This is a genomic window from Streptomyces sp. NPDC057702, from assembly GCF_042799315.1.
Lineage (GTDB): Bacteria > Actinomycetota > Actinomycetes > Streptomycetales > Streptomycetaceae > Streptomyces.
On sequence record NZ_JBHVJC010000018.1, the window covers coordinates 7,881 to 65,551 of the forward strand.

A 57,671-nucleotide genomic window follows, 5' to 3' on the forward strand; every position below is an offset into this window, starting at 1 on the left:
GTCTCGTGCCTCCTGGGGGTGGGGTGGGTGGGGTGGCGCCGCTGCGGGGGGCGGCGGCCCCCTCGCCCGTCCCCCCCCCCCCCCCCCCCCCCCCCCCCCCGGCCGGCGGGGCCCGTCAGGGGCCGGCTCGCTGTGAGGCCGCGCGCCGAGGGAGCTGGCGCACCGGGCATCGGCTACCGGTCGCCCGCCACCGCCACCGTGACCGGTCGACGCAGGTCAGCCAGGCGGGGTACGGGATGCCCATGTCCGCGAGTTGGGCGCCGCGACCTGGGCGGAGCCACTCGCGACGCCGCGACACGAACGCGGGTTCCGGGCCGTCCTGGCCACCCCGGTACCGCTGGGTCCGGAGTTCGACATCGTGCGGGGAGGAGCGGCGTGGCGCGGGCCTGGTGCTGGCGTGCGGTGTCGGTGTCGTGCCGGGGCCCGGCTGTGCGTGCGGCACGCCGTACGCCACCCGTGTCGGTCCGCCGCCACCGACATGCCGGCGCAGCGGTCGAACGCGAGGGCCAACGTCAAGGTCAAGGCCCGAGTAGCGGCCGAGGTCAGGGGCAAGGCCGGAGCAACGGCCGTGAGCGGGGCCAAGGTCAAGGTCGGAAGCGGGAGGACCGAGGCCACACGGCCACGAGGCCAGGGGCGGAGCCGAGGCAGGGCCTCGGCAGGGGGCAAGATCCGGGTCGGGACGGGAGCTGGGGTCGGATACCGGAGCTGGGGCCGAGGCTGGAGCAGGGGCGGGAGCGGGAGCAGGGGGTCGAGGTGCGGGTAGGGGGTGACGAGCAGCGAGCGTTGGGGGACCGGTCGGGCTGGGGTTGGCGCCGTGGCCACGCTGGTCGGAGACCTGGTGTGCCGGGTCGTCTCGCCGGTTCCGGCGCGGCTGACTCCTCGTGTCGGTCGCGCGCTGACCCGTCTCGTGAACCGTCGCACGCGGGCACCGCGCGGGGTCACCGCGCGGAGCCGCCGCGTCGCGTCGGGCCAGTGCACCGGCGCGCCACAGCCGGTCACCGCGCGGAGCCGGCACACCGGCCGGGCGGGTAGGACGACGCCACCACGCCGGCGCCCCGCACCGGAGACGGACGGCGGTGCGGGACGGGGCAGGACGGGGCCCAGGGCGGGACGAACGTGGCAGGTGGGATGCGGTAAGGGGGATATGGCGGCGCGTCAGGCCGTGATGTCCCGCGCGGTGAATCGGGCCCAGGCGGCCGAGCCGAAGACGGCCAGGTAGAGGCCCTGGAGGCCGAGGTTCTTGATGATCTCGTCCCAGTAGATCGGGTCGCGTAGGAGGTCGGCGAAGCTGAGCCAGTAGTGGGAGAAGAGGTACGGGTGGATCATGTGCAACTGGGGGATGCTGTCCACGATCTGCACCGTGATGAGCAGTCCGACCGTGGCGGCCATCGCCGCGATGCCGCTGTTGGTGAGCGTCGAGATGAACAGGCCGAGCGCGGCCATGCCGACCAGCGAGAGTGCGACCACTCCCCCGACGGCCGCCGCCCGCGTCATCCCCTCGGCGAAGGAGATGCGCGTACCGGAGATCAGGGTGACGTCGCCCAGGGGGAAGAGCAACGCCCCGACGCCCAGCGCGACCAGGGCCACCGCCATCGTGGCGACCAGACAGAAGACCAGCGTCGCGGCGTACTTGGCCAGCAGGAGACGGGTGCGGCCGGCCGGGGCGACGAGGAGGTACCGCAGCGTGCCCGCGCTCGCCTCGCCGGCGATGGAGTCGCCCGCGATCACGCCGATGGCCATCGGTAGGAACACCGGCAGGGTCGCGGCGAGGGAGGCGAAGACGAGGAAGATGCCGTTGTTGGTGACCTGGGTGAGGAAGGCGGGACCCTCACCGTTGCCGCCGCCACCGTCGCCGATCGTACCGCCGTCGCTCGTTTCGATCTTCACGGCGATGCCGACCAGGATCGGCACCGCGGCCAGTACCGCGAGCAGGGCGATGGTGCGCCAGCGGCGGAAGGTGATGCCCAGTTCGCTACGGAAGAGGGCCAGGGACCACAGCGCGCTCGGGCCGCGGGGGACCGCCGCCGCGCCGCCGCCCCGGGGCACGACGGCGAGCCCTTCCGTCCCCCGGTCGCCGGGCCGGGTGACACGCGGCGACACGGTCAGGGACTCGGGGCTGGCCACCTCGGGGCTGGCCGCCTCGGCGGGGCGGGTTGGCGCGGCCCGTACCGCGTTGGTGTGTGGTTCTCCCGTCGAACCGGTCGTGCCCATGGCGCCAGCCACCTGTTCCGTTCCGGGCTTTCGCCCCTCGTCCGACGCGAGCGGTCGCGCCGCGGCGGATTCCCGCGCCCCGTCGACGTCCCCGCCCGTGGCCCGGTCGACTTCCGTGGCCGTCTCGGGTGCGGGGGCGCCTGGCGAGGCCGACACCGGAGTCGAGGTCGAGTCGCGGGCCGGACCGGATTCCGAGGTGGGGCCGGGTGGCGTGGGGTGTCGCTCGTGGATCGGCACCTGGCCCGAGGACTGGTCTCCCGGCCAGGCCTGCTCCGGGGATTCCGAGGGCGCCCCCGTCCGGGTCGGCGGTTGGCCGCCCGACGGGGTCGGCTTCTGGTGTGGTGCGGAGCCGTTGGCGCGGAGCGGGCCCGGGCCGGCCCCGTCGGGGCTGGTCACGGCGTTCGGCTCCGCTTCGTGTGGTTCGGCCTGTGACGGGGGCTCCGCGCCCTGTTCGGCTCGCCGGGTCGGCCGCGCCCCGGTCGTGGGACGCGAGTCGTCGGCCGGCCCGACGCGCTCGGCTCGCCCGGCCCCGGCCCCGGCTGCCGGGGGCTCCTCGGCGCCTGCGACCTGGCCGGAGGCGCGACGGGGGCGCCCCTCGGCGGCCCAGCCGGCTCCGTCGGCGTTGTCGATACCACCGGCACTATCGGTACCACCGGCACTATCGGTACCACCGGTGCTGTCGACACCACCCACCTCGTCGGCCCCACCATCCCCGCCAGCCCGCGCGGACTCTTCTCCCCGCTCAGCACGCGCGGACTCTTCCGCCCGCTCAGCCCGCGACATCGAAGCCCTCCCCGGTCAGTGCGACGAACGCGTCTTCCAGCGAGGCCCGTTCCGTGCCGAATCCCCTTACGCGTACGCCGGCCCGGACGAGGGCGGCGTTCAGGTCGGCGAGGTCCACGGGCGCGCCGTCCGGAGTCCGCGCGGCCGGTGGCTCGCCGGTGATCCGGTCCGCCGTGACGGCGAGGTCCGTCACGCCGTACTCCTCAAGGACGTGGACCGCTTCCGCCGTGTCGGGGGTGGTGACGGCGAGACGACCACGCGTTCCGGCCGCGAGTTCGGCGACCGTGCCCTGGGTGATCAGACGCCCCTGGGCCATCACGGCCGCATGCGTGCACACCTGCTCGATCTCGTCGAGCAGGTGCGAGGAGAGGAAGACGGTGATGCCGTCGTCGGCCAGTTCGCGCACCAGGGTGCGGATCTCGCGCATGCCCTGCGGGTCGAGACCGTTGGTCGGCTCATCCAGGATGAGCAGTTCGCGCGGCTGGAGCAGCGCGGCGGCGAGGCCGAGGCGCTGCTTCATGCCGAGCGAGTACGCGCGGGCCTTCTTGGCCGACGCGGCCGTCAGACCCACCCGGTCCAGGGCCGCGCCGACGCGGGCGGCGCGCGTGCGGGGATCAGCGGTCGGGTCGGCGGCGTCGTAGCGGACGAGGTTGTCGCGGCCGGTGAGGAACCCGTACAGAGCGGGGCCCTCGATCAGCGCACCGACCTTGGGCAGCACCTGGCGGGAAGCGCGCGGCATGGACGAGCCGAGCAGCCGGGCGCCGCCCGACGATGGTTCGATCAGGCCCATCAGCATCCGGATGGTGGTCGTCTTCCCCGAGCCGTTGGGCCCGAGGAAGCCGAAGACGCTGCCGCGCGGCACGAGCAGGTCGAGCCCGTCCACGGCGAGCTGCCCACCCCGGTACCGCTTCGTGAGCCCGCGCGTCTCCACCGCGGGCGTCGATCCGGCGGACGGCTCGTCCACAGGCTCCCCCTTCATCATCCGGTCCTCACTCGACCCTTCCCAGCATTCCGTGTGCACGGCGCGACCGAAGTCGATCCGAAACGAAAACGAACCAGCAGCGGTCGACGCTCCCGCACGCACCAACCCCACACCGTGCGCCCGCCGACCACCACCCCCCACGCCGCCCGCCCGCTTACCCATCGCCCTGCTTCGCCCCGCCTCGCCCTGCCTCGCGGACACCGTGCCGCCACCCCACGTCTGCCCCACGGCACGCACCCGACGCGGGCCGGGATCCGCGCCATACGGAACCACGAGCGACCGGCACCACGAGCGACGCCCGAAGCCACCGACGTACGAGCGCGCCCAGCAACGGACCCGCGCGGCACGGGTGCCACAGGTGCCACAGGTGTCACAGGTGTCACGGACAGCTTCCGGGAACCACGGGGCCCGCGTCACGCACCTCCCCACCGCGCCCGCGCCCGCATCGCATCCCGGCGCGGACGGCCGCCCCCGCCGCGGACCGCGTCGGCTGCCGCGCCGAGCAACCCTCGGCTACGGCTGAGCGACCCTCGGCTACGCCCCGGCCCCTCGTCCCCTGCCCCCTCGCACGACCCACGCGGGCGGTGGCTCACGCACGGGCGCCGAGTCCTCGGCCGTTCGAGCGCCTCCGCGCCCGCGTCCCCCGTACGGCCCACCCCGCCGCCGTCGACCATGTCGCGCCTCGACACGGGGCGAGCCTCGCGGCCGTACGTCGCGCTACGGGCGGAGCCGCCTCGTACGACACCCGCCACCCAGGCGCGGCCGGCCCGGCCGGCATCCAGCACCCGGCCGCCCTGCGGTGCGTATTCCCCACGTGCCCTGGGCCATGACCCTGGTGCCCAGCATGTCTCGTACGACGGCATCCGGTGGGCTCCGGCGTACGGCGTACGGGGTCGGGGGCTGCCGCGCGGCGGCGGCAGGCGCCCAGCCAACCGGTTACGGCGCGGCCGGAGCCGCCACGGCCGGGGCCGTCCATCAGGCCCTCGCGCCGCCGGGCCCTCCTCGACCGATCGAGGGCGCCGTTCCGGCGCGGGCCTCCTCGGGTCAGGCGACCGCGTCGGCGAGAGTGCCCAACGGCCCCGGAGCCCGTCCTGATGGGGCGACGCCGTGCGGTGACGCCCCTCGGGCCGCGCGGCGTCGGACGGCCGGTGGCCGGGCCTCGGCGGCGGGCGGAAATCGCGGGCCAAGGTCGCGGGCGCGGCGCCCGCGTCCCCGCTGACGCTGGCCCACCCGACGCGCCACCCCCCGTACACGCACCGCCACCCGCGCGCGGGCGGGCGCACGGGTGGCGGCGGGAAGCTCGGCCCCACCGCCCCGGGCGGTTCCCGCCGCCCCCGCGGGCGGGGGTGGCGGGGGCGGCCGTCGGGGCCGTGGGGACGCTGCGCTACTTGCCCGCGTTGGCGGCGTCGATCAGCGTTTCCTTGCCGACCGCGCCGACGTAGACGGTGCCGTCGTCCGTCAGCAGGGCGTTGACCAGGCGGGTGCTGAACACCGTGCCGGATCCGAAGTCGCCCTTGACCTTGTCGCCGAGCTTGTCGAGGAACTGCTGGGCGGCGGCGGACTCGTCGCTGTCGCCCTGCGGGCCGGCGGACAGACCGCCGGGCAGCTTGAGCTTGGCGACCGAACCCCAGCCCTCACCGATCACGTTCAGGCCGGACAGGTCGTCGGCGCCCAGCTCCTGGTGCTCGGCGGACTTCCCGGCCTTGCGGTCCAGGTCCTTGTCCTCGGTGACCTTCGCGCCCTTGGGCGGCGTGAAGTCGAAGGTGCTCGCCTTCGGCGCGTCAAAGCTGACCTTGGTGAAGCCCACGTCGATGGCGGCCTTGCCACCGCTCCTGGGGTCGAGCGTGAACTTGAGCGGGACACCGTTGTCCGCGTCCACGGCGATCCGGATGGAGCCGATCGTGCTGTCGCCCTTGGGCGTCAGCTTGAGCTGGTACGCGTCGCGCCCGGCGACCTTCGCCGTGCCGTCCACCGTCACCGAGGTCGTCTTGTCGGCCTCGGTGAGGACCCGCTTCGCCAGCTCCTGCGGAGTGATGTCGACCAGGTCCTTCGGCAGTCGCTCCGCCTGCTTGCCCTTGCCGTGGGACCGGTCCTGCGCGGGAGCCGTCGCGTGGTAGACCGAATTGCTGCCGCTGTCGTACGCCCACACCTGGTCACCGTTGTGGATCAGGCTGTACTCGGCGGCGTCCTCGATGATCGAGACGCGCTGCTTGTCGGGGCCGTCCGCCGCGATGCGCAGCGTGTGCGAGCCCGCCGCCAGCTCGGGGAGCTTGGACAGCGGAGCGGCGGAGGACGCGTCGCCGTCCCCGCTGTCGTGGCCGCCACCCATCCCACCCAGCGCCGAGCTGGCCGAGAGGCCGGGAATGCCCAGGTCAGTGCTGATCTTGACCGAGCCGGACAGCTGCTGGGTGTCCGATTCGGCGATCTTCGCTATCAGTTCCTCAGCCGTGATCTTCGGCAGGTCGGGGTCACCGGTGCTGGCCAGCGCCGGGACCAGCCCGATCGTCGCCGCCGCCACCCCCGCCACCGCGACCGGGACGGCGTACCGCGCGGCTTTGTGCCGTCGCGCGGGGCGCTCGTCGTCCCACTCGCCCGTGGCCTCTGTCGATCGGGTACGTGCCATGTGTGCTCTACCTCCGTCGTCGCCCGGCGGTCCATCAACGTCGCACTCGTCCACCCTCGGGTTCATTGTGACCCGATCCGCCGTGCGGTGGCTTCTCCATCCCATCAAAACCGCCGCCACCTGGCGTCCCCCCGCAGGAGCAACTCCCCGTACCCCTGCGGGATGACACCCCTATGCCGAAAGTCCAGGGTTCTCGGGGACAAGACCAGGGCCGGTACGGGAACTCTCGCCGCTCCGAGCGCGCGAGGCCGGTCGGAGGTCGACGACCCTCTACCGCCAGCACACCGACACCGACACCGCCACTCGACGGAGACCCCCACCGCACCCCACGATCCGCCGGTCTCCGCGTGGCGCGAACAGCCCGCTCACGGCGCGAACCCCCGCCGCCAGCCGGCCCGGCCCGCCCGGCACCACCCAGTCGGCCCGTCACCAGGCCAACGGTCACCGCCCGCCCGGCCAGCTCACCGACCCACCACACGTCCAACCCACCCCGCGACCAGCCAGCAACCGGCCCACTACACGGAAATGCCCGCCAATCAGGGCCGGCGGGCCAGCGGGCCAGTCATGCGATCCGCCACGCGGTCAGCAAGGCGCCCCACACGACCGCCCCGCACAGGCACACGACCGCCCGGGTGCCCAGGCGCTCGGGCACCCAGCCGCTCAGCCACAGCCAAGCCCCAGCCGAGTCACCGCCCGACCAAGCCGCCCACCACACCCACAGCCATCGCCCAGCGGCCCACCACGCGGTGCCACCTCGCGGACGCACCCCCGGGCGGTCACGCGGCCCCACCACGCCACCCGGCCGGAGGCCACCCAGCAGCGGCCCGACCACGACCACCCGCCGCGAGGCCAGGTCACGGAGCGAACCAAGGACCAGAGAACCAGAGAACCAGAGACCGGACCGCGACCGCCCGTCGTGAGGCGTCAGCCCTCAGCCCGCGCGGTGGACCACCGCGTCGCACAGCCCCTCAAGCGCCGCGCGAGCCGCGCCCACGGGCAGCGGGGCCAGCATGGCCCGCGCCTCCGCCGCGTACCGGAGCGTGTCGCGTCGTGCCTGCTCAAGGGCGGGGTGGGCGCGCAGCCGGCGCAGTGCCTCGGCGTGCCGTTCGTCGTCCGTCAGGTCGCCGTCGAGCAGGGCGCACAGCTCCTGGTCGGCCGCCGCGCCGGTGGCTCGCGCCTGGGCGCGCAGGTGGAGCACCGGGAGGGTCGCGATGCCCTCGCGCAGGTCCGTGCCGGGGGTCTTGCCCGACTCGTGCGAGTCGCTCGCGATGTCCAGGACGTCGTCGGCGAGCTGGAACGCGATGCCCAGGCGCTCCCCGTACTGGGTCAGCACGTTGATGACGCGCTCGTCGGCGCCCGACAGCATCGCGCCCAGCCGGCCCGCGACGGCGACCAGCGAGCCGGTCTTGCCGGCGAGGACGTCGAGGTAGTGATCGATCGGGTCGCGGCCGTCGCGCGGTCCGGCGGTCTCCAGGATCTGGCCGGTCACCAGGCGTTCGAACGCCTCGGCCTGGATACGGACCGCCTCCGGGCCCAGGTCGGCCAGGATGTGCGAGGCGCGGGCGAAGAGGAAGTCGCCGGTCAGGACGGCCAGCGAGTTACCCCAGCGGTTGTTGGCGCTTTCCACGCCGCGTCGTACGTCGGCCTCGTCCATCACGTCGTCGTGGTAGAGCGTCGCCAGGTGGGTCAGTTCGACGACGACGGCCGACGGGACGACACCCGGCGCGTTCGGGTCCCCGAACTGCGCGGCCAGCAGCACCAGGAGCGGCCGGAACCGCTTGCCGCCGGCGCGCACCAGGTGTTGGGCGGCCTCCGTGATGAACGGGACGTCGCTCTTGGTAGCCGCCAGCAGGCCCTCCTCGACGGCGGCCAACCCGGCTTGGGTATCGGCTTCCAGAGCCTGGTCCCGCACGGTCAGCCCAAGGGGCCCGACGACGGTCACGAGAGGTACTCCTGTCTGCCTACGATCGCGTGGAATGTCGATGTGTCGCTGTCTCCACCACGAGGAAGCGTATCCGGTCGCGTATCGATCACCGTGAGCGCCTTCCCGGCCGAGGCTCGCCCCGAAGCGCCCGTCGCTCCGCGCCGACCAGTCACGTCGGCCGCCGGGTGCGTCCGTGTATGCCCTGGTCCGCGCGTGGGCGTCGGCACGACGGGCGGGTTTCCGGCGGGTGACGCCCACTCCGCCGGCCCCCTCCCGTCCACGCGGCCGGCCCCGCCGTCAGGCCGGCCGGGCCGTACGCCGACCGGCTCGGCACGGGGCGGCCGGGCACGCGCGCGGCCCCGTAACCGGAAGGCGCCGGAGAGGCGGCCGGCCCGGCCCTCGTGACACGTACGCCCTGCACATCCCGTACGTCCCGTGCGTCGCGCGCACCCCGTAGGTCCCCGCGCATCCCCTCCCCCTCGTACGCACCGTGTGTGCTGGGCGCCTTCCCGACAGCGCGCACGCCAACCCCCGCCCATACCCCTCCCTCGCGAGCTCGCGACGGCCGCGTCCCCCAACACCCCTCCCGGACGGCCCCGCCACCCACCCGTACGACCGCCCCGCGTCGGCCGCCGCCCGGGGCGCCACCAGTCACCAGCGCCACCCCAAGCTCACCCGCACCACGGCTGCCCCCGCGTCACCGGACCGAGGGACGCGGCAGCGACCTACCCGGACCACCGGGGCCTCACTCCGGGGGTGGGATGACCCGCCACCCCACCCCCGGAGAGGAGACCGCACGACCGACCACCCCACCCGCGCCCCCGACACCGCGTCGGCGAGGTCCGGCGCCGACGCCACGGGCACCGCCCCCGGCGTCCGGGCTCCCCCGCCCCTCCGACCATCCGGTTCGCTGTCCGCAGGGCACGCGGGGGAGGGCGGAGCTCGCCGGCAGCCGCCGTGACGCGCGGCCCGCGACCGTTTCTCCCGCTGGTCGTCGACGGGGTGTGGAACCCCTTCGCGGCCGACGGCTGCCCCGAGGGCTGTCGCGAGCGCGCGTTCTTTCCGGGCGGGGAGCCGCCGGTACGCCGGGGCGCGGCGCACCGGCCCCGGCTCGCGGAGCCGGGGCCGGTGTACGAGCTGGCCTGGGCGACGGGTTGGGAGAACGAGGCGAACACCCCCCTCACACCCGCGCCGGCCCGCCGCGCCCGCTTCCCACCCGCATCGTTCGCCCCCGCGCGAAAGGTGCCCGCCATCGACGCGTTCGCCGGCGCCCGCCCCGCCGCCTGGCTGGACGACGCGCACCCGCCCGAGGCGTTGGGCCTGGGCGCGGTCCCGGCGCGCGCCGACGTCGCTGGCCACCACGGGCCCCGCGCGCGGCCTGGCCAGGGAGTTGGTCGACCAACTGCCGGCCTGGCGGACCGCCCGTGGGCCAGGGCCCCTCGTCGAGAGCCCGCCGCGCGTGTCCCGGAATCCGGGGCCCATATTCCGAAATACGACGTGAGAACACCGATATGGCGAACCACATGTCCGCTATACGGACAGATCCTCGTACGGGAACGCCCCTCCGAGCCCCCTCAACCCGCGTGCCCACGACGTAGTCTGTCGCCTGCCAGCTTGCAGACGAGGAGAAGGCGAGGCAGTACCCATGCCCCAGCACAGCCCGCTCGACCTGGCCGAAGGCGACCCCTTCGGTCCGCACAACCTGCCGTACGGCGTCTTCACCACCTCCGACGAGCCGCAGCGGCGGCGTATCGGTGTCCGGTACGGCGCGTACGTCCTGGATGTGCCCGCGCTGGCCGAGGCGACCGGTTCCGCCCACGCCGCCGTGCTCTCCGCCGGCACCCTCAACCCGCTGCTCGCCGCCGGTCGCGCCGTCTGGACGGCCGTCCGCGCGGAGCTGGTCGGCGCGCTCACCGACCCGGCGTCGCGCGCCACCGTCGAGCCGCTGCTGCTCCCGCTGGCCGACGTCGCGCTCCACCTTCCGTACGAGGTGGCCGACTACGTCGACTTCTACGCCAGCGAGCACCACGCCAGCAACGTCGGCCAGATCTTCCGGCCCCACACCGAGCCGCTCACCCCCAACTGGAAGCACCTGCCGATCGGTTACCACGGCCGCGCCGGCACCATCGTGGTCAGCGGCACGCCGGTCGTGCGGCCCTCGGGACAGCGCAAGGCGCCCGCCGACGAGGCCCCCACCTTCGGACCCTCGCGACGGCTGGACATCGAGGCCGAGGTGGGCTTCGTCGTCGGCACCCCGTCCACGCTGGGCGAACCGGTGCCGCTGGACTCCTTCGCCGACCACGTCTTCGGCGTCACGCTGCTCAACGACTGGTCGGCGCGCGACATCCAGGCGTGGGAGTACGTGCCGCTCGGCCCCTTCCTCGGCAAGTCCTTCGCCACCTCCGTCTCGGCCTGGGTGACCCCGCTGGACGCGCTCGCGCACGCCCGCACGGCGCCGCCGCGGCGGGACGTTCCGCTGCAGCCGTACCTGGACGACTCGGCCGCCGCGGAGCCGGGCGGATTCGACATCCACATAGAGGTCGCGCTCAACGGGCACGTCATCGCGCACCCGCCGTTCTCGGCCATGTACTGGACGGCGGCGCAGCAGCTCGCGCACATGACGGTCAACGGCGCCAGCCTGCGCACCGGTGACCTGTTCGCGTCCGGCACCGTCAGCGGCCCCGAGGCCGGGGAGCGCGGCAGCCTGCTCGAACTGACCTGGTCCGGCCGCGACCCGTTGAAACTGCCCACGGGCGAGCGGGCGTTCCTGGAGGACGGCGACGAGGTGACGCTCACGGCCTGGGCGCCCGGCGCCGACGGCGTACGCGTCGGACTGGGCGAGGTCACCGGCCGCGTCACCGGCCGCTAGCCACGCCCCGCCGGCCGCTGAGCCCACCTCACCGGCCGGCCGGGCCGCCGGCGGCGGTCACCGCCGCCGCGCCACCCCGGGCCCGTCGACCCCGACGCCCCCACGGGCACGGCTCCCCCACCCGGCACGAACCCGCGCGACCCGACACAACCCAAGCCCGCCGCGGGCCCGCCCGGCCCCGCCCTCCCCAACTGCTACGTTGTCAGGCTCCTGACCAAAAACAGCGGCCGGCCCGGAGTGCGGGGCGGTCGAAACGGATGGAGAAGCGCGTGCGCAAGGCAGCCACGATCGCTGGCGCGTCGGTCCTCGCCGCCCTGCTCGTCACGGGGTGCGGCAGCGACAGCGACGGGGGCAAGGACGGCGACAAGGCGAAGCAGCCACCCACGGGGGCCGAGCGGAAGCCGAGCGACGCCCCCGCCGACGGGGACGGGACCAGCGCGAAGGTCGAGGGGACGTACCTGAGCAAGGACACCGGCGGCGGCCAGCGCATCGTCCTCGGGGTCAAGGACAAGACCGCGTTCCTGGCCGGCCCGCACACCTGCACCGGCGCCTACCAGCAGAACACGCTGATGCTCAAGTGCCCCGACGGCAACACCGACCGCACCATGGGCAAGGTCACCCCGAACGCCGACGGCAGCCTGACCGTCGACTGGGACGCCCTCTCCGAGGACGACGTCCTCTTCCCGGCCAAGGCCGGCGACACCACCATCCCGACCCCCTCCGGCCTCCCGGACCTCGGCGGCGAGTTGGACGACCTGAAGAACACCGGCGGCCTCGGCGGCTGACCCGCCGCCCACACACCGGCCGGGCCGGGCGCCCCGCGCCCCCGACCTGGCCGGCCCCCGTACCGCGCCCCGTACAACGCCCTGGGCCCGGCCCCTCGATGTGAGGGACCGGGCCCAAGCCGTACGCCGTGTGGTCGGCGTCCTGACGGGTCCGCCGCCCGCCCGCTCCCCGTCGCTTCCCGCCCGGGGTGCGGGCCGGTGGCGGCTAGCGCACGAAGACGCCGGCGTCACCCGCCAGTTCCAGGAAGTACTGCGGAGCGATGCCCAGCACCAGCGTCACCACGACACCGATCGCGATGGCCGACGAGGTCAGCACGCTGGGCACGGCGACGGTGGGGCCGTCCGCGCGCGGCTCGCTGAAGAACATCAGCACGATGACGCGGATGTAGAAGAACGCGGCGATCGCCGACGAGATGACGCCGACCACCACCAGAGCGCCCGCGCCACCCTCGGCCGCCGCCTTGAAGACCGCGAACTTGCCGGCGAAACCGGAGGTCAGCGGAATGCCGGCGAAGGCCAGCAGGAAGACCGCGAAGACCGCGCCGACCAGCGGCGAACGCCGCCCGAGACCGGCCCACTTCGACAGGTGCGTCGCCTCGCCGCCGGCGTCGCGCACCAGCGTGACCACCGCGAACGCGCCCAGCGTCACGAAGGAGTACGTCGCCAGGTAGAAGAGGACGGAGGAGACGCCCTGTTCGTTGGTGGCGATGACACCGGCCAGGATGAAGCCCGCGTGGGCGATCGAGGAGTACGCCAACAGCCGCTTCACGTCGGTCTGGGTGACCGCGACGATCGCGCCGGCCAGCATCGTGACGATCGCGACGCCCCACATCACCGGCCGCCAGTCCCAGCGCAGCCCCGGCAGCACCACGTACAGCAGGCGCAGCAGCGCGCCGAACGCGGCGACCTTGGTGGCCGCCGCCATGAAGCCGGTGACCGGGGTCGGCGCGCCCTGGTAGACGTCGGGGGTCCACATGTGGAACGGCACCGCGCCGATCTTGAACAGCAGGCCCATCAGCACCATGGCGCCGCCGATCAGCAGCAGCGCGTCGTTGCCCATCGTCTGCGCGAGGGCCGGGGTGATGTCGGCGACCTCGCCGTCCACCACGTCGGCGATCCGGCCGTAGGTGACCGAGCCCGCGTACCCGTACAGCAGGGCGATGCCGAACAGGAAGAAGGCCGAGGAGAACGCCCCGAGGAGGAAGTACTTGACCGCCGCCTCCTGGGACATCAGCCGCTGGCGGCGGGCGAGCGCGCACAGCACGTACAGCGGCAGCGAGAACACCTCAAGCGCGATGAACAACGTCAGCAGGTCGTTCGCCGAGGTGAAGACCAGCATGCCGCCGACGGCGAACAGCAGCAGCGGGAAGACCTCGGTGGTGGTGAAGCCGGCTTTCGTGGCCGCTTTCTCCGCGTCCCCGCCGGGCACGGCGGCGGCCTGGGCGGCGAAGGAGTCCACCCGGTTGCCGTGGGCCACCGGATCGAGCCGGCGTTCGGCGAAGGTGAAGACCGCGACCAGCGAGACCAGCAGGATGGTGCCCTGGAGGAAGAGCGCCGGCCCGTCCACCGCGATGGCGCCCTCGGCCGCGACCCGCGCCTTGCTCGTGCCGTAGTCGCCGACGGCGAGACCGATGACGGCCGCGAAGGCGGCGGCGATGCCGATGACGCTGGTGAACACCTGCACGCCGTAACGCGCCTTGCGGGGCACCAGCGCCTCGATGAGCACGCCCACGACGGCCGCGCCGATGATGATCAGCGTCGGCGAGAGCTGGCCGTACTCGATATCGGGCGCCTTGAACTTGTCCGGCGACTCGGCCGCCATGGTCCACAGGCTGTGGACCGCTACGGGATCTGCCACGGCGCTCACTTCGCGGCCTCCACATCTCGTACGGGCACGTCGGGCTTGGGGTCCTGTTTGTCGACCACGGACAGCGTGTGGCCGACGGCCGGGTCGATCATCTCGGTGACCGGCTTGGGATAGACGCCGAGGAAGACCAGCAGCGCGATGAGCGGGACCACCACGGTCAGCTCGCGCGCCCGCAGGTCGGGCATGTTCTCCACGCCCGCCTTGACCGGCCCCGTCATCGTGCGCTGGTAGAGGACCAGCACGTACAGCGCGGCGAGCACGATGCCGACGGTGGCGACGATACCGATCGCCGGGTAGCGGCTGAACGTGCCGACCAGCACCAGGAACTCGCTGACGAACGGCGCGAGTCCGGGCAGCGACAGCGTGGCCAGCCCGCCGATCAGGAACGTGCCCGCGAGCACCGGGGCCACCTTCTGTACGCCGCCGTAGTCGGCGATCAGCCGCGAGCCGCGCCGGCTGATCAGGAATCCGGCGACCAGCATCAGGGCGGCCGTGGAGATGCCGTGGTTGACCATGTACAGCGTCGCGCCGCTCTGGCCCTGGCTGGTCATCGCGAAGATACCCAGGACGATGAAGCCGAAGTGGGAGATCGACGCGTACGCCACCAGGCGCTTGATGTCGCGCTGGCCGACCGCGAGCAGCGCCCCGTAGATGATGCTGATCACGGCGAGCACCAGGATCACCGGGGTGGCCCACTTGCTGGCCTCCGGGAAGAGGTGCAGGCAGTAGCGGAGCATCGCGAAGGTGCCGACCTTGTCGACCACGGCGGTGATCAGCACGGCCACCGGCGCGGTGGACTCGCCCATCGCGTTCGGCAGCCAGGTGTGCAGCGGCCACAGCGGCGCCTTCACGGCGAAGGCGAAGAAGAAGCCGAGGAACAGCAGCCGTTCGGTGTTGGTCGAGATGGACAGCTCGCCGCTCGCCCTGGCCTGTGCGATCTCCTGGAGCGAGAAGGTGCCGCTGCCCAGGTCGTCGGCGGTGACCGCGTACAGCCCGATGACGGCGGCCAGCATGATCAGACCACCGGCCAGGTTGTAGAGGAGGAACTTGACCGCCGCGTAGCTGCGCTGGGTCGAGGTCTCCTGCTCGCCGTGCGGGCCGGCCCGGTCCCCGAAGCCGCCGATCAGGAAGTACATCGGGATCAGCATGGCTTCGAAGAAGACGTAGAACAGGAAGACGTCGGTGGCCTCGAAGGAGAGGATCACCATCGCCTCGACCATCAGGATCAGCGCGAAGAAGCCCTGGGTGGGGCGCCACCGGCCACGGCTGACGGACGGTCCGGCCGCCTCGCCCGCCGCGCCGGTCGGCGGGTCGGCGTCGTGCCAGCCGGCGAGCACCACGAACGGGACGAGCAGCGCGGTCAGTCCGACCAGCACCACCCCGATGCCGTCCACGCCCAGTTCGTACCGCACGCCGAAGTCCGCGATCCACGCGTGCGACTCGGTGAGCTGGTACGGGTCGGCGCTGTCGGGGTCGAAGCGCACCAGCGTGGCCGCCGCCAGGCCGAGGGTGACCAGCGAGAACAGCAGGGCCACCCACTTGGCGGCGGTGCGCTGGGCGGCCGGGACGGCGGCGACGGCGACGGCGCCGACAGCGGGCGCCACGGCCGTGGCCGTCAACAGGGGAAATGACATCTCAGACCGCCCTCATCAGCAGGGTCGCGGCGATCAGGACCGCCGCACCGCCGAACATCGAGACCGCGTAACTGCGCGCGTAGCCGTTCTGCAGCCGCCGCAGCCGCCCGGACAGTCCGCCCACCGAGGCCGCGGTGCCGTTGACGACGCCGTCCACCAGCTTGTGGTCGACGTAGACCAGGCTGCGGGTCAGGTGCTCGCCGCCACGGACCAGGACGACGTGGTTGAAGTCGTCCTGGAGCAGGTCACGGCGGGCCGCCCGGGTGAGCAGCGAGCCGCGCGGGGCGACCACCGGGACCGGCTTGCGGCCGTACTGCGCCCAGGCCAGCGCGACGCCGACGACGAGGACGACGACCGTGGAGAGCGTGACGGTGGTCGCGCTCAGCGGGGAGTCGCCGTGGTCGTGCCCGGTGACCGGCTCCAGCCAGTGCACGAACCGGTCACCGACGCTGAACAGGCCGCCCGCGAAGACCGACCCGAAGGCCAGCACGATCATCGGGATGGTCATCGACTTCGGCGACTCGTGCGGGTGCGGCTCGGCGTGCTCGCCACGGCTCTCGGCGGCGGGCTCGGCGCTGGGCGCCTCCGGCGAACGGGTCGCCGCCCTGCGCCAGCGCTCCTCGCCGAAGAAGGTCAGCAGCATCACGCGGGTCATGTAGTACGCGGTGATGGCCGCGCCCAACAGGGCCGTGCCGCCCAGGATCCAGCCCTCGACGCCGCCCTTGGCGAACGCCGCCTCGATGATCTTGTCCTTGGAGAAGAAGCCGGACAGGCCGGGGAAGCCGATGATCGCCAGGTAGCCGAGGCCGAAGGTGACGAAGGTGATCGGCATGTACTTCCGCAGGCCGCCGTACTTGCGCATGTCCACCTCGTCGTTCATCCCGTGCATCACGGAACCCGCGCCGAGGAAGAGGCCGGCCTTGAAGAAGCCGTGCGTGACCAGGTGCATGATCGCGAAGACGTAGCCGATCGGGCCGAGGCCGGCGGCCAGGATCATGTAGCCGATCTGCGACATCGTCGAGCCGGCCAGGGCCTTCTTGATGTCGTCCTTGGCGCAACCGACGATCGCACCGAAGATCAGCGTGACCGCGCCGACCGTCACCACGGCGGTCTGCGCGTCCGGGGCCGCGTTGAAGATCGCGCCAGAGCGGGTGATCAGGTAGACGCCGGCGGTGACCATGGTCGCGGCGTGGATCAGGGCCGAGACCGGGGTCGGGCCCTCCATCGCGTCGCCCAGCCAGGACTGGAGCGGCACCTGGGCCGACTTGCCGCAGGCCGCGAGCAGCAGCATCAGCCCGATCGCGGTCAGCTTGCCCTCGCCGGCCTCACCGCTCGCCGCCAGGACGGGCCCGAACGCGAAGGTCCCGAACGTGGTGAACATCAGCATGATCGCGATCGAGAGGCCGACGTCGCCGACCCGGTTGACCAGGAACGCCTTCTTGGCCGCCGTCGCCGCGCTCGGCTTGTGCTGCCAGAAGCCGATCAGCAGGTACGAGGCGAGGCCGACGCCCTCCCAACCGACGTACAGCAGAAGGTAGTTGTCGGCGATGACCAGCAGCAGCATCGCCGCCAGGAAGAGGTTCAGGTAGCCGAAGAAGCGCCGCCGCCGCTCGTCGTGCTCCATGTAGCCGATCGAGTAGAGGTGGATCAGCGTGCCCACCCCCGTGATCAGCAACACGAAGGTCATCGACAACTGGTCGAGCTGGAAGGCGACGTCCGCCTGGAAGCCGCTGACCGGAATCCAGCTGAACAGGTGCTGGTGCATGGCGCGGTGGTGCTCGTCCTCGCCCAGCATGTCGAGGAAGAGCAGCACGCCGATCGCGAACGAGGCGGCGGAGAGCAGCGTGCCCAGCCAGTGCCCGACGCGATCCAGCCGCCGGCCGCCGCACAGCAGCACGGCCGCGCCGAACAGGGGCGCCGCGACGAGCCATCCGATGAGGTTTTCCACTGTCGCTACCCCTTACAGCTTCATCAGGCTGGCGTCGTCGACCGAGGCCGAGTGGCGGAAGCGGAAGATCGACACGATGATCGCGAGGCCGATGACGACCTCGGCCGCGGCGACGACCATCGTGAAGAAGGCCATGATCTGTCCGTCGAGGTTGCCGTGCATCCGCGAGAAGGTGACGAACGCCAGGTTGCAGGCGTTCAGCATCAGCTCGATGCACATGAACACGACGATGGCGTTCCGCCGCAGCAGCACTCCCGCCGCGCCGATGGTGAACAGCAGGGCGGCCAGGTAGAGGTAGTTGACCGGGTTCACTTGACCTCCTCCTCGGCCCGTGGCCCGCCCGCGTCGCGGACGGCCTTCCCGTTGCGGGCCGACGGGGCGCGCTGCCCGGTGGGGCCGCCCTCCGCGTCGCCGCCGCGCTCCAGCCACTCCTCCGAGCGCTGCTCCAGCGCGGCCAGCTCGGCCAGTGAGGTGCTGGAGACGTCCCGGATCTGGCCGCGTCCGCGCAGCGTCGCGTTGACGGTCTTCTCGGAGATGCTGCCGTCGGGCAGCAGGCCGGGGATGTCCACCGCGTTGTGCCGGGCGTAGACGCCGGGCGCGGGCAGCGGCGGGAGCTGCTCGCCGGCGCGGACGCGGTGCAGCGCGCGCTCGCGCTGGGTCTGGGCGCGCTCGGTGCGCTCGCGGTGGGTGAGCACCATCGCGCCGACGGCGGCGGTGATCAGCAGGGCGCCGGTGATCTCGAACGCGAAGACGTACTTGGTGAAGATGAGCTCCGCCAGGCCCTCGACGTTGCCGCCGGCGTTGGCCTCGCCCAGACCCTGCGAGGTCTTCAGCGAGGCGTTGCCGATGCCGGCGACCAGCAGGATGCCGAAGCCGAGGCCGGAGGCGACGGCCAACCAGCGCTGGCCCTTGATCGTCTCCTTGACCGAGTCGGCGGCGGTGACGCCGACCAGCATCACGACGAACAGGAAGAGCATCATGATCGCGCCGGTGTAGACGACGATCTGGACGACGCCCAGGAAGTAGGCGCCGTTGGCGAGGTAGAACACCGCCAGAATGATCATGGTGCCGGCCAGCGAGAGGGCGGAGTGCACCGCCTTCTTCATCAGGATGGTGGCCAGCGCGCCGATCACGGCGACGGTGCCGAGGACCCAGAACTGGACGGCCTCGCCGGTGGAGGTGGTGGAGGCCGCCGCGGCCAGTGCGCTCACGCCGGGACCCCCCTGTCCTGCCCGCTCGTGCCGCTACGGGCCGCGTCGACGTCGGCGTCGGGGGTGCCCGGCTCCGCGTCCCGCGCCCGCTCGCCCTTGCTGACGGCGACCTGGCGCACGGTGCCGGGCGCGGCCTCGGTGACCAGGCCCCGGTAGTAGTCCTGCTCGTCGGTGCCGGGGAAGATCGAGTGCGGGGAGTCGACCATGCCCTCCTGGAGGCCGGCGAGCAGCTCCTCCTTGGTGTAGATGAGCGACTCGCGTGAGCTGTCGGCCAGTTCGTACTCGTTCGTCATGGTCAGCGCCCGGGTCGGGCACGCCTCGACGCACAGGCCGCACAGGATGCAGCGCAGGTAGTTGATCTGGTACACCCGGCCGTACCGCTCGCCCGGGGAGTAGCGCTCCTCCTCGGTGTTGTCCGCGCCCTCCACGTAGATCGCGTCGGCCGGGCAGGCCCAGGCGCACAGCTCGCAGCCGATGCACTTCTCCAGCCCGTCCGGGTGTCGGTTGAGCTGGTGGCGGCCGTGGAAACGGGGCGCGGTGGGTTTCTTCTCCTCCGGGTACTGCTCGGTCAGCCGCTTCTTGAACATGGCCTTGAAGGTCACGCCGAAGCCGGCGACGGGGTTCTGGAAGTCAGACACGGTCGGCCTCCTTCGCTGCCGGGGGTACGGGGGTCGCCCCCCGAAAGACACCAGCCTGGAAGTCAGACACGGTCGGCCTCCTTCGCTGCCGGGGGTACGGGGGTCGCCCCCCGGAAGACACGAGCCTGGACGTCAGACACCGCCCGTCTCCTTTCCGTCACTGACAGTGTCGCCCCCGCCACTGACAATGAGCTCGCGCTCCTGGCGCGGCCGGCGTCGTGGCACGGGCGGCGGGGTCTGTCCCGGCAGCGGCGGCACGGGGAAGCCGCCCGCCATCGGGTCGAAGGCCGGTTCGGGGGCCGCCGCGGCCTCGGCCTCGGCCAGCTTGTCCGCGCGGTCGCGGTACATGTCCCAGACGAACGAGAGCAGCAGCAGCGCGAGGACGGCGCCGCCGACGTAGAGCACGATGTCCTGGAAGTCGTAGTCCTCGTTGCGCAGCGCCCGCACCGTGGCGACCAGCATCAGCCAGACCATGGAGACCGGGATGAGCACCTTCCAGCCCAGCTTCATGAACTGGTCGTAGCGCACCCGGGGCAGCGTGGCGCGCAGCCAGACGAAGCCGAACAGCAGCACCAGCAGCTTGCCGACGAACCAGAGCATCGGCCACCAGCCGTGGTTGGCACCCTCCCAGACGGTGCTGACCGGGTACGGGGCCCGCCAGCCGCCGAGGAAGAGGGTGACCGCGACGGCCGAGACGGTGACCATGTTGATGTACTCGGCGAGCATGAACATCGCGAACTTGATCGACGAGTACTCGGTGTTGAAGCCGCCGACCAGGTCGCCCTCGGACTCGGGCATGTCGAACGGGGCGCGGTTGGTCTCGCCGACCATCGCGATCAGGTAGATGATGAAGGAGACCGGCAGCAGGATGGCGTACCAACGGTCCTGCTGGGCCTCGACGATGGCCGAGGTGGACATCGAGCCCGAGTGCAGGAAGACCGCCGCGAAGGCCAGGCCCATCGCGATCTCGTAGCTGATCATCTGCGCGCACGAGCGCAGGCCGCCGAGCAGCGGGTAGGTCGAGCCGGAGGACCAGCCGGCCAGCACGATGCCGTAGATGCCGACCGAGGCCGTGGCCAGGATGTAGAGGACGGCGATCGGCAGGTCGGTGAGCTGCATCGTGGTGCGCTCGCCGAAGATGGAGATCTCGTTGCCCGCCGGTCCGAACGGGATGACGGCGATGGCCATGAACGCCGGGATCGCGGCGATGATCGGCGCGAGCAGGTACACCGCCTTGTCCGCCCGCTTGACGATCACGTCTTCCTTGAGCATCAGCTTCACGCCGTCCGCGAGGGACTGCAGCATGCCCCAGGGGCCGTTGCGGTTGGGGCCGATGCGCAGCTGCATCCAGGCCACGACCTTGCGCTCCATGACGATGGAGATCAGCACGGTCACCATGAGGAACGCGATGCAGAAGACGGCCTTGAGGAGCACCAGCCACCACGGGTCGTGGCCGAACATCGACAGGTCCTCTGCCGCCAGGTGGTGCAGATCGGTCGGTTGGCCAGCGACGATGCCGGTCATCCCGTCACCTCCGTGCCGAGCTCAGGGGCGACCGCGGCGGGAGCGGCGATCGTGACCAACTCACCGGTGTGGGCGCCCAGGTCACGCTGGGCACCGCCGCCGACCGAGTTCAGCGGCAGCCACACCACCCGGTCGGGCATCTCGGTGACCGCCAGCGGCAACGTCACCGTGCCGGCCGGGCCGCGCACCTGGAGCGGCTGGCCGTCGGTCACACCGGCCTCGGCGGCCGTGGCGGCCGACAGGCGGGCCACGGCGGCGTGCCGGGTGCCGGCCAGCGCGTCGTCACCGTCCTGGAGCCGGCCCTGGTCGAGCAGCAACCGGTGGCCGGCGAGCACCGCCTGGCCCGCCTCCGGGCGCGGCAGCGGCGCGCCAGCCTGGCCGGCTCGCGTGGGCGCGGCCACCACCGGCGCCGCCTCCCAGCCGCCGAGCCGGTCCAGTTCGCGGCGCGCGGCGCGTACGTCGGGCAGCGCGATCGGCGCGTCCAGCGCGTCGGCGAGCATGTGCAGCACCCGGCCGTCGGTCTGGACGTGGCGGCGGACCATCTGGTCCGGCTTGACGGCGGCCTCGAACGGGCGGGCCCGGCCCTCCCAGTTGAGGAAGGTGCCGCTCTTCTCGACGACGGCCGAGACCGGCAACACCACGTCCGCCCGCTCGGTGACCTCCGAGGGCCGCTGTTCCAGGCTGATCAGGAACGGCACCGCGTCCAGCGCGCGCAGGGCGCGGGCCGGGTCGGGCAGGTCGGCCACCTCGACGCCGCCGACCAGCAGCGCGCCCAGCTCACCGGCCTCGGCGGCCTCGATGATCTGGCCGGTGTCGCGCCCGTGGCCCGGCGGCAGTTCGCGCACCCGCCACAGCTCGGCGACCTCCTCGCGGGCGCTCGGGCTGGTGGCCGGGCGACCGCCGGGCAGCAAGCCGGGCAGCGCGCCGGCCTCGATGGCGCCGCGCTCACCGGCCCGGCGCGGAATCCACGTCAGGCTGGCGCCGGTGGCCGCCGCCAGGCGGACGGCGGCGGTCAGCGCGCCGGGCACGGTCGCCAGCCGCTCGCCGACCACGATCGCCGCGCCCTCGGCGCGCAGCGCGTCGGCCGCGCGCTGGCCGGTCTCGTCCAGGCCGACGCCGCCGGCGAGCGCGTCCAGCCACTCGGTCTCGGTGCCGGGCGCGGCGGGCAGCAGCGTGCCGCCCGCCTTGGTCAGCCCCCGGGTGGCGTACGGGGCCAGGCCGAAGGTGCGCTGGCCGTGCTTACGGTGCGCCTTGCGCAGTCGCAGGAAGACGCCGGGCGCCTCCTCCTCGGCCTCGAACCCGGCCAGCAGCACGGCCGGCGCCGCCTCCAGGGTGGCGTTGGTCAGCCCGCGTCCGTCCAGGTCACGCCCGCGACCGGCGACGTGCGCGAGGAGGAAGTCGGCCTCCTCGCCGCTGTGGGCCCGCGCGCGGAAGTCGATGTCGTTGGTGCCCAGGGCCACCCGCGCGAACTTGGCGTAGGCGTACGCGTCCTCGACGGTCAGCCGCCCACCGGTCAGCACGCCGGCCCGGCCCCGGGTACCGGTCAGGCCCCGGGCCGCGGCGGCCAGCGCCTCGGGCCAGCTCGCCGGCTCCAGTTCGCCGCTGTCGGGGTCGCGGACCAGCGGGGTGGTCAGCCGCTCGGGACGCTGCGCGTACCGGAAGGCGAACCGGCCCTTGTCGCAGATCCACTCCTCGTTGACCTCGGGGTCGTTGGCGGCCAGGCGCCGCATGACCTTGCCGCGCCGGTGGTCGGTGCGGGTGGCGCAGCCGCCGGCGCAGTGCTCGCACACGCTCGGCGAGGAGACCAGGTCGAAGGGGCGGGAGCGGAACCGGTACGCCGCCGAGGTCAGCGCGCCCACCGGGCAGATCTGGATGGTGTTGCCGGAGAAGTACGACTCGAAGGGGTCGTCCTCACCGGTGCCGACCTGCTGGAGCGCGCCCCGCTCCAGGAGTTCGATCATCGGGTCGCCGGCGATCTGGTTCGAGAAGCGGGTGCACCGCGCGCACAGCACGCAGCGCTCCCGGTCGAGCAGCACCTGGGTGGAGATCGGCACCGGCTTGGCGAAGGTGCGCTTCTGGCCCTCGAACCGGCTCTCCGCGTCCCCGGTGGACATGGCCTGGTTCTGGAGCGGGCACTCGCCGCCCTTGTCGCAGACCGGGCAGTCCAACGGGTGGTTGATCAGCAGGAGTTCCATCACCCCGCGCTGCGCCTTCTCGGCGACCGGCGAGCTGAGCTGCGACTTGACGACCATGCCGTCGGTGCAGGTGATGGTGCACGAGGCCATCGGCTTGCGCTGGCCCTCGACCTCCACGATGCACTGGCGGCAGGCGCCCGCCGGATCCAGGAGCGGGTGGTCGCAGAAGCGCGGGATCTCGATACCGAGGAGTTCGGCGGCCCGGATGACCAGGGTCCCCTTGGGGACGCTGATCTCGATGCCGTCGATGGTCAGGGAGACCAGGTCTTCGGGCGGCACCGCCGCGGCGCCGCCGGAGGAGGGGCCCGCGGCGGAACCACTGCTGGCTCCGGTGGTCGTGACGGTCACGCGTTCACCTCCAGGTGGGCGTTGGTGTGGTCGTCGGCCCAGACCGTGGACCTGGCCGGGTCGAAGGGGCAGCCCCGGCCGTCCAGGTGCCGCTCGTACTCCTCGCGGAAGTACGTGAGCGAGGAGAAGATGGGGCTGGCGGCGCCGTCGCCCAGGGCGCAGAAGGACTTGCCGTTGATGTTGTCGGCGATGTCCTGGAGCTTGTCGAGGTCCTCGGCGCGCCCCTTGCCAGCCTCGATGTCCCGCAGCAACTGGACGAGCCAGTAGGTGCCCTCACGGCAGGGGGTGCACTTGCCGCAGGACTCGTGGGCGTAGAACTCGGTCCACCGGGTGACGGCGCGCACCACGCAGGTGGTCTCGTCGAAGCACTGGAGGGCCTTGGTGCCGAGCATCGAGCCGGCGGCGCCCACACCCTCGTAGTCCAGGGGCACGTCCAGGTGCTCGTCGGTGAGCAGCGGGGTGGACGAGCCGCCCGGGGTCCAGAACTTCAGCCGGTGGCCGGGGCGGATGCCGCCGCTCATGTCCAGGAGCTGGCGCAGCGTGATGCCGAGCGGCGCCTCGTACTGGCCGGGGCGGGCGACGTGCCCCGAGAGCGAGTACAGCGTGAAGCCGGGCGACTTCTCGCTGCCCATCGACCTGAACCACTCCTTGCCCCGGTTCATGATGGCGGGAACGGAGGCGATGGACTCGACGTTGTTCACCACGGTGGGGCACGCGTACAGGCCCGCGACGGCCGGGAAGGGCGGCCTCAGCCGGGGTTGGCCGCGGCGTCCTTCGAGGGAGTCCAGCAGCGCGGTCTCCTCGCCGCAGATGTACGCGCCGGCGCCGGCGTGCACGGTGATGTCGAGGTCGAGCCCGCTGCCGAGGATGTCCCGCCCCAGGTAGCCGGCCTCGTACGCCTCGCGCACCGCCTCGTGGAGCCGGCGCAGCACGGGGACGACCTCACCGCGCAGGTAGATGAACGCGTGCTGGGAGCGGATGGCATGACAGGCGATGATCATGCCTTCGATGAGCGAGTGCGGGTTGGCGAAGAGGAGGGGGATGTCCTTGCAGGTGCCGGGCTCGGACTCGTCGGCGTTGACGACCAGGTAGTGCGGCTTGCCGTCGCCCTGCGGGATGAACTGCCACTTCATGCCGGTCGGGAAGCCGGCGCCGCCGCGACCGCGCAGCCCGGACTCCTTGACGTAGGCGATGACGTCGTCGGGCGGCATGGCCAGCGCCTTGCGCAGCCCCTCGTAGCCCTCGTGGCGCCGGTAGGTCTCCAGCGTCCAGGAGTCGGGCTGGTCCCAGAACTGGGAGAGGACCGGTGCGAGCAGCTTCTCCGGGCTGGTCGCGTCGCCGGCGTGCGGCTGGGCGGTGCCTTCGGGTTCCTCGGTGGACACGGTCATCACTCCCCCTCCTCGGCCGTGGGGCCGGCGGGATGGCTGGGGTCCGAGGCCGAGGTGGCCTGCGGCGCGTCGTGCGAGCTGGGGTGCGTGCGCGGCGGCTGCTGGCCGGGGCCGGGCGGGGTGGCGTCGCTGGGCTCGCTCTCCCCGCGTGGGGCGACGATGCGGCCCGGGGCCGTCTCGCCCTTGGCGAGCCGCAGGCCGACCAGCGAGGCGGGGCCGGCGCCACCACTGGCGGCGACCGCGCCGGGGCGCTCGTCGGGGAAGCCGGCCAGGATGCGGGCCGTCTCCTTGTACGTGCACAGCGGCGCGCCCCGGGTGGGCCGCACGGCCTGGCCGGCGCGCAGGTCGTCGACCAGGGCCTTGGCGCTCTCGACGGTCTGGCCGTCGAAGAACTCCCAGTTGACCATGACGACGGGGGCGAAGTCGCAGGCCGCGTTGCACTCGATGTGTTCGAGGGTGACCTTGCCGTCGGCGGTGGTCTCGTTGTTGCCGACGCCCAGGTGCTCCTGGAGCGCCTCGAAGATCGCGTCGCCGCCCAGGACGGCGCACAGCGTGTTGGTGCACACGCCGACCTGGTAGTCGCCGCTGGGCTTGCGGCGGTACATGGTGTAGAAGGTGGCGACCGCGGTGACCTCGGCGGTGGTCAGCTCCAGCACCTCGGCGCAGAAGCGCACGCCGGTGCGGCTGACGTGGCCTTCCTCGGACTGCACCAGGTGCAGCAGCGGCAGCAGCGCGGAGCGGCTGTCGGGGTAGCGGGCGATCACCTCCCGGGCGTCGGCCTCCAGCCGGGCCCGCACCTCGGCCGGGTAGTCGGGGGCCGGGAGCTGGGGCATGCCCAGCGCTACGTCGTGCGTGGCGCTCACCGGTCAACGCCTCCCATCACGGGGTCGAGGGACGCCACGGCGACGATGACGTCGGCGACCTGGCCGCCCTCGCACATCGCGGCCATGGCCTGCAGGTTGGTGAAGGAGGGGTCCCTGAAGTGGACCCGGAAGGGGCGGGTGCCGCCGTCGCTGACGGCGTGCACGCCCAGCTCGCCCTTGGGCGACTCGACGGCCGCGTACGCCTGGCCGGGCGGGACCCGGAAGCCCTCGGTGACCAGCTTGAAGTGATGGATCAGGGCCTCCATCGAGGTGCCCATGATCTTCTTGATGTGGTCGAGCGAGTTGCCCAGCCCGTCGGGGCCCATGGCGAGCTGCGCGGGCCAGGCGATCTTCTTGTCGCCGACCATGACCGGGCCCGGCTCCAGGCGGTCCAGGCACTGCTCGACGATGCGCAGCGACTGGTGCATCTCCTCGACCCGGATCAGGAAGCGGCCGTAGGCGTCGCAGGTGTCCACGGTGGGGACGTCGAACTCGTAGTTCTCGTACCCGCAGTACGGCTGCGTCTTGCGCAGGTCGTGCGGCAGGCCGGCCGAGCGCAGCACGGGTCCGGTGACGCCGAGCGCCATGCAGCCGGCCAGGTCCAGGTAGCCGACGTCGACGGTGCGGCCCTTGAAGACGGGGTTGCCGGAGGCGAGCTTGTCGTACTGCGGGAGGTTCTTGCGCAGGTTCCTGAGCAGCTCGCGCAGTTGCTCCACCGCGCCGGGCGGCAGGTCCTGGGCGAGGCCGCCGGGGCGGATGAACGCGTGGTTCATGCGCAGCCCGGTGATCAGCTCGTACGCGTCCAGGATCATCTCGCGGTCGCGGAAGCCGTAGACCATGACCGTGGTGGCGCCCAGCTCCATGCCGCCGGTGGCGATGCACACCAGGTGGGAGGAGAGCCGGTTGAGCTCCATCAGCAGGACCCGGATCACCGAGGCGCGGTCGGGGATCTGGTCCTCGATGCCGAGCAGCTTCTCGACCGCGAGGCAGTACGCCGTCTCGTTGTAGAACGAGGTCAGGTAGTCCATGCGGGTCACGAACGTGGTGCCCTGCGTCCACGTGCGGTACTCGAGGTTCTTCTCGATGCCGGTGTGCAGGTACCCGATGCCGCAGCGGGCCTCGGTGACCGTCTCGCCGTCGATCTCCAGGATCAGCCGCAACACCCCGTGTGTGGAGGGGTGTTGGGGTCCCATGTTGACGATGATGCGCTCGTCGTCGCTGCGGGCCGCCGCGGCGGCGACCTCGTCCCAGTCGCCTCCGGTGACCGTGTACACGGTGCCCTCGGTGGTCTCCCTGGGCGGCGACGAGGACGGCTCGTCCGTCTCCGGCCCTGCCGTGGGGTGCGCGTGCGAGGTGCTCATTAGCTGTACGACCTCCGCTGGTCGGGTGCCGGGATCTGGGCGCCCTTGTACTCGACGGGGATGCCACCGAGCGGGTAGTCCTTGCGCTGCGGGAAGCCCTGCCAGTCGTCAGGCATCATGATCCGCGTGAGGGCGGGGTGGCCATCGAAGATGAGCCCGAAGAAGTCGTAGACCTCGCGTTCGTGCCAGTCGTTGGTCGGATAGACGTCCACGATCGAGGGCACGTGGGGGTCGCGGTCGGGGGCGCTCACCTCCAGCCGGATCAGCCGGTTGTGGGTGAGCGAGCGCAGGTGGTAGACGGCGCGCAGCTCGCGGCCCCTGTCGTCGGGGAAGTGCACGCCGCTGACCCCGGTGCACAGCTCGAAGCGCAGCGCCGGATCGTCGCGCAGCGTGCGGGCCACGCGCGGCAGGTGCTCGCGGGCGATGTGGAACGTGAGCTCCCGGCGGTCCACGACGGTCTTCTCGATGGCGTTCTCGGGCAGCAACCCCTGCTCGTCGAGGGCGCCTTCGAGCTCGTCGGCGATCTCGTCGAAGACGCCGTAGCCCGCGGCGCCGTCCGGCCCGCCGTAGGGGCGGGTCGCGGCGCCCGGCAGGCGCACGGTGCGCACCAGGCCGCCGTAGCCCGTGGTGTCGCCGCCGCCCGCGGCGCCGAACATGCCGCGCCGGGTGCCGATGACCTCGCCGGCGTCGCCGCGCTGGCCGGGGAGGTTGTTGGCGTTCACGTCCTGGTCGGGGTTGACGCCGGTCGGCTGGTCCTGGTCGCTCACCGCAGCAGCCCCTTCATCTCGATCAGCGGCAGCGCGCCGAGGGCCGCTTCCTCCGCCTCGCGCGCGGCCTGCTCGCGGTTGACGCCGAGCTTGCCGCCCTGGATCTTCTGGTGGAGCTTGAGAATGGCGTCGAGCAGCATCTCGGGCCGGGGCGGGCAGCCGGGCAAGTAGATGTCGACCGGCACGATGTGGTCGACGCCCTGCACGATGGCGTAGTTGTTGAACATCCCGCCGGACGAGGCGCACACGCCCATGGAGATGACCCACTTGGGGTTCGGCATCTGGTCGTAGACCTGCCGCAGCACCGGCGCCATCTTCTGGCTGACCCGACCGGCGACGATCATCAGGTCGGCCTGGCGGGGCGAGCCGCGGAAGACCTCCATGCCGAAGCGGGCGAGGTCGTAGCGGCCGGCGCCGGTGGTCATCATCTCTATGGCACAGCACGCGAGGCCGAAGGTGGCCGGGAACATCGATGACTTACGGACCCAGCCCGCGGCGCTCTCGACGGTGGTGAGCAGGAACCCGCTCGGCAGCTTCTCTTCGATACCCATGGCGTTGTGGCTCCTCCCGCTTCCGTTAGTCCCATTCCAGGCCGCCGCGACGCCATACGTAGGCGTACGCGACGAAGACGGTGAGCACGAAGAGGAGCATCTCCACGAGCCCGAACAAGCCGAGCGCGTCGAACGTGACGGCCCAGGGATAAAGGAAGACGATCTCGATGTCGAAGACGATGAAGAGCATCGCCGTCAGGTAGTACTTGATCGGGAAACGCCCGCCACCGGCCGGCTGCGGGGTCGGCTCAATGCCGCACTCGTAGGCTTCGAGCTTCGCCCGGTTGTAGCGCTTGGGGCCGATGATCGTGGCCGCCACCACGGAGAAGATCGCAAAGCCTGCCCCGAGGGCTCCTAGTACGAGGATGGGCGCATAGGCGTTCACCGCTCCTCGCTCCTCTCAGTCGACGATGACTGCTGAAGCTCCCCCGTCGGGGGAGGGCTGCGTCGAGCACGCTCACTGCCCCAAAGATCGCGAACATGTGAGGCAGTTCACAAGCCCGATTCGCCTGCATCCTATGCCTGTCACCTTGTGATCTGCGACACGGGGTACAGCACCGAGTTTGTGATCTCCACCACCTGACGAACGATCATGAAGTCGGATGAGCGGTGATCTCTCCACGGGAAGCGGCCGAGTGATCACCAAAGGTGACATTCGGGGGTGTTACCGCTGGTCAAACGGTCAGCGCTCTATCAAGAGGTGCACCATGCATGCAAATTGGCCACCGTCAGCGCGGCCTGATATAGGAAGCGAGGCGCTTCAAGGGGCCCACGTCGAGCCGCCACCGCGCGGCGGTGATCGTCGGCTCGCGCCTCCGTTCACGAGGACCGTGGACGTGACGTGTGCCACATCGTCACTCGTTCGAGATCTCGATTACGCGGCGACCCTTGGCGTGGACCACTCGATGGTGATAGGCGCGGCCCATGCGCCGGTTGACCGCCAAAAGCCATGCGTAGGCGCATGATCGCGAAAATCGGACAGGGCGCGTCCGATCACTTACAAGATCAACTCGGCTGAAAAATGAACGTGTGCACGCCAATTGTGGCGAGCGCCACGTTTGTTGTGGGCAACCTGTGCCTCCTGATAGCCAGTGTTCTCATGTCCCAGACCGCTCACATACCCAGCCACCGGAAGCCTCGTCGCTCCGCCTCCTCGCGGGCACTTCGCGCAGGGGTGACCGGTGGCATCCTCACGCTCACCGTGGCCGGAACCGCCGTGTCGGCCACCGCCGCCGAGCCCGCCGCGGCCGAGACGACGCAGGAACTGCCCACGTTCTCCGCCGACCTGGCCCTGAACGCCCTGCAGTCGGCCGACGCCACCGAGCAGGCCGCGCACGGCTACCAGCTCCAGGACCAGCAGGAGCTGGCCGCGGGCAAGGCCAAGTCGGAGGCCAAGAAGGCCAAGACCGAGGCCGAGCGCAAGGCCAAGGAGGCGAAGGAGCGCGCCGAGCGCGCCGCCGCCAAGCGGGCCGCCGCCGCGGAGAAGGCCCGCGAGCAGCAGCGCGCGTCGCGCACCGCCGAGCGCACCACGCTCACCACCACCAGCGGCACGAGCGCGAACACGAGCGGCACGAGCGACAGCTCCACCACCTCGTCGTCCCACGCCCCCGCGTCCTCGCAGACCGAGGCCCCGTCCACCTCGACGGGCAGCGGCAACGCGGCCACGGTCATCAGCTTCCTCAAGGCCCAGGTCGGCAAGGCGTACGTGCCCGGCGCCATGGGCCCGTCCTCCTACGACTGCTCCGGCCTGACCAGCATGGCCTTCCGCCAGGTCAACGTGGACCTGCCGCGCGTCTCCCAGGACCAGTCCGTGACGGGCACCCAGGTCTCGCTCAGCAACCTCCAGCCCGGCGACATCCTCTACTGGGGCAGCGCCGGCAGCGCCTACCACGTCGCGGTCTACATCGGCGGCGGCCAGTTCATCGGCGCCCAGAACTCCAACACCGGCGTCGTCCAGCGCAGCATGAGCTACGACATGCCGACGGGCGCGGTACGGGTTCTCTGACCTGGTGTCGCCCGTACGGTTCGCCTACGCGGCGGGCGGTGGGGGTTCCTCCGGCTGATGTCCGGGGGCGCTTCCGCCTGTCGCGGCGGGCGGTTCGCCTACGCGGCGGGCGGCTCGGGGCTCCCTCCGGCTGAGGCCGGGGGCACATTGTCGCCCGCGCGACGGCTCGCCTCGCGGCGAAGCCCGTCCGACCGGCGTCGGAGTACGCGCTGCCGCCCGCGCGCGGCGGCGGGCCCGTACGGTGCGCTGGCCGCGCGGCGGGGTCGATGGTGCCCTCCGCACGCCGCGGGTGTGCCTGTGCGTGCCTTGTGGGGCGTACGAGGCGTGTGACGTCATACGAAGGGTCGTCAGCCCTCCCTATGGGGAGAGCGGCGGCCCTTCGGTGTTTCCTGGGCGGGGCGTCGCCTCCAGCCTGGGCGGGGAGGGGAGAGACGGACGGGGGAGCAGTCGAGTTCCTACGGCAAGAGCGGCAGAACACTCACCCATTCTCCGATTTCCTCGTGCAGAGGGTCAGTCTGGTCGAGCAGCGGGAGAATCTCCCGGAATGGCGTGACAAGATTCTTGACACGCCGCAACGCCAACATCTCCTGTCGCGTCGTGCGCTGCCAGTCACCCGCAGATTCCCTGATGCTGCTACTCGATGCGCCGATCGCCTCGGTCACTCGCCTCCACAACAACGACAGGTCACTGAGCGAGCCGTCGTCCACTCTTCCGAGCCGTGTGATCACATAAGCCCGCAGTGTCACCTCATTAGCCATCACAGCGTGCGGGTCACGCTTTTCCGGATGGTGACGCTGCCGGTCAATCACCAGCTCCCCTGCAGTCGCCCACTGCATTCTTTCGGTCGCTGAAAGCCTGTCGTCCTGCATGCCTCCAATGCATACATCCCGAAGACCTTCCCACGACGAGTAAGCGAGTTCTTCAGCAGGCACGCTCCGCAACACGACGCTCATCATGGATGGCGGCAGACTACGCACCTCGGCTTCATCGACCATCGTCGCTCTTTCCATCAGGGGAACACGATGCCAGCGCGTTCAAACGCGTCCTTAGCCAACTGGAGGCTCTCCGCAGAGGGCTTGTAGTGGCCACTGTTGTTGTTCAACTCAAGGCCGAAATACGTCCCCCCGCCTCCAGCGATATCCGCTTCGCCTGCGGCCTGCACGGGACGGCCCCCGGTAAGGACCGGATGCTTCAACTCCACCCCGTTGACGAGTTTCGGCATAATCACAAGGTCGCCTTGCTCGGTCACGGCCCACTTGATGGTGCCACTGTTGACTATATCGTCGAACCCGCTACCACCTACCGCTATCGGCTTGACACCGAACCGCTCGGCCTCGTCCAGTTCTGCCGCCAGCTCGTCTTTCATCTGGTTGTGGAAATACGGCGCCAGCCCCAGTGGGTCTATCCATGTGTGGGGGTTGTCCACGTAGGTGACGGGGTTCGGGGCTGGGGTCAGGCCCAGGGGGTCTGGGGACAGGTAGCGGGCTGTGCCGGGGTCGTAGTAGCGGAGGACGTTGTAGTGGAGGGCTGATTCGGGGTCGAAGTACTGGCCGGGGAAGCGGAGGGGGGTGTAGGCGGGGCTGGTGCGGGGCCAGGTGGTGGTGCCCCAGAGGGTGGTGCGGGACTGCCAGGCGGATTCGCCGGATTCGGCGACGAGTTCGGTGGGGGTGCCGACGAGGTCGGTGACGATGGCGAAGAAGCGGGTGTCTATGTCGTGCTGGGTGGTGGCATCGGTGATGCGTTCGGTCTGGGTTACCGGGATCAGGCCGGCGTGGTCCCAGGTGAGGTTGACCTGGGTCGGGGTGCCGGGGGTGGTCGTGGTCTGTTCGACGAGGGTGGCACCGTCGTAGGTGAAGTCCACCCGTTCGCTGACGGTTTCGCCGTCCGGTGCCAGGCGTTCCTTGGCGACGCGGCGGCCCAGGGGGTCGTAGGTGTAGCGCCAGCGGGTGCCGTCAGGGGTGGTGACGGCGGTCAGGCGGTCCTCGGCGTCCCACGCGTACCGCCAGGTGTCCGGTTTGCGGGAGAGGCGGGTGTGTTGGCGGAGGGTGACGCGGCCGGCGGCGTCGTGTTCGTAGCGGACGCGTCCGGCGCGGGTGACGCGGGTGCCGGTGTACGCGCGCTCGCCGCGCGTCTCGGGGGCCGCGTGGGTGTCGGGCCAGGCGGCGCTGGTCTGGTTGCCCGCCGCGTCGTAGGCGTATGTCTCCGTCCAGCCGTCCGCCCGCACGGCCGTCACCCGGCCCGTGGCGGTGAGGTCGAAGTGGCGGGTGCCGGTGAGCGAGTCGGCGATGGTGGTGAGGTGGCCGTCGGGACGGTAGGTGTAGCGGCGGTGACGGGTCGTCGCCCCCACGCGTCCGCTGCCGGCGACACCCACCCCGGGCTCAGGCCCGACACCGGCGGGCAGCCCGGGCCCGAGGCCGGAAACCCCCGCCCCGGACTCGCCCCCGCCCCTCCCCGGTGCGGCTCCAGCTCCGGTCTCACCCCCGCCCCGCGCGCCGGGTCCGCCACTACCGTCACCACCCACCCCGCGCTCGGGCCCGACACCACCGGGCAGCTCCGACCCGACACCGGAACCCCCTGCTCCGGACCCGGACCCGATGCCAGTGGGGTGCCCGACACCGGCGTCGGGCGCCGGGCCGACGCCGACGCCGCCCGCGCCCCCCACCCCGGGCTCGGGCCCGGCACCACCGGGCAGCCCGGACCCGACACCGGAACCCCCTGCTCCGGCCTCGGTCACCCGTCCCGCGCCCGCGCGCCCCGCGCGCCCCGCGCGCCCCGCGCCCGTCGTCAGGGACTGCTCCGTGAGGCGGCCGGTCGGGTCCCAGGTGTGGGTGAGGGTGAGGGCGGGGGTGGTGCGGGTCAGTTCGCGGCCCGTCGGGGCGTACGCGAAGTCCATCGTGCGGCCCGAGGCCGTGAGGCGGACGCGGTTGCCGGCCGGGTCGTGGGTGAAGGTGGAGCGGGCGCCGCTCGGGGTCGTGCGGCTGGTGCGGCGGCCGAGGGCGTCGAGGGTGTGGGTGAGGACGTGGCCGTCCACCGACTCGGCCTTGATCCGGCCCAGTCGGTCCCGCTGGTAGCGGACCGCGACGCTGGGCCCGGCGGCTGCGAGCAGCCGGCCGGCCGCGTCGTACTCGAACGTCGTGGTCGCGCCCTCGCCCGCGTCCTTGCGTATGACGCGGCCGAGTTCGTCGTGGTCCAGGCGCACGCTCTGGCCGAGGGCGTTGGTGCGGGCGACCAGGGCGCCGGTGGGGTCGTGCGCGTAGCGCGTGGTGCGGCCGTCGAAGTCGGTCTCGGCGGCGAGTCGGCCGGCCGGGTCGTAGGTGTAACTCCAGGTCAGGCCCTGTGGGTTGGTGACCTGGGTGAGGCGTAGCTGGTCGTCGTGGGCGAACGTGTGGCGCGCGCCGTCCGGGTCGGTGCGGGCGGCCAGCAGGTCGAAGTGGGTGTACTCGTACGTCGTGGTGCCGCCGGCCGCGTCCGTGTGGCTGACGCGGTTGCCCTCGCCGTCGTAGGTCCAGGTGCGGACCGCGCCGCCGGGGTCGGTGTGGCGGGCCAGGTGTCCTTCCACGGTCCAGCTCAGCTGGCTGGTGGCGCCCAGCGGGTCGGTGACGGCGGTGGGGCGGCCGAAGGCGTCGCGGGTGTAGCGGGTGGTGGCGCCGAGCGGGTCGGTGATCTCGACGGGCAGGCCCGCCGCGTCGCACCGTACGTGGGTGGTGGCGCCCAGCGCGTCGGTCACCGAGGTGAGGTGGCCCCGCTCGTCGTACGCGTACCGGGTGGTGTGGCCGGCGGGGTCGGTCTCGGCGGTGCGGTTCCCGCGCGCGTCGTAGGCGTGGTGCCAGGTGGCGCCGTCGGCCGCGGTGGTCGTCGTCGGCAGGCCGAGGTCGTTGTGGGTGAGGGTCGCCTCGCGGCCGTCGGGGCGCAGGACGGAGACGAGGTGGCCCGCCGTGTCGTAGCGCAGGCGGGTCACCCGGCCCAGGGCGTCGGTGTGGCTCAACGGGCGGTCGTACCGGTCGTGTTCCTGGCGGACGGTGTGGCCCAGCGGGTCGGTGGTGGCGACGATCTGGAGGGCGTCGTTGACCAGGTAGCGCGTGCGGTGACCGGTGCGCGTGGTGACGGTGGTGACGCGGTGGCCGGTGGTCTCGTCGCGGTCGTCGTAGTCGACGCGGATGGCGACGTGGCCCGCCTCGCCGCCCTCGGCGACGCAGCGGTGCTGGTTGTCGTAGGCGTAGTCGTAGCGGCTGCCGTTGGTGTCGGTCCAGGCGATGACGCGGCGCTCGTCGTCGTAGTCGAAGCGCAGCGGCCGGCCCGAGGAGTTGGTGACCTCGGTCAGGTCGCCGCCGTCGTAGCCGTAGCGCAGGAGTAACGCGTCGCTCCCGCCCACCCCGGCTCCCACCAGGTGCAGGGCGGTGACCCGGTCGCCCTCGGTGGTGATCCGCAGGTGGTAGCCGGCGCTGTGGACGATGTCGGTGGGGGCGCCGTCGGCGTCGTAGTCGAAGGTCAGGGTGTTGCCGTTGCGGTCGCTCAGCCACTCCAGGGGAGCCACGCCGTCGGCGCCGCCGGGGCCCGGGCCCGCGTAGTGGCGTACGTGGCCCAGCTGCGGGTCGGTGAGCGTGTAGTCGCCCTCGGGCGTGCGTTCCAGCGGCCAGCGCGGGCCGGTGCGCGGCAGGGTCGGCACGCCGGGGACCGGGTGCGGGTAGTCGAGGAGGAGGCCGTCCTCGCTGATCAGGACGACGCCCCGGGCGTCGATCTCCAGCCGCTGGTCGACCGTGCTCGACCAGGACGGGCCGAACCAGCGGCCCGCGCCGTAGCCGGACTCGACGCGCCGGGTGAAGGCGAGCGGCAGCGTGCCGGGCAGGCTCACGTCGGTCTGGGGCAGGAACATCCTGCCGGTGGCCAGGTCGATCGGGTCGGTGTGGTCGGTGGTGCGCTGCCCGTCGTGCTGGCGGTGGCCGTGCGGCCCGTCGCGGTCCAGGTCCCGCCGGGCGGCGCCCGGCGGCCCGTGCCGGCTGGCGCCGGCGCCGCGTCGGGTGCCGCTCGCGCCCGACTTCACCAGCCCGGCCCCCTTGGTCCCGGCCACTTCCGCGAAGAGCCGACCGACGCCCTCGTCGGGGTCCTTCTGGAAGTCCTGGTACATGCGCTCGGCCGTGCCCAGGGGGTCCCTGGCGGTCTGGGCGAGTCCGGTGGCGGTGCTGTTGAGGCCGGTGACGAACTCGTCGGGGTGCTGCTGGTTGTACGGGTCGAGGACGTTCAGGCCACGGCCGAAGGCGACGATGTTGGCCCCGCCCCGGACGACGCCGCTCATCCCGCGGGTGAGGGAGAGGTTGACGCCCCGCACTCCGCTGCGCACCTGGTCGCCGTACTCGGGCTTGGCCGGCGCGGCGGCGCGGGCCGCGCGGACCGCCGTACGGGCCGCTTCCGCCGCCCGGTCGCGCTGCCCGCGCGCCTCCGTGAGCTGCTCCTGGGCCGCCCGCCGGCCCGCCTCCCCCGGGTCGGTGAACGCGCCGGGCGGCGTCGGCGGCGTCGTCGAGCCGTCCCGGCGGGAGCCGGTGAGCCCGTAGACGGTGGCGTCGGCGTTGTACGCCGTGACCTTGGTGTTGTAGCTGGTCACCGCGTCCTTCGAGGCCCGCTCGGCCTCCTGGTGGACCAGCAGCGCCTCGCGGGCCTGCCCCTGGGCCCAGGCGACGGTGTCGGCGAAGTGGTCCAGGGCGGCGGCGGCCCGCTCGAAGGCGTCGGCGGCGGTGAACCACTTCCTGGGCTCGTACGTCATCCGCAACCGGAAGGTGCCGGCCGCCTCGCCCTGCCAGCCCGTGGACTGGAGCCCCTTGAGGCCGTTGCCGATCCGCTCGAACGCCGCCTGGAAGTCGCGCAGGTGGGAGACGGTGGAGGCGAGCTTGGACGGGTCGCCGAAGACCAGTTTCCTCGGGTCGTCGGTCTCGTCCAGCCGCATCTCGGCGACATCGGCGCCCAGGTCGTCCGCCCAGGACCGGGTGGACTCGCGGGTCCAGTCGGCCGCGCCGTCCATGCCGACCGCGTCCATCCCGTCGGCGACCGTGTTGCCGGCGTTCTCCACGCCCTTGCCGACGAGTTCGGTGCCCCGCTCGACGGCGTCCTCGACGACGTCGGGTACGAAGTCGCCCCACCCCATGTGCCGCTCCCCCTGGTCCCCGTTCCCCGCGCGGTCTCACGTCGCGGCCCTCCGTGGGCGCGCGGCGCGCGGCACCCTCGCCCCGTGGGCGCCGCTCCTACCGCTCCCGCGCCGTCAGCCTGGCCACCGAGCCCACCGACCTGTCCTCGTGCGGGCCCAGCGTCAACTCCCGCCAGCTCTTCTCCTCCACCTCCTCCTCGGTCAGGTGCGGGTTGCCCACCACCGCGTTCGCCGCGACCTTGAAGGTGCCCTCGACGTACCGGTCCTCCTCCCAGGTCATCCCGGCGGCGAGCCCCGCGCGCTGGGCGAGCTGGTCCGCGTCCGCCATCAGGCCCCGTACGCCCCAGTCCCACAGCTCGCAGAAGTCCTCGAAGTCGCGGGCGAGGCCGCCGTGCCCGGCCTCCATGCCGGTCAGCGACAGGTCGGCCAGGCCCGCGCCCTGGAGCGCGTCCGTGCGGGAGGCGATGTCGGAGAGTTCGGCGATGGCCGCGCCGATACCCGTGGTGATCGACTGGAGCGCCTCCTCGGTGAGCCTGAGGTTCCCCTCCCCCGGTACGCACACGTCCGCCGCGTCCGCCTCGCTCATCGCGCCTCCTCCGCTTCCCGAACGTGTGCCGGCTGGTCGTGTGCCGGCTGGTCCTGTGGTGCCTGGTCGCCTGACGGCTGGTCGCGTGGTGACCGGTCACGTCCCGGTGGCCGCGCGCGCTCCCGGTCCTCGGGTGGTGCGGCGTCCAGCGCCACCTCGTCGGGGACGACGCCGACCATCGGCGGCAGGAACATCGCCTGGTCGGGGTCGGCGACGTCGAGCGCGACCCCGCACGGCCCGTCCGCGTACCGGGGGATGACCGCGTCCAGCAGCCGGGCGCCGCGCATCGCCGCGTACTCCGTCTCCGACGTCGGCCGCTGCCCGCGCGCCAGCAGGAAGCGGGTCAGCGCGCCCTCGTCGGTGAAGGCGTGAATCCACCGGATGCCGCCGTACACCCCGGACAGCAGCCCGCCGCGCACCAGCGGGACCAGCACGAGCGCGCGCCGGAACTCGCCGAGCAGCGCCGCCGGATCGCCGTGGCCGGCCCGCGTGCGCGCGCACTCCTCCGTCAGCCCCACCAGGCCACCCCGTCCCGCCCTCGCCCCGCCGTGTGCGGTCCCGCCATGCGCCAGGGTCGGCGCCCCAGGTCGCTGTCGTCCGTCCCCGTGGCGCGCGGCGGCGTACCTCGTCGCCGCGACCGCGCACCGTACGCACCGTACGACACTCCGTCAGCACGTTCGATATGGGGCCGGCCAACGCGGCCTGAATCCGGCCGAGTCGCGGCGGTGGTGGCCGAGAGTCGCGGGGCGGGGCGGGTTCTGGTGGTGTCCGCGCCACCCGTTCGGGGGCGGCGGGGTGAGCGGCCGGTTCCGTGCTTGCGCGGGGGCGGCGGCGCGAGGAGCGTGGGGCGGCGCGCGTTCCACCGCTCCCCACGAGTCCCCTTCCGCTCAGGACGTTCCCGGAGGCATCGCCATGCGCTTGAGACCCACCGGCTCCGCCGCGTACCCGACCCTCGCCCCACCCACCGAGCGCCCCGCGCGCCCCGACCACCCCACGCGCTCCGGCCGCCCCGGCCGCGCCCGTCGGGCCGCCCGCGCGGTGGGCGTGGTGGCGGCCGGGCTGGTGCTCCTGGGAGCCGCCTGGCCCGCGTCGGTCGGCGCGGCGGGGCGGCCTGGCGGCGTGGCGGCGGAGCCGGACCCGGAGAGCTGCACGCGTACGGCGTTGCCGTCCGGAGGCGGGGACCACGTGGTGTGCGCGCGCGGCCTGCGCCCCTTCGAGCAGGTGCTGGGCACTCCGGGCGACGACCTCATCGAGGTGACGGGCTCCGTCACCGGGCTGGTCGACGGGGGCGAGGGGGACGACGAGCTGATCGTGGAGCGGATCGACGCCGTGGGGAGCGGCGAGGGGCTGCGCGGCACGGTGCGCGGCGGACCCGGCGCGGACGACATCACGGTGACCGACCCGTCGGACCAGGCCGTTCGGGGCAACATCGACGGCGGCCCCGGCGACGACGGCATCACCACGGCCGGCACCGACGGCGGCATCGTCACGGGCGGCGACGGCGACGACGAGATCACCACGGGCCGGGTGGCGTCGATCTGGGTGGTGGGCGCCGGGGTGACCGGCGGCGCGGGCCACGACGTCATCCGCACCGGTCCGATCGGGCTGCCCGGCGCGCGCTCCCCGTTCGGCGTCGTCGGCGGCGGCGCCGGCGAGGACCTGATCGAGGCCGACACGTCGAGCCAACCCGCCGTCGGCGCCTTCTTCGGCGACGGCGAGGACGACGTGATCCGGGGCCGCGACGGGGCACCGCTGCGCCTCCAGGCCGACTCGTACGTGGACGGCGGCGCCGGCGTCAACACGTGTGTGGTGGACACCCAGTGGGGCGGCAGGCTCTACAACTGCCAGCCGTAGCCCCGCGCCCGGGGCGCCCGCCGCGCGGACGCCCCGGCGCGGCGCGGACGGCGCCCCATAGCGGGAGGCGGGCCGCTCCACGCCTCCGGTTCACCCCTTCCGGTGAGCCGGCCGGACATCGCCTCCGCCCCGGTCGCCCGTTCGGGACGCTCGCGGGGTCAGGCACGGGTGACGTCGGGTGGCCGGCGAGGAGGAGGGTGCGTCATGAGGGGACGTTCGGGTCGCCGTCACGGGCGACGCGGAGGGCCGGGGCCCTCACGGGCGGAGCGTACGGCGCGGCTGCCCTACCCCGACGGCTGGTTCGGCCTGGGGACCAGCGCCGAGGTGCGGCGCGGCGCGGTGGTCACCCGGCGACTGATGGACGACGACGTGGTCCTCTACCGCACCCGAAGCGGCCGGCTGCGCGCCGTGCGCCCCTTCTGCCCGCACCTCGGGGCGCATCTGGGGTACGGCGGGTCGGTGCGCGGGGAACGCCTCGTGTGTCCCTTCCACCACTTCGAGTTCGCCCCGGACGGGGCCTGCGTGGCCACCGGGTACGGCAGCGCCCCGCCGCCGAAGGCGCGACTGGGCACGCTGCCCGTACGCGAGGTGGACGGGATGGTCTACGTGTGGCGGCACGCGCGGGGCGAGCCGCCCTCGTGGGAGGTGACACCCTGGCCGGCGGACGCGGCGTTCCCCGTCCCGTACGGCAGACGGCACCTGCTGCGCGACCACCCGCAGGACGTGGTCGAGAACATCGTGGACTTCGGCCACCTGACGCCCGTCCACGGGACGGTCGGGGACGTGCTGAGCGAGCCCCGGTTCGACGGGGTCACCCTGGAGACGCGGTTTCGCATCCTGCCGGCCGGCGGCGACGGCGCGGCCTGGATCTCGGCCGTCGCGCCGGAGCTGTCGGTGCGGGTGCAGGGCCTCGGCGTCGTCTACACCTCCGTCGAGGTACCGAGGATCGGCTGCCACCTCCGCACGGTGCTGACCGCCACCCCGGTGAGTCCCACCCATGTCGAGGTGTACGTCTCCGGCACGATGCGGCTCGACCGGTTCGGCGACAGTCGCGCCGCCCTGGCCCTCGCCGGCGCCCTGTCCCGCCCGCTGGCCTGGGTGGGCTCCTTCGACTTCGGCAAGGACTTCCCGATCTGGGCGCACAAGACGTACCTGGAACGCCCCCGACTCGCCGGCGGCGACGGTCCGATCATGAACTACCGCCGCTGGGCCCGCCAGTTCTACAGCGACCCCCCGGCCGGGGCCGGGACGGCGGGCGCCGCGAGCGCCACCGCCCCCGACGCGCCCGCGCCCCCCGCCTCGCCCGCCCCGGAGGACGCCGGGTAGCGGGGGCCGCCGGTCGCTGGGACGGCACTTGCCTTCAACCATGGTTGAGGTTTTACGGTCGCGGTACGAGCCACGCGGGCGGCGACGCCCGCGCCGACGTACCAGGAGGGGATCTCGTGACGACCCAGCCGATGTCCGACGCCGAACTCGCCGGCCAGCCCGCCGCGTACTGGACCGGTGTCGCCTACGAGGCGCTCATCGCGTTCACCCGGGCCCGCCAGGCCGAGAAGGGGTACACGCAGCCCCAGTTCTGGCTGCTGCGCAACCTGTCGGCGCACGACCTCTCGCCCACCGGCGAGGGGATGACGCTGACCGCGCTGCGCGAGGCCATGGCCTCCTACATCCGCCCGGAGGACGATCTGGCGGCGGAGGCCGGGGGGCTCGTCGAGCGCGGCTGGCTGACCCGGGACGCCGAGGGACGGCTGTGGCTGACCGAGGCCGGCGAGCGGGCCCGGGTGGACCTCGCGCGCAACGCCCCCGCGATCCGCGCCGCCCTTCACGAGGGCATCGCCGACGCGGACTACGTCACCACGGTGCGGGTCCTCCAGCGGCTGGTCCACAACGCGGGCGGCCCGGTCGCCTGACGGCAGGGGCCGGCCCGGGGCGCGGCGCGGCGTCGGAGTCGCCCCTCGCACGCCGGGCCGCCAGGGCTCACGCCTCGCGACCCGGCGTCACACCGTCAGGCGCGCGGCGTCACCTTCGTCAGCCCGTTGATGATGCGGTCCATCGCGTCGCCGCCCGTCGGGTCGGTGAGGTTGGCCAGCATCTTCAGGACGAAGCGCATGAGGAGCGGGTGGGTCAGGCCGCGCTCGGTGGCGATCTTCATGATCTTCGGCTGGCCGATGAGCTTCACGAAGGCGCGGCCGAGCGTGTAGTAGCCGCCGTAGGTGTCCTTCAGGACGCGCGGGTAGCGCTCCAGGGCGGCCTCGCGCTGGGCGGCGGTCGGGCGGGCCTTGGCCTGCACGATGACCTCGGAGGCGATCTGCGCCGACTCCATGGCGTACGCGATGCCCTCGCCGTTGAACGGGTTGACCATGCCGCCCGAGTCGCCGACGAGCAACAGGCCGCGCGTGTAGTGCGGTTGCCGGTTGAACGCCATCGGCAGCGCGGCGCCCCGGATGGGGCCCGTCATGTGCTCGGGCGTGAACTGCCACTCCTCGGGCATCGAGGCGCACCACGCCTTGAGGACCTCGCGCCAGTCCAGGTCCTTGTAGCCGCTGGAGGTGTTGAGCACGCCCAGGCCCACGTTGCAGGTGCCGTCGCCCATGCCGAAGACCCAGCCGTAACCGGGCAGCAGCTTGGGGGTGTCGCCCCGGCGGTCCCACAGCTCCAGCCACGACTCCAGGTAGTCGTCCTTGTCGCGCGGGCTGTCGAAGTAGGTACGCACGGCCACGCCCATCGGGCGGTTCTCGGCCCGGTGCAGGCCCATCGCCAGGGAGAGCCGCGAGGAGTTGCCGTCGGCCGCCACGACCAGCGGGGCGTGGAAGGTGACCGGCGTCTTGTCCTGGCCGAGCTTGGCGTGCACGCCGGTGATGCGGTTGGTGCGCGGGTCGATGATCGGCGCGCCCACGTTGCACTGCTCGTACAGCCGCGCCCCCGCCTTCTGCGCCTGGACCGCCAACTGCTCGTCGAAGTCGTCCCGCTTGCGGACCAGGCCGTAGTCGGGGTACGAGGCGAGCTCGGGCCAGTCGAGCTGGAGGCGGGTGCCGCCGCTGATGATGCGCAGGCCCTGGTTGCGCAGCCAGCCGGCCTCCTCGCTGATGTCGATGCCCATCGCGACGAGCTGCTTGGTGGCGCGCGGGGTGAGGCCGTCGCCGCACACCTTCTCGCGCGGGAACGACGTCTTCTCCAGCAGCAGCACGTCCAGGCCGGCCTTGGCCAGGTAGTACGCGGTGGTCGAGCCGGCCGGGCCGGCGCCGACCACGATGACGTCGGCCGTGCGCTCGGAGAGGGCGTCGTCGCCGAGGCCGACGGCGATGGCGGACGGGGTCCGTGCCGTGGTCGACCCGGTCGCCGTCGGCTCCTTGGCCAGCGAGGCCGGGGCCGCGCCGGAGGCGTCGGCCGGGGCGTCGTCACCGGTGCCGGGCGTGGGGGCGGCGTCGCTGTCGGCGGCGGACGCCGTGGCGGGCGTCGTGGCGGGCCCGGCCTCGACGGCGGGTGCGGCGGCGGCCGGTTCTATGGCGCTGTTCGCGGCGGACTCGGCTGCTCCGGTCCCGGTCCCGCCCGTCCCTGGGGCGTCGGTCCGGGAGGCGCCGGTCGGGGAAGGGTCGGTCTCGGCGGGGGCGTTCTCGCTCACGGAGGTTCTCCCGAAGACTCGGTATCTGCGTGCCGGTCGCGCCGGGCACTGGACGGGTGCAGTCTATGTGGCGTACGCGAACTCGCGAGAAGGGCGCCCTCATGCCGATATCCGGAGCTTCTGTGCAGTTGCGAGTGCCGACCCCCGAGGACGCGGCTGCCTGGCACCGGCTCTTCGACCACCCGGACGTGATGGAGTTCCACGGCGGCAGCTCCCACGACCTCGCCCACTACGAGGAGTTCACCGCCCGCCAGCGCGCCCACCACGACCACCTCGGCCTCTGCTTCTACACGCTGCTCGACGCGGCGGGCGAACCCGTCGGCTTCACCGGCGCCCAGCCCTGGCCGCACGCGTGGGGCCCGGAGGGCGAGATCGAGATCGGCTGGCGGCTCGGCCGCGCGCACTGGGGCCGGGGTTACGCCACGCTCGCCGCCGAGGCCACGCTGGAACGGGCGCGCGCGGTCGGCATCCGCCACGTGGTCGCGATGGTCCTCCCGGAGAACGCGCGCTCCATCGCCGTCATCCAGCGGTTGGGCATGAAGGAGGCCGAGACGTACGTCTCACCGGTCTCCAAGACCCGCGGGCTCTGCTTCCGCCTGGACCTCTAGCCCCGCGCGAGGGGGCCGGGCCGACGCTCGCGACCCGGCCCGCCCCGGACACGCCCGGGGCGGGCGAGCCCGCCGCGCGGGTGGCGGCGGGGCGGCGCGCCGGATGAGTGAGGCGCCCGGGGCGGGTGGCGGCGGGCGGGAGGGTCAGCCGCCCTGGGACCACGTCGCCAGGGCCGTGTCGAACGCCTCCCGGTCCACGGCGAACGTCTCGGCCGGGCCCTGGAAGTAGATGGCGTACTCCGTGCCGTCCGCCGTGACGTACGCCTGGTCGATCGCGTGCATCGCCCTGCCGGACTTCTTCTCCACCCAACTGAACTCCCAGCGGGCGCCCTCCTGGCCCTGGAAGGTGTTGGCCGTCAGCTCCACCTGCTGGTAGTCGCTGGTACGCCGGGACGTGATGCCCTCCAGTTCGCGGAAGTGCTCGATCGCGGACTGGCTGGTGCCGCGCACCAGCCCGATGCGCAGGTAGCTGTTGTCGGCGGTGGCCCCGGGGCCCAGGTAGTCGATCTGGCCGCCGCGTACCTCGCGCTGCCAGCCGGCGGGCACCGCGAGCGAGAAGCCCTGCGGGTCCTGGGCCGTGCGGTAGCCCTCGGGGGCCGTGCTGGGCGGCGGGTCCTCGGCCGAACCGTCGGACGGGATGTCCGAGACGTCGGCGGTCGGGTCCTCGGTGGGTTCGGCGGGCGTCGGCGACGCGGGCTCGGAGGGCTCAGGACCGCTGGGCGTCCGGCTCGCGCGGTCGCCCGACGTGTCCGGCCCCGCCCCGTGGTCCGGCTCCTCACCGGCCGGTGGCTGGCTCTCCACCGCCACCGAGCCCCGGTCGTCACCGCTCCCGCCGTCGTCCTGCCACAGGAGCACCCCGGCCGTGCCCCCGCCGCCGACGACGAACGCCGCGACCCCCACTCCCAGCCACACCAGCATCCGCCGGCGCCGCTCCCCACGCCGCCGACCGGCCGGACCGACGGGCCCGCCCGGGGAGACCGGGGACGGCGAGGCCGGCCCGGCGGTGGCGTGAGCCGCTTGCTGCGGGGAGGCCGGGGCGGGGGTGGCGTACGGCGCCGGCTGTGACGCGGGGTACGCGGCGGGTGGCGGGGTCGGGTGGAGCGCAACGTACGCGGCGGGCTGTGGCGTCGCGGCGTACGGGGCCGCCGGCGCGTACGGCGCGGGCGGTGGCGTCGGGGTCGGCCGCGCGGACTGCGGGTTCCCGGCCTCGGCCCGCGCCCCGGGCACGGACGCGGCTCCGTACGCGGCCGGGCCCGTCGGCGGCCGGCCGTACGCCCCGGGCGGCGCGAGGGGCGGCCCGGGCGGCGGCACGGACGAGGCCACCGCCGGAAGCGCCCCCGGCGGCAGCGTCGAGGACGGCAGGGTCGGCGGGTCGGCGACCGGCGCGGCGACCGACGGCACGAGGGTGGGCGGCACGTCGGCGGGCCGCGCGCCGAGGGGCGGGGCGGCGGGCGCCGCGTCGGCGGGTGGGGTGGTGGCTGGCGCCGCGTCGGCGGGTGGGGTGTTCGCCGGTGGTGCTTCCGCGTCCGCGAGGGCGTCCGGGCCGGGGGCGTCGGCCCGGGCGACCCGGGGGCGGGCCGGCGCGTCCGGTGATACGGCGGCGGCGCCCGCGTGCGACGGCGCGGCTGACGCGACGTCAGGAGCTGTGCTGAGTACGGCCGTTTTGACGAGGGTGGGGAGCTCGCTCGGGTCCTGCGGCGGGACCGCGTCGGCGGCGTCGGGCGCGGGGGTGGCGTCGGGCGCGGAGGCGGCGTCGGGCCCGGGGGTGACGTCCGCCCCGTGCGCCGCGTCGGCGTGCGGGCCGTCGGGTTCGCGGGGGGCGGCTTTCGCCGCTTCGGCCGGGCCCGGGGTCGCGACGGCCCCGGCGGTCTCGGCGGGACCGGCCGCCTCGGCCGGAGCAGCCGCCTCGGCGGGGCCGGCTGGTTCGACGGCCTCGATCGCCGTGGGCGATGGCGGGCCCGTCCGGGATATCTCGGCGGTAGGCGCTTCCGACGCTGGCGGGGGCGTACGCAGGTCGCGCCCGCACCCCATGCAGAAAAGCGCCTCGGTTGGTGCCAGGGCACCGCAGACAGAGCAGGACTTCGTCGGCACGGGTTGCTCCGAGGGTTCGGCGCGGCGAGATGAGGCGTGGGGGTGGGCGCATACTCTAGCGGCGGCCGGGCCGGGCGTCGCCCGCCCGCACACGTTCACTCCCCGCCCCGCGCCCCAACCGCCCCGGCCATGGCTCTACGCCCCACGCCCCGTCAGCACCGCCCAGGCCACCGGGCGTCACCCGCGCGCCCACCGTCCCCGGCGCCCCGCGCCCGTACCTCGCGATCGGGCACTCCCCGCTCCCCGCCCCACTCCGCCCGCGCACGGCCACCCCGACACGCGCCGCCCGCGCACCCACCACCAACGCGCGGAAGGCTCCACCCCACGGAAGGCTCCACCCCGCAGGAGGCCGGGCCTCCTCGCCCGCCCGGGCCGTCGCGGACACCCCCGTCGAACGGGACCGCCGGGGGCCGCTCATCGCCGGAACCGCGGGCCGCACCCGCCACCCGGACCGCCGGGGCCGCTCGTCACCAGAACCGAGGGCCGCACCCGCCACCCGGACCGGCGGGCCGCACCCGCCACCAGGGTCGACGGGCCCACCCGTGCGCCTAGCCGGCCAGCGGCTTCGTCGCGCGGTGGAGGGCGACCACGCCGCCCGTGAGGTTGCGCCAGGCGACGTGGGACCAGCCGGCGCGCTGGAGGACGCGGGCCAGGCCGGGCTGGTCGGGCCAGGCGCGGATGGACTCGGCGAGGTAGACGTACGCGTCCGGGCTGCTGCTCACGGCCGTGGCGACCGGCGGCAGCGCGCGCATCAGGTACTCCGTGTACACGGTGCGGAAGGGCGCCCAGGTCGGCTGGCTGAACTCGCAGATGACGATCCTGCCGCCGGGCCGGGTCACGCGCAGCATCTCGCGCAGCGCGCCCTCGGTGTCGCGCACGTTGCGCAGCCCGAAGGAGATGGTGACCGTGTCGAAGACGCCGTCCGCGAACGGCAGCCGGGTGGCGTCACCGGCGGTCAGCGGCAGGAACGGGTTACGCCGCTTGCCCGCCCGTAGCATCCCCAGGGAGAAGTCGCACGGCACGACGTACGCCCCGGCGGCGGTGAACGGCAGCGACGACGTGCCCGTGCCGGCGGCCAGGTCGAGCACCCGCTCCCCCGGCCGCGCGTCCACGGCCCGCGCGACGGCCCTGCGCCACAGCCGGGACTGGCCGAGCGAGAGGACGTCGTTGGTCAGGTCGTATTTCGCCGCCACGTCATCGAACATCGCGGCGACTTCGTGCGGCTGCTTGTCCAGGGTTGCTCGGGTCACCCGCCCATTGTTCACCCGCCGCCTCCCGACCCCCCGCGCGGGTGGCCCCGGCGCGCCCCGCGCGGCCCGGCCGGAGCCCCGCCGGAGCGGGCCGAAGGCGTACCGCCGGCAACGAGCCCGCACCGCGCGCCCACGACACGGCGCCGGCACCCCACGAGCCCCCACCCCGCCCGCAGGACCCGACAACCGGCGCCCCCGCGACCCGCCGAGGAGACACCCGAGCACCCGCGCCCTGCCGACCAGGCGGCCAGGCGCCCCGCCGGCCAAGCGGCCAGGCGACGGAACAGCCAGCCCACCCGCACCGCGCGCCCGCGACACAGCGCCGCCACACGAACCCCCGCACCACCTGGACGGCCAGCGGGGTCAAGCGGCGCCAGCGCCCGACGGTCAGCGCCGAGCGCCCAGCGGCCAAGCGACCAGCGGCCAAGCGACCCGTGCCAAACGCCCAGGGCCCAGCGCCCAGCGATCAGCGGCGGCGGAAGACCAGGCGGCCGTCCAGCACCGTGGCCACACAGCTCGCCGCGCCACGGGAGGCCAGGTCCGCCAGCGTCGGTGCGGCGAACACCGCGAAGTCCGCGCGGGCGCCGGGCGAGAGCGGGCCCGTGAAGGCGGCCTCGGGTGAGCTGCCCTCGGGCAGCGCGGCGAGCGGGTCCAGCGTGACCACCCCGGCCACGCCAGGCACACCGGCCGCACCGCCCGCCTGGGCCGCCGCGCGGGGCGCGGCTATCACCACGAGACCGGCCCGCGCGACCGCCGTACGCACCACGGGCCGCGCGAAGGGCCCGGCCACCGCCGTCGTGCCGTGCCGCAGCATCCGCTGGGTGCCGCGCCGCGCGGACTCGCCCCAGCGGGTGTCGGTCAGCGAGAGGCCGGCCAGCGTCGCCGGGTCGGCCAGTGGCTCGGTGCCCAGCCGGTCGGCCTCGCGCGGGTCCGGGTGGTAGGCCGCCTCCAGCAGCGCCCCGGCCCGCGCGTTGAGCAGCCCCGGTGTGAGCAGTCCGGGCCAGCGACGCTCACGCGCGCCCGGATGCTCGGCGGCCATCTCCTCGAACGGGCCGACCGCCGCGATCCGCGCGCCGTCCACCACGACCGCGCCGTCCGCGACCGGCTCCGCCCCCGGCCCCGTGAGCAACAGCTCGGCCCCATGAATCGTCAGCACGCCCCGCCCCCTACCCCGCTACCCCGGTCTCCGCTCCGCCCCCGCCCCGCCTTCGGGGCGGGTCAGTGGGCGTCGATGAGCTTGAGGGCGGGGTGCGCCGTGCCGCCCTCGATCGCGGTCGAGGACAGGTGCGAGACGACCTTGTCGTCCACCGGGTCGTTGGCCGGGTCGTCATGCACCACCAGGTGCTCGTACGTCGTGGCGCGCTGCGCCGGGACCCGCCCCGCCTTGCGGATCAGGTCGATGATCTCCATCCGGTTGGAGCGGTGCCGGGCGCCGGCGGAGGAGACCACGTTCTCCTCCAGCATGATCGAGCCCAGGTCGTCGGCCCCGTAGTGCAGCGAGAGCTGGCCGACCTCCTTGCCGGTGGTCAGCCACGAGCCCTGGATGTGGGCGACGTTGTCGAGGAAGATCCGCGCGATGGCGATCATCCGCAGGTACTCGAAGAGCGTGGCCTGCGTCTGGCCCTTGAGGTGGTTGTTCTCGGGCTGGTACGTGTACGGGATGAAGGCGCGGAAGCCGCCCGTGCGGTCCTGCACGTCGCGGATCATCCGCAGGTGCTCGATCCGCTCGGCGTTGGTCTCGCCGGTGCCCATCAGCATCGTGGAGGTGGACTCGACGCCGAGGTTGTGCGCGATCTCCATGATCTCCAGCCAGCGCTCGCCCGACTCCTTGAGCGGCGCGATGGCCTTGCGCGGACGCTCGGGCAGCAGCTCGGCGCCGGCGCCGGCGAACGAGTCGAGCCCCGCCGCGTGGATGCGCCGGATGGCCTCCTCGGCGGTGACGCCGGACAGGCGGGCCATGTGGTCGACCTCGGAGGCGCCCAGCGAGTGGATGACGAGCTGCGGGAACGCCTTCTTGATCGCCGCGAAGTGCTCCTCGTAGTACTCCACGCCGTAGTCCGGGTGGTGGCCGCCCTGGAACATGATCTGCGTGCCGCCCAGCTCGACGGTCTCGGCGCAGCGCCGCAGGATGTCGTCCAGGTCGCGCGTCCAGCCCTTGTCGTGGGCCTTGGGCGGGGCGTAGAAGGCGCAGAACTTGCAGGCCGTCACGCACACGTTGGTGTAGTTGATGTTGCGCTCGATGATGTACGTCGCGATGTGCTCGATGCCCGCGTACCGCCGGCGGCGCGCGGCGTCGGCGGCGGCGCCGAGCGCGTGCAGGGGCGCGTCCCGGTACAGGTCGAGCGCCTCCTCCGGGGTGATCCGACCGCCGCCGGCGGCGCGGTCGAGGACGGACTGCAGATCGGCGTTCTCCGTCACCGGGGCGTCCCTTCCGGAGGGTTACGTACGGACTGAGCCAGCGTACGCCAGGGGTCTGACGGCTCAGCTCGCGGCCGACCCACCCCGCCGACCCGCGCCGCGCCCCGGCACGGCGGACGGCGATCCGGCCGCCGACGGGCGCCCGCGCGGGGCGGGTCAGCCGCCGCCCACGCGCTTGGTCAGCCGGGCCACCGGGCGCCCGCCGGCGTCGTCGTCGGACTTGTAGACCAGCTTCCCGGTCTCCTGGTCGAGCGTGTACGTGGCCTCGGATGTCACTCCCGTACACAGCAGCGCGTTGTCGTCCCTGGCCCGGTCGGCGACCTCGGTGACGGTCAGCCGCGTCTCGTTCTCGGTCACCGACAGCAGCGTGCCCCTGGCGTGGCAGCGCTGGCCGAGGACGGTGACGACGGCCTCGACGACGACCGTGCCCTCGCGGCCCTGACGGACGGTCGCGACGTGCTCGCCGTTGTACACGCCCTTGGCGTACACCGGGCCCGACCAGGTGCCGATGAGCTTCTTCGGCACGTCGCCCCTGGCCGGTGTCTCGCCGCTCGGGCTGGTCGGCTCGTGGTCCGCCGGCTGGGAGCCGTCCGGCGAGGGGGTGTGGCCGGTGGGGGCGGACGTGGGGGTCTGGCTCTGCTGGGCGCCAGCGCCCGCGTTCGTGTCGTCGCCGTCACCGCCGTGGAGCGTGGTGAGGACGACGACCGCCGTCGTCGCGGCGGCCAGCGCGCCGGCCACCGACAGGACCAGCGAACAGCTCAGCCACCTCGGCCGGTCGCGCCGCCCGAGCCCGGCCGTCAGCGCCATCCGCCGCTCCCGGCCCGCCCCGTCCGTCTCCGTGACACCCGTCAGGCCACCGCCGGGGCCGTCGCCGTGCACGGCGGTACGCCCCGCGCCCGTCGTCGCGCACTCCGCCACCCCGGGGCCGCCGCCCTCCGGCGAGCCGCGCGGCGGGGGAGGCGCGAGGGCGGTCGCGCCCGCGTCGCGCGCACGCGGTCCGCTGTCGCCGTACGAGGGGTCGGGCGGCCCGAACATCCCGGCGCGCGCGCCGGATTCCGCACTCACCGTCTCCGCGACCCCCGTCGCGGGCCCCACCGTGCCGGGGCCGAGCGCCCGCGGCCCTCCCGGCGACGACTCCGCCGACCGCGACGCGAACGCCTCGGGCCCGAGCGTCTGCGGGCCGCTCGCGTCGGGCCCGAGCGCCTCGACGGGCAGTGTGCGCGGCCCCGTCACTCCGGGCCCGGTCGTCCCGGGCCCCGTCGACCCGGGCCCGGTCGCCTCGTGGTGGAGCGTCGCGGGGTTCCACGGCGTGGGCTCGCTCGAACCCGCCCCCGACTCGGAGCCCGCCCCCGAGCCGGTGTCGGCCGCGCCGGCGGCGGGCCAGGTGGTGGCGGGCGGGGGCGCCGTGGGCCGGGGCAGCGGCTCCGCCTCCAGGTCGAGCAGTTCCATCGCGCGCCGGCTGGCGCCCTCCACGAGCGGGGCCGGCAGCCAGCCCGGCCGCACCAGATGGGCCGCGCCGGCCCGCCCACCGGTGTCCGTACCGACCCGCTCACGTCCGTCCCCGTCGGCCCGCGCGTCCCCGTCGGCGCGCGCGGCGGCGCCTCGCCCGTCGGCGTCCGCGACCAGGCGGCGGACCAGCTCGGCCGGCGTGGGTCGCGCGGCCGGGTCCTTGACCAGGCAGGCGGCGACGATCGCGCCCAGCTCGCCCGCCAACGGGGCGGGCAGCTCCGGCTCCTCGTGGACCACGCGGTAGAGCAGCGCGGCGGACGAGTCGCCGGGAAACGGCGGCCGGCCCGTGGCCGCGTAGGCGAGGACCGCGCCCAGCGAGAACACGTCGGCGGCGCCTGTCGCGCCCTTGCCCAGGATCTGCTCGGGCGACATGTAACCGGGCGAGCCGATGGAGACGCCGGTGGAGGTGAGGGACGCGGTGCCGTCGATGGCGCGCGCGATGCCGAAGTCGATGAGCCGGGGACCGTCGAGGGTGAGCAGCACGTTGGACGGCTTCACGTCGCGGTGCACCAGGCCCAGGCCGTGCACGGTGACCAGCGCCTCCGCCAGGCTCGCGCCCAGCACCCGGACACACGCCACGGGCAGCGCGCCCAGCTCCTCCACGGCCTGGGTGAGCGAGGGGCCGGCGACGTATCCGGTGGCCACCCACGGCACGGCGGCCTCCGGGTCGGCGTCGAGCACCGGTGCCGTCCACACGCCGCCCACCCGCCGGGCCGCCTCCACCTCGCGCCGGAAGCGGGCCCGGAACTGGGCGTCCGTCGCGAGGTGCGGATGGACCAGCTTCACCGCGACGGTGCGCCCGCCCGCGCTGCGCCCCAGGTACACCCGGCCCATGCCGCCCGAGCCCAGGCGCCGCACCAGCCGGTACGCGCCGATGCCACGGGGATCGTCCGGCTCCAGTGGGTACATCGTCTGCTCTCCCCCTCCACCGCGCCGCCCAGCTTAGGTGGGCGGCGCGCGGCCCGGGGCAGGATACCGACGGCGCCCGAACGGCCCGGGACGTCCGGAGCGGGAGAGCCGGCGGTGCGGCCCGGCGGCGCGCCGCGCCCGGTGTTACGGGGCGTGGCTGGTCAGCAGGTCCACCCGGACGTCGGCGGGGTAGCCCGCGACGGGGCCGGTACGGCGGGCGAACTCCGCGATGCCGGCGAGCTGTTCGGCGCCGAGACTGAAGTCCAGGGTGGTGAAGTACCGTTCCAGCACGGCCGGGTCGAACGCCTCCCAGCGCGCGGCCTGCTCGGCGACCTTGGTGACCTCCTCCAGCGAGACGTCACGCGAGGCCAGGAACGCCTCGTGCACCTTGTGCACCAGTTCCGGCTCCCGCTCCAGGTAGGAGCGGCGCGCGGCCCAGACCGCGAAGACGAACGGCAGCCCCGTCCAGTCCTTCCACATCTGCCCCAGGTCGTGCACCTCCAGCCCGAGCCGGGGCGCGTAGTGCAGGTTAGCCCGCAGCGCGGCGTCGCCGATGAGCACCGCCGCCTGCGCCTCCTGCATCATCAGCCCGAGGTCGGGCGGGCAGGTGTAGTACTCGGGCTGTACGCCGTAGCGCTCGGCCAGCAGGAGCTGCGCCAGCCGCACGGAGGTGCGCGACGTCGAGCCGAGGGCGACGCGCGAGGCGTGCAGTTGCTCCAGGGGCACCTGGGAGACGATCACACACGACATGACCGGGCCGTCGCAGCCGACCGCGAGGTCGGGGAAGGCGACCAGGTCGTCCGCGTTCCGCAGGAACTCGACCAGGGTGACCGGGGCGATGTCGAGATCGCCCCGGATGAGCTGCTCGCTGAGCTTCTCGGGGGTGTCCTTGGTGAGCTCCAGGTCGAGGAGGCTGCCGGTGCGGGCGAGGCCCCAGTACAGCGGAAGGCAGTTGAGGAACTGGATGTGGCCGACCCGCGGCCGGCTCCGGCGGTGGCCGGTGGCGGTAGCGGCGACAGGGGTTGAATTGTCCACATCCGGAGGCTAGCCCCGGTGGGGGGCGCCGGCGGCGCCGGGGGGCACGGTGGCGCGGCGCGCGAGAAGAGGCCGATCCCGGGGGCGGCTCGCTGACATGCGCGCTTTTCCCTTCTGCCCCGCGCGGAAACCGCTCGTCTCCGTGATCTTTCGCTCTTTCCCCGAGGCATCTGCCGTGCTAGGCTCGCCGCAAGTTGCAGTTTGGTTTCCCTTGCAGTACAGAGCCTGCGGAGCATGTGACGCCGCAGGCTTTTGTAGTTTTCAGACTTCTTGCAGGTTCTGGAGCAGGGCAACCCTTTGGCCCAAGGAGGGCTTATGGCTACCGGAACCGTCAAGTGGTTCAACGCTGAAAAGGGCTTCGGCTTCATCGCCCAGGACGGCGGCGGCCCGGATGTCTTCGTCCACTACTCCGCGATCAACGCCTCTGGTTTCCGCTCCCTTGAGGAGAACCAGCAGGTGAACTTCGACGTCACGCAGGGTCCGAAGGGCCCGCAGGCGGAGAACGTCACCCCTGTCTGATCCTTCGGATCAGCGCGGTTCGGCCATCGCGGTCGGCACTTATTCGTTCCTGATGTAGTACCCAAGGAGCCCTGCTCCCCGTTTCGGCGGGGAGGCGGGGCTCCTGCCTTTTCCGGCTCCCGCCGTCGCGCGACTTCCGCCAGTCGTGTTGAGGCGACGGTGACTTCTGACGCCTTCCGGGGCGACCTTCGTTCGATTCCTGTGGGTTCTTGCCGGGTTTCCCGAGGGTTTCTGTGGAGTTCCCGCCTCCGCGTTCTCCCGGGCGGACTTTCGTCATCGCCTACGGCGTTCTCGTACGTTCCCGGCGGCGCGGTCCGCGTGGTGCGGAACGGGCGGTTCGGGGCCGGCCCGGGGCCGGCCCCGCGCGGGATGCGGAACCCCGGCCGGGGTGGGGGCCCCGGCCCCAGCCGGGGTGGGCCTCACTCGCGGGCGTACAGCTCCTCGATCTCCGTGGGGACGGTCCCGGGCCGCCGTCGCCCGGCGCGGCGTGAGCGAGGGCGCCAGACGGCCGGCCGCCTCGGTGAGGCCGACCGGCAGCACCCGGGAGCGGCGGATCGCCTCGGGTCGGGAGACCAGCGTGGTGGCGTCGCCCACGGCCCGGCCGGCCTCCGCCCGCGGCCCCTCACCCCGGACCGGTTCCCGCAGCGCCACGTCCCCGCCCTCGGTGATCCGCTCCGCACCGCCTCGGCCCGCCCCGCCCAGGCCCGCCCCCGCACCGCCACGTCCCCACTGGCGCCCAGACCCGCCCCCGCGCCACGTCCCCGCTCACGGCCGGGCACGCCCTGGCGGCACGCGCCCGGCTCGACGCGGCGACAAGGTGCGCGATCAGGACAGACCGGCACAATTGTTCGTGGACGGTTCTTACGGGTCGCACACGAGAGGGACGTTCCCATGGCTGTCGCCACCACCCCGATGAACCTCACTCGGGGCGCTCACGTCGGGATCTCGGTCTCGGACCTGGACGCGTCGATCGCGTTCTACACGGCACTCGTCGGACGGGAGCCGGTCGCGGAGGGGACCATGAACAGCGTGCCGTTCGGCCTGTCCCAGGGGCTGCCCGTGGCGACGCTGCGGTACGCCACGATCAACATCGACGGCCTGGGCATCGACCTCATCCAGTTCCAGGACCCGGTGGGCGAGCGGACGAACGGGGCGGCCAACCGCCCCGGCTCCATGCACCTGTGCTTCAAGGTCGACGACTTCGACGCGGTCTACCAGCGCATGAAGGACGCGGGGTACGACTTCCTCGGCGACGACTACACCTTCGTCAGGGGCGAGGTCACCCCGGACGCGGCCCTCGGCACCAGGGTCGCGTACTTCAACGACCCCGACGGGACCAACCTGGAGATCATCGAGCCCAAGGGCGGTTTCGCCAACTAGGCGCCGGTCGGCGGGCCGTCAGGCGTGCGGCTGCCAGGCGCTGGGCTGCCACTTCTGGTCGCGCATCAGGTTGCCGAGGCCGGCCCAGGCGAAGTTCATCAGCGTCGCCGCGGCCTCCTTGGCCGTCGGCCCGCCCGGCGAGCCCGACCAGTCGGCCATCGACTCGGCGGCGCCCACCAGCGCGTACGCCAGTCCGGCCACCTCGCGGTCGGCGAACTCCGGATCGCAGTCGGCCTCCTTGGACGCCTCGCCGATGAGCTGGGTGACGAAGCTGACCAGTTCGGCGCGCATGGCCGCCACCTCACGCACGAACGGTTCGCCCTGCGAGCGGGCCTGGCTGTGCAGGACGGTCCAGCCGTCCGGGTGCTCGGCGGTGTACGCGAAGAGGCCGCGCAGTCCGCTCCACAGCTGCCGGTCGGCCGGGGCCGTGCGGTCCACGGCCCCGCGTACGGCCGCGACCAGCGCCCGCGCCTCCCGCCTGACACAGGCGGTGAACAGCTCTTCCTTGGAGTTCAGGTACAGGTACACCAGCGGCTTGGAGACCCCGGCCAGCTCGGCGATGTCGTCCATGGAGGCGGCCCGGTAGCCGCGCCGCGCGAACGTCCGCACGGCGGCGTCGAGCATCTGCTGCTCCCGTATCGCCCGTGGCATCCGCTTCTGTCGCCCGCCCCCGCCACGCTGCCGCGCCTCCGCGCCGGTTGGCCCACCGTCCACCTTCACCACGTCCGACTCCACCTGGGTCCGCCCCCTCCCCCGTCGACGCCCGCCGCTTCCGGCGGTCGCGTTCCACACGCCTGGCTCTCGACCATCAACTCTTCCCCTCGGCCGGGGCCTTGGCCCCCGCCCCCACGCCCCGGCCAAGGGTACGTTCACCGCAGCCGCACCACGTCCCCGGCGCTCACCCGGCCCTCCCGTACGACCTGCGTGTACACCCCCACGCAGGGCTCGGGGCCCCAGCCCCGGTAGGGAACGAAGCGGTTGTGCCGGGCGGGGACGCGCAGCGCGTCGGTGTCGCGGCCGGTGCCGCCGTGGTCCAGGGTCGGCAGCGCGCAGCGCGGCGTGGCCGCGACGGTTCGCAGCACCAGCTCGTCCCCGACGGTCAGCACCCGCCCCAGCCACTCGTTCTCGACGAACCCGGAGCCGTCCGTCTCCACCACGAGGTTGGGCCGGTAGCGCACGGCCGCCACCGGGCCCTTGCCGCGCAGCGCGCCGATGTGCGCGAGCGTGCCGGTGGCGATCAGGTGCAGCGGCGCGAAGTCGAGGAAGGTGCCGGGCGCGTGCTCGCCGATGCGCAGCACGTCCGCGGTGGTCTCGGCGTCGAGGCCGCCGCTCAGCACCTCCTCCGGCGTGGAGCGGTCCAGCTCCGCCTCCTCCGGTGGCGTGTGGGCGAGCGTCACCTCCCGCCCCACGAGGCGCGAGAGCACCGCGTCCACGTCCTCGTCCCGCCCGTGCACCACGGTGCCGTCCGGTGCCGTGACCCGCACCTCCCCCGCGCCCACGGTCTCGGCCCGCAGGTCGAGGAGGCCGCGCCAGAGCCGGGGGTTCTTGGCGCTCGCGACCTTTCCGGTCGCCCGGTCGACGAGGGCGCTCACCCGGTCCCCGACGATCCCGGCCCCGGTGACCTCGGCCCGCTCGACGTCTTCGCCGAGCATCGACTTGACCGGATACCGCCGCAGCAGGGCGACGGTCCCCACAGCCGTTCCGACCGACTCTGCGCGTACTGCCTCTTTTGTCCCCATTCCCCCATCGTGTCAAGGTATTTCGCGCCGAACTTACCGGACTCGCCGCCCCTATCGGACGGATCGGACTCCGAAAGCGGCGCGCTGGGCGCGCCCACCCGGCCGACCTGCCCCGGGACGACACGAGGGGCCGCGCCCCGGCCCGGAGTATCCGGATCGGAGCGCGGCCCCTGGGGGACGCGCGCGCGGCGCCGAGCGCTACGCCGCAGCCGGCAGCGCGCCCTCCTGCGGGCTCTCGTCCAGCGGCGAGGCGGAGGCCGTCTCGTACGCCCGGTGGTCCAGGATCTTCTCGCGGGCCGAGACCAGGACGGGCACGAGCGCCTGGCCGGCCACGTTGGTGGCGGTGCGCATCATGTCGACGATCGGGTCGATGGCCATCAGCAGGCCGACGCCCTCCAGCGGCAGGCCCAGCGTGGACAGGGTCAGCGTGAGCATCACCGTCGCACCGGTCAGGCCGGCCGTGGCGGCCGAGCCGATCACCGAGACGAACGCGATCAGCAGGTAGTCACCGATGCTGAGGTTCACGTCGAAGATCTGCGCGATGAAGATCGCGGCGATGGCCGGGTAGATCGAGGCGCAGCCGTCCATCTTGGTGGTGGACCCGAAGGGCACCGCGAAGGACGCGTACTCCTTGGGCACGCCCAGCCGCTCGGTGACCTTCTGCGTCAGCGGCATGGTGCCCACCGACGAGCGGGAGACGAAGGCGAGCTGGATGGCCGGCCAGGCGCCCCGGTAGAAGTGCATCGGGTTGAGCTTGGCGACGGTGGCCAGCAGCAGCGGGTAGACGCCGAACAGGACCAGGGCGCAGCCGATGTAGATGTCGGCGGTGAACGTCGCGTACTTGCCGATCAGGTCCCAGCCGTACTCGACGATGGCGGTGCCGATCAGGCCCAGGGTGCCCAGCGGGGCCAGCCGGATGACCCACCACAGGGCCTTCTGGAGGAGCTCCAGGACAGCCTGGCTGAGGTTCAGGATCGGCTCGGCCTTCTCGCCGAGCTGGAGCGCGGCGACGCCGGCGACGGCCGCCATGAAGACGATCTGCAACACGTTGAGCTCGGTGAACGGCGTGACCACGTCATCGGGCACGATGCCGGTGAGGAAGTCCAGCCAGGAGCCCTTGTAGTCGGGCTTGGCGCCGTCGGCCGGGGTGAGCCCGGTGCCGGAGCCGGGGTTGGTGATCAGGCCGATGAACAGGCCGATCGCCACGGCTATCAGCGAGGTGGCCATGAACCACAGCAGGGTGTGGGTGGCGAGCCGGGCCGCGTTGTTGACCTTCCGCAGATTGGTGATCGACACCAGGATCGCGAAGAAGACCAGCGGGGCGACGGCGAGCTTGAGGAGCTGGATGAAGATCGAGCCGATCTTGTCCAGTGTGGTGACGAGCCACTGGACGTCGCCGCTGCGGGCGGCCCAGCCGAGCAGCGCGCCGACGACGAGACCGAGAAGGATCTGCGCCCAGAAGGGGACCCGCAGGGCGCGGGGGACGGACAGGCGTGGGGACGACAACGGACACTCTCCGAAGGACAGACGGATGCCAG

General features: G+C 73.2%; 41 protein-coding genes. 9 read left to right on the forward strand and 32 right to left on the reverse strand.

Translation table 11 applies throughout. The features are described 5' to 3' along the window. Nucleotides 1–1,155: 1,155 nt before the first annotated feature. The 4 genes from ACFVFR_RS15735 to ACFVFR_RS15750 all read right to left on the reverse strand — a co-directional run bounded on the left by ACFVFR_RS15735 (nucleotide 1,156) and on the right by ACFVFR_RS15750 (nucleotide 8,541). Nucleotides 1,156–2,211, reverse strand: coding sequence for an ABC transporter permease (locus ACFVFR_RS15735; RefSeq protein ID WP_383701716.1), 1,056 nt, complete (start codon nucleotides 2,209–2,211; stop codon nucleotides 1,156–1,158). Nucleotides 2,212–2,980: 769 nt separating this feature from the next. Further along, entirely contained in the window at nucleotides 2,981–3,976 is a 996-nt protein-coding gene (locus ACFVFR_RS15740) for an ABC transporter ATP-binding protein (RefSeq protein ID WP_383701718.1), read from the reverse strand. 1,384 nt (nucleotides 3,977–5,360) lie between these two features. Continuing rightward, the gene (locus tag ACFVFR_RS15745; protein WP_383701720.1) at nucleotides 5,361–6,599 is read right to left on the reverse strand and encodes an outer membrane lipoprotein carrier protein LolA; all 1,239 of its coding nucleotides are present in this window, start codon (nucleotides 6,597–6,599) and stop codon (nucleotides 5,361–5,363) included. A gap of 931 nt (nucleotides 6,600–7,530) precedes the next feature. After that, the gene (locus ACFVFR_RS15750; protein ID WP_383701723.1) at nucleotides 7,531–8,541 is read right to left on the reverse strand and encodes a polyprenyl synthetase family protein; all 1,011 of its coding nucleotides are present in this window, start codon (nucleotides 8,539–8,541) and stop codon (nucleotides 7,531–7,533) included. Nucleotides 8,542–10,168: 1,627 nt separating this feature from the next. Between ACFVFR_RS15750 and fahA the strand changes: the two genes are divergently transcribed. Next, nucleotides 10,169–11,392: a fumarylacetoacetase gene (fahA, locus tag ACFVFR_RS15755; RefSeq protein WP_383701725.1), complete on the forward strand. Its 1,224-nt coding sequence runs from the start codon at nucleotides 10,169–10,171 to the stop codon at nucleotides 11,390–11,392. Nucleotides 11,393–11,661: 269 nt separating this feature from the next. Further along, entirely contained in the window at nucleotides 11,662–12,177 is a 516-nt protein-coding gene (locus tag ACFVFR_RS15760) for a hypothetical protein (RefSeq protein WP_383701727.1), read from the forward strand. Nucleotides 12,178–12,382: 205 nt separating this feature from the next. Here the strand turns inward: ACFVFR_RS15760 and nuoN are convergent, their stop codons facing one another. The 14 genes from nuoN to ACFVFR_RS15830 all read right to left on the reverse strand — a co-directional run bounded on the left by nuoN (nucleotide 12,383) and on the right by ACFVFR_RS15830 (nucleotide 28,857). Next, a complete protein-coding gene (nuoN, locus tag ACFVFR_RS15765) occupies nucleotides 12,383–13,999 on the reverse strand; it encodes an NADH-quinone oxidoreductase subunit NuoN (protein WP_383701957.1) in 1,617 nt (538 codons plus the stop codon). A gap of 41 nt (nucleotides 14,000–14,040) precedes the next feature. Next, complete coding sequence (locus ACFVFR_RS15770; protein WP_383701729.1) at nucleotides 14,041–15,678, reverse strand: NADH-quinone oxidoreductase subunit M; 1,638 nt, start codon at nucleotides 15,676–15,678, stop codon at nucleotides 14,041–14,043. A 1-nt stretch (nucleotide 15,679) separates the two neighbouring features. After that, nucleotides 15,680–17,626, reverse strand: coding sequence for an NADH-quinone oxidoreductase subunit L (gene nuoL, locus ACFVFR_RS15775; protein ID WP_383701731.1), 1,947 nt, complete (start codon nucleotides 17,624–17,626; stop codon nucleotides 15,680–15,682). A 12-nt stretch (nucleotides 17,627–17,638) separates the two neighbouring features. After that, the gene (gene nuoK, locus ACFVFR_RS15780) at nucleotides 17,639–17,938 is read right to left on the reverse strand and encodes an NADH-quinone oxidoreductase subunit NuoK (protein WP_383701733.1); all 300 of its coding nucleotides are present in this window, start codon (nucleotides 17,936–17,938) and stop codon (nucleotides 17,639–17,641) included. Further along, the gene (locus ACFVFR_RS15785; RefSeq protein ID WP_383701735.1) at nucleotides 17,935–18,837 is read right to left on the reverse strand and encodes an NADH-quinone oxidoreductase subunit J; all 903 of its coding nucleotides are present in this window, start codon (nucleotides 18,835–18,837) and stop codon (nucleotides 17,935–17,937) included. The genes nuoK and ACFVFR_RS15785 overlap by 4 nt, the downstream gene beginning before the upstream one ends. Then, nucleotides 18,834–19,424, reverse strand: a complete 591-nt coding sequence (gene nuoI, locus ACFVFR_RS15790; protein ID WP_383701959.1) for an NADH-quinone oxidoreductase subunit NuoI — start codon at nucleotides 19,422–19,424, stop codon at nucleotides 18,834–18,836. The genes ACFVFR_RS15785 and nuoI overlap by 4 nt, the downstream gene beginning before the upstream one ends. Nucleotides 19,425–19,607: 183 nt before the next feature. Continuing rightward, nucleotides 19,608–20,999 (reverse strand): NADH-quinone oxidoreductase subunit NuoH, encoded by a 1,392-nt coding sequence (gene nuoH, locus ACFVFR_RS15795; RefSeq protein WP_383701737.1) that lies wholly within the window; start codon nucleotides 20,997–20,999, stop codon nucleotides 19,608–19,610. Then, complete coding sequence (locus ACFVFR_RS15800) at nucleotides 20,996–23,542, reverse strand: NADH-quinone oxidoreductase subunit G (RefSeq protein WP_383701739.1); 2,547 nt, start codon at nucleotides 23,540–23,542, stop codon at nucleotides 20,996–20,998. The genes nuoH and ACFVFR_RS15800 overlap by 4 nt, the downstream gene beginning before the upstream one ends. Further along, nucleotides 23,539–24,930 (reverse strand): NADH-quinone oxidoreductase subunit NuoF, encoded by a 1,392-nt coding sequence (gene nuoF, locus ACFVFR_RS15805; protein WP_383701742.1) that lies wholly within the window; start codon nucleotides 24,928–24,930, stop codon nucleotides 23,539–23,541. The genes ACFVFR_RS15800 and nuoF overlap by 4 nt, the downstream gene beginning before the upstream one ends. After that, a complete protein-coding gene (nuoE, locus tag ACFVFR_RS15810; RefSeq protein WP_383701961.1) occupies nucleotides 24,930–25,763 on the reverse strand; it encodes an NADH-quinone oxidoreductase subunit NuoE in 834 nt (277 codons plus the stop codon). The genes nuoF and nuoE overlap by 1 nt, the downstream gene beginning before the upstream one ends. A 26-nt stretch (nucleotides 25,764–25,789) precedes the next feature. Continuing rightward, entirely contained in the window at nucleotides 25,790–27,154 is a 1,365-nt protein-coding gene (locus ACFVFR_RS15815) for an NADH-quinone oxidoreductase subunit D (protein WP_383701744.1), read from the reverse strand. Further along, nucleotides 27,154–27,921, reverse strand: a complete 768-nt coding sequence (locus ACFVFR_RS15820) for an NADH-quinone oxidoreductase subunit C (protein WP_383701746.1) — start codon at nucleotides 27,919–27,921, stop codon at nucleotides 27,154–27,156. Before ACFVFR_RS15820 ends, ACFVFR_RS15815 begins: the two co-directional genes overlap by 1 nt. Continuing rightward, the gene (locus ACFVFR_RS15825) at nucleotides 27,918–28,472 is read right to left on the reverse strand and encodes a NuoB/complex I 20 kDa subunit family protein (protein WP_383701748.1); all 555 of its coding nucleotides are present in this window, start codon (nucleotides 28,470–28,472) and stop codon (nucleotides 27,918–27,920) included. The genes ACFVFR_RS15820 and ACFVFR_RS15825 overlap by 4 nt, the downstream gene beginning before the upstream one ends. 25 nt (nucleotides 28,473–28,497) lie before the next feature. Next, nucleotides 28,498–28,857 carry an NADH-quinone oxidoreductase subunit A gene (locus ACFVFR_RS15830; RefSeq protein ID WP_176163433.1) on the reverse strand — a complete coding sequence of 120 codons (360 nt, stop codon included), beginning with the start codon at nucleotides 28,855–28,857 and terminating at the stop codon, nucleotides 28,498–28,500. Nucleotides 28,858–29,571: 714 nt separating this feature from the next. Between ACFVFR_RS15830 and ACFVFR_RS15835 the strand changes: the two genes are divergently transcribed. Further along, complete coding sequence (locus ACFVFR_RS15835; RefSeq protein WP_383701750.1) at nucleotides 29,572–30,477, forward strand: C40 family peptidase; 906 nt, start codon at nucleotides 29,572–29,574, stop codon at nucleotides 30,475–30,477. A gap of 455 nt (nucleotides 30,478–30,932) precedes the next feature. Here ACFVFR_RS15835 and ACFVFR_RS15840 read toward each other — a convergent pair whose 3' ends face one another. The 4 genes from ACFVFR_RS15840 to ACFVFR_RS15855 all read right to left on the reverse strand — a co-directional run bounded on the left by ACFVFR_RS15840 (nucleotide 30,933) and on the right by ACFVFR_RS15855 (nucleotide 37,717). Further along, a complete protein-coding gene (locus ACFVFR_RS15840; protein WP_383701752.1) occupies nucleotides 30,933–31,472 on the reverse strand; it encodes a hypothetical protein in 540 nt (179 codons plus the stop codon). A 14-nt stretch (nucleotides 31,473–31,486) separates the two neighbouring features. After that, a complete protein-coding gene (locus tag ACFVFR_RS15845; RefSeq protein ID WP_383701755.1) occupies nucleotides 31,487–36,613 on the reverse strand; it encodes a putative T7SS-secreted protein in 5,127 nt (1,708 codons plus the stop codon). 97 nt (nucleotides 36,614–36,710) lie between these two features. Further along, nucleotides 36,711–37,199 carry a hypothetical protein gene (locus ACFVFR_RS15850; RefSeq protein ID WP_383701758.1) on the reverse strand — a complete coding sequence of 163 codons (489 nt, stop codon included), beginning with the start codon at nucleotides 37,197–37,199 and terminating at the stop codon, nucleotides 36,711–36,713. Further along, complete coding sequence (locus ACFVFR_RS15855; RefSeq protein ID WP_383701760.1) at nucleotides 37,196–37,717, reverse strand: hypothetical protein; 522 nt, start codon at nucleotides 37,715–37,717, stop codon at nucleotides 37,196–37,198. Before ACFVFR_RS15855 ends, ACFVFR_RS15850 begins: the two co-directional genes overlap by 4 nt. Before the next feature lie 394 nt (nucleotides 37,718–38,111). Between ACFVFR_RS15855 and ACFVFR_RS15860 the strand changes: the two genes are divergently transcribed. From ACFVFR_RS15860 to ACFVFR_RS15870, 3 genes are all read left to right on the forward strand, one after another. Then, nucleotides 38,112–39,053, forward strand: a complete 942-nt coding sequence (locus ACFVFR_RS15860) for a hypothetical protein (RefSeq protein WP_383701762.1) — start codon at nucleotides 38,112–38,114, stop codon at nucleotides 39,051–39,053. 204 nt (nucleotides 39,054–39,257) lie between these two features. Next, nucleotides 39,258–40,379, forward strand: a complete 1,122-nt coding sequence (locus tag ACFVFR_RS15865) for a Rieske 2Fe-2S domain-containing protein (protein WP_383701764.1) — start codon at nucleotides 39,258–39,260, stop codon at nucleotides 40,377–40,379. Nucleotides 40,380–40,495: 116 nt separating this feature from the next. Next, entirely contained in the window at nucleotides 40,496–40,963 is a 468-nt protein-coding gene (locus ACFVFR_RS15870) for a MarR family transcriptional regulator (protein WP_383701766.1), read from the forward strand. 95 nt (nucleotides 40,964–41,058) lie between these two features. Here ACFVFR_RS15870 and ACFVFR_RS15875 read toward each other — a convergent pair whose 3' ends face one another. Further along, nucleotides 41,059–42,357, reverse strand: coding sequence for a geranylgeranyl reductase family protein (locus ACFVFR_RS15875; RefSeq protein ID WP_383701963.1), 1,299 nt, complete (start codon nucleotides 42,355–42,357; stop codon nucleotides 41,059–41,061). A gap of 419 nt (nucleotides 42,358–42,776) precedes the next feature. On the opposite strand from ACFVFR_RS15875, the gene ACFVFR_RS15880 reads away from it, so the two are divergent. After that, the gene (locus tag ACFVFR_RS15880; protein ID WP_383701769.1) at nucleotides 42,777–43,283 is read left to right on the forward strand and encodes a GNAT family N-acetyltransferase; all 507 of its coding nucleotides are present in this window, start codon (nucleotides 42,777–42,779) and stop codon (nucleotides 43,281–43,283) included. A gap of 144 nt (nucleotides 43,284–43,427) precedes the next feature. On the opposite strand, the gene ACFVFR_RS15885 is transcribed toward ACFVFR_RS15880, so the two are convergent. The 6 genes from ACFVFR_RS15885 to ACFVFR_RS15910 all read right to left on the reverse strand — a co-directional run bounded on the left by ACFVFR_RS15885 (nucleotide 43,428) and on the right by ACFVFR_RS15910 (nucleotide 52,495). Further along, complete coding sequence (locus ACFVFR_RS15885) at nucleotides 43,428–45,374, reverse strand: hypothetical protein (RefSeq protein WP_383701771.1); 1,947 nt, start codon at nucleotides 45,372–45,374, stop codon at nucleotides 43,428–43,430. 548 nt (nucleotides 45,375–45,922) lie between these two features. Further along, nucleotides 45,923–46,624 (reverse strand): demethylmenaquinone methyltransferase, encoded by a 702-nt coding sequence (locus tag ACFVFR_RS15890; protein ID WP_383701773.1) that lies wholly within the window; start codon nucleotides 46,622–46,624, stop codon nucleotides 45,923–45,925. Nucleotides 46,625–47,090: 466 nt separating this feature from the next. Next, on the reverse strand, nucleotides 47,091–47,780 hold the full coding sequence (locus ACFVFR_RS15895) for a hypothetical protein (RefSeq protein ID WP_383701776.1): 690 nt from the start codon (nucleotides 47,778–47,780) through the stop codon (nucleotides 47,091–47,093). 62 nt (nucleotides 47,781–47,842) lie between these two features. Beyond that, nucleotides 47,843–49,042, reverse strand: a complete 1,200-nt coding sequence (gene mqnC / locus ACFVFR_RS15900; RefSeq protein WP_383701778.1) for a cyclic dehypoxanthinyl futalosine synthase — start codon at nucleotides 49,040–49,042, stop codon at nucleotides 47,843–47,845. A gap of 156 nt (nucleotides 49,043–49,198) precedes the next feature. Then, complete coding sequence (locus ACFVFR_RS15905) at nucleotides 49,199–51,460, reverse strand: protein kinase (protein WP_383701780.1); 2,262 nt, start codon at nucleotides 51,458–51,460, stop codon at nucleotides 49,199–49,201. Nucleotides 51,461–51,604: 144 nt separating this feature from the next. Next, the gene (locus ACFVFR_RS15910) at nucleotides 51,605–52,495 is read right to left on the reverse strand and encodes a menaquinone biosynthetic enzyme MqnA/MqnD family protein (protein WP_383701782.1); all 891 of its coding nucleotides are present in this window, start codon (nucleotides 52,493–52,495) and stop codon (nucleotides 51,605–51,607) included. 315 nt (nucleotides 52,496–52,810) lie between these two features. On the opposite strand from ACFVFR_RS15910, the gene ACFVFR_RS15915 reads away from it, so the two are divergent. Together ACFVFR_RS15915 and ACFVFR_RS15920 are read left to right on the forward strand one after the other, a co-directional pair. Then, entirely contained in the window at nucleotides 52,811–53,014 is a 204-nt protein-coding gene (locus tag ACFVFR_RS15915; protein WP_003984261.1) for a cold-shock protein, read from the forward strand. 891 nt (nucleotides 53,015–53,905) lie between these two features. Continuing rightward, nucleotides 53,906–54,394: a VOC family protein gene (locus ACFVFR_RS15920; protein WP_383701785.1), complete on the forward strand. Its 489-nt coding sequence runs from the start codon at nucleotides 53,906–53,908 to the stop codon at nucleotides 54,392–54,394. An 18-nt stretch (nucleotides 54,395–54,412) separates the two neighbouring features. Here the strand turns inward: ACFVFR_RS15920 and ACFVFR_RS15925 are convergent, their stop codons facing one another. The 3 genes from ACFVFR_RS15925 to ACFVFR_RS15935 form a co-directional block, all read right to left on the reverse strand. After that, nucleotides 54,413–55,045 carry a TetR/AcrR family transcriptional regulator gene (locus tag ACFVFR_RS15925; protein WP_383701965.1) on the reverse strand — a complete coding sequence of 211 codons (633 nt, stop codon included), beginning with the start codon at nucleotides 55,043–55,045 and terminating at the stop codon, nucleotides 54,413–54,415. Nucleotides 55,046–55,263: 218 nt separating this feature from the next. Continuing rightward, nucleotides 55,264–56,088, reverse strand: coding sequence for an MOSC domain-containing protein (locus tag ACFVFR_RS15930; RefSeq protein WP_383701787.1), 825 nt, complete (start codon nucleotides 56,086–56,088; stop codon nucleotides 55,264–55,266). Between the two features lie 243 nt (nucleotides 56,089–56,331). Further along, a complete protein-coding gene (locus ACFVFR_RS15935) occupies nucleotides 56,332–57,639 on the reverse strand; it encodes a dicarboxylate/amino acid:cation symporter (protein ID WP_383701789.1) in 1,308 nt (435 codons plus the stop codon). Nucleotides 57,640–57,671 lie beyond the last annotated feature (32 nt).

Bases quoted from the DNA above. Each gene is read 5' to 3' on its own strand.
- ACFVFR_RS15735 (WP_383701716.1), bottom strand. From the start codon at position 2,211: ATGGGCACGACCGGTTCGACGGGAGAACCACACACCAACGCGGTACGG.
- ACFVFR_RS15740 (WP_383701718.1), bottom strand. From the start codon at position 3,976: ATGATGAAGGGGGAGCCTGTGGACGAGCCGTCCGCCGGATCGACGCCC.
- ACFVFR_RS15745 (WP_383701720.1), bottom strand. From the start codon at position 6,599: ATGGCACGTACCCGATCGACAGAGGCCACGGGCGAGTGGGACGACGAG.
- fahA (WP_383701725.1), top strand. From the start codon at position 10,169: ATGCCCCAGCACAGCCCGCTCGACCTGGCCGAAGGCGACCCCTTCGGT.
- nuoN (WP_383701957.1), bottom strand. From the start codon at position 13,999: ATGGCGGCCGAGTCGCCGGACAAGTTCAAGGCGCCCGATATCGAGTAC.
- ACFVFR_RS15770 (WP_383701729.1), bottom strand. From the start codon at position 15,678: ATGTCATTTCCCCTGTTGACGGCCACGGCCGTGGCGCCCGCTGTCGGC.
- nuoI (WP_383701959.1), bottom strand. From the start codon at position 19,424: ATGTTCAAGAAGCGGCTGACCGAGCAGTACCCGGAGGAGAAGAAACCC.
- nuoH (WP_383701737.1), bottom strand. From the start codon at position 20,999: ATGACCGGCATCGTCGCTGGCCAACCGACCGATCTGCACCACCTGGCG.
- nuoF (WP_383701742.1), bottom strand. From the start codon at position 24,930: ATGACCGTGTCCACCGAGGAACCCGAAGGCACCGCCCAGCCGCACGCC.
- nuoE (WP_383701961.1), bottom strand. From the start codon at position 25,763: ATGCCCCAGCTCCCGGCCCCCGACTACCCGGCCGAGGTGCGGGCCCGG.
- ACFVFR_RS15815 (WP_383701744.1), bottom strand. From the start codon at position 27,154: ATGAGCACCTCGCACGCGCACCCCACGGCAGGGCCGGAGACGGACGAG.
- ACFVFR_RS15825 (WP_383701748.1), bottom strand. From the start codon at position 28,472: ATGGGTATCGAAGAGAAGCTGCCGAGCGGGTTCCTGCTCACCACCGTC.
- ACFVFR_RS15835 (WP_383701750.1), top strand. From the start codon at position 29,572: ATGTCCCAGACCGCTCACATACCCAGCCACCGGAAGCCTCGTCGCTCC.
- ACFVFR_RS15840 (WP_383701752.1), bottom strand. From the start codon at position 31,472: ATGGTCGATGAAGCCGAGGTGCGTAGTCTGCCGCCATCCATGATGAGC.
- ACFVFR_RS15845 (WP_383701755.1), bottom strand. From the start codon at position 36,613: ATGGGGTGGGGCGACTTCGTACCCGACGTCGTCGAGGACGCCGTCGAG.
- ACFVFR_RS15850 (WP_383701758.1), bottom strand. From the start codon at position 37,199: ATGAGCGAGGCGGACGCGGCGGACGTGTGCGTACCGGGGGAGGGGAAC.
- ACFVFR_RS15860 (WP_383701762.1), top strand. From the start codon at position 38,112: ATGCGCTTGAGACCCACCGGCTCCGCCGCGTACCCGACCCTCGCCCCA.
- ACFVFR_RS15865 (WP_383701764.1), top strand. From the start codon at position 39,258: ATGAGGGGACGTTCGGGTCGCCGTCACGGGCGACGCGGAGGGCCGGGG.
- ACFVFR_RS15880 (WP_383701769.1), top strand. From the start codon at position 42,777: ATGCCGATATCCGGAGCTTCTGTGCAGTTGCGAGTGCCGACCCCCGAG.
- ACFVFR_RS15905 (WP_383701780.1), bottom strand. From the start codon at position 51,460: ATGTACCCACTGGAGCCGGACGATCCCCGTGGCATCGGCGCGTACCGG.
- ACFVFR_RS15915 (WP_003984261.1), top strand. From the start codon at position 52,811: ATGGCTACCGGAACCGTCAAGTGGTTCAACGCTGAAAAGGGCTTCGGC.
- ACFVFR_RS15920 (WP_383701785.1), top strand. From the start codon at position 53,906: ATGGCTGTCGCCACCACCCCGATGAACCTCACTCGGGGCGCTCACGTC.
- ACFVFR_RS15925 (WP_383701965.1), bottom strand. From the start codon at position 55,045: ATGCCACGGGCGATACGGGAGCAGCAGATGCTCGACGCCGCCGTGCGG.